Annotated in this window: 51 protein-coding genes (1 of these 51 cut by a window edge); 17 read left to right on the forward strand and 34 right to left on the reverse strand. The window is 49.2% G+C overall.

The window, feature by feature from the left end; translation table 11 throughout:
- From DEU29_RS07660 to DEU29_RS07690, 7 genes are all read right to left on the reverse strand, one after another.
- On the reverse strand, positions 1–228 hold the 5' portion of the coding sequence (locus tag DEU29_RS07660) for a BolA family protein (RefSeq protein ID WP_133539747.1). Its footprint begins 33 nt before the window's first position; only the first 228 of its 261 coding nucleotides appear in the window; its start codon is at positions 226–228; its stop codon lies beyond the left edge, outside the window.
- Between the two features lie 42 nt (positions 229–270).
- Positions 271–561: an STAS domain-containing protein gene (locus DEU29_RS07665; RefSeq protein WP_133539749.1), complete on the reverse strand. Its 291-nt coding sequence runs from the start codon at positions 559–561 to the stop codon at positions 271–273.
- Positions 562–573: 12 nt separating this feature from the next.
- Positions 574–1230 (reverse strand): MlaC/ttg2D family ABC transporter substrate-binding protein, encoded by a 657-nt coding sequence (locus DEU29_RS07670; RefSeq protein WP_133539750.1) that lies wholly within the window; start codon positions 1228–1230, stop codon positions 574–576.
- A 16-nt stretch (positions 1231–1246) separates the two neighbouring features.
- Entirely contained in the window at positions 1247–1714 is a 468-nt protein-coding gene (gene mlaD, locus DEU29_RS07675) for an outer membrane lipid asymmetry maintenance protein MlaD (RefSeq protein WP_133539752.1), read from the reverse strand.
- Positions 1715–1720: 6 nt separating this feature from the next.
- Positions 1721–2497, reverse strand: a complete 777-nt coding sequence (gene mlaE / locus DEU29_RS07680; protein WP_133539754.1) for a lipid asymmetry maintenance ABC transporter permease subunit MlaE — start codon at positions 2495–2497, stop codon at positions 1721–1723.
- Positions 2497–3297: an ATP-binding cassette domain-containing protein gene (locus DEU29_RS07685; RefSeq protein ID WP_133539756.1), complete on the reverse strand. Its 801-nt coding sequence runs from the start codon at positions 3295–3297 to the stop codon at positions 2497–2499. The genes mlaE and DEU29_RS07685 overlap by 1 nt, the downstream gene beginning before the upstream one ends.
- 102 nt (positions 3298–3399) lie before the next feature.
- Positions 3400–3954 carry a TetR/AcrR family transcriptional regulator gene (locus DEU29_RS07690; protein WP_133539758.1) on the reverse strand — a complete coding sequence of 185 codons (555 nt, stop codon included), beginning with the start codon at positions 3952–3954 and terminating at the stop codon, positions 3400–3402.
- 156 nt (positions 3955–4110) lie between these two features.
- Here DEU29_RS07690 and DEU29_RS07695 point away from each other — a divergent pair, with 156 nt between their 5' ends.
- The 11 genes from DEU29_RS07695 to mgtE are packed head-to-tail and all read left to right on the forward strand — an operon-like array spanning position 4111 to position 12223.
- The gene (locus tag DEU29_RS07695; RefSeq protein WP_133539760.1) at positions 4111–5088 is read left to right on the forward strand and encodes a KpsF/GutQ family sugar-phosphate isomerase; all 978 of its coding nucleotides are present in this window, start codon (positions 4111–4113) and stop codon (positions 5086–5088) included.
- 5 nt (positions 5089–5093) lie between these two features.
- The gene (kdsC, locus tag DEU29_RS07700) at positions 5094–5642 is read left to right on the forward strand and encodes a 3-deoxy-manno-octulosonate-8-phosphatase KdsC (RefSeq protein ID WP_166635895.1); all 549 of its coding nucleotides are present in this window, start codon (positions 5094–5096) and stop codon (positions 5640–5642) included.
- A complete protein-coding gene (gene lptC, locus DEU29_RS07705; protein WP_133539765.1) occupies positions 5639–6199 on the forward strand; it encodes an LPS export ABC transporter periplasmic protein LptC in 561 nt (186 codons plus the stop codon). The genes kdsC and lptC overlap by 4 nt, the downstream gene beginning before the upstream one ends.
- Positions 6171–6704 carry a lipopolysaccharide transport periplasmic protein LptA gene (gene lptA, locus DEU29_RS07710; RefSeq protein ID WP_133539766.1) on the forward strand — a complete coding sequence of 178 codons (534 nt, stop codon included), beginning with the start codon at positions 6171–6173 and terminating at the stop codon, positions 6702–6704. The genes lptC and lptA overlap by 29 nt, the downstream gene beginning before the upstream one ends.
- Before the next feature lie 3 nt (positions 6705–6707).
- On the forward strand, positions 6708–7433 hold the full coding sequence (gene lptB / locus DEU29_RS07715; protein ID WP_133539768.1) for an LPS export ABC transporter ATP-binding protein: 726 nt from the start codon (positions 6708–6710) through the stop codon (positions 7431–7433).
- 43 nt (positions 7434–7476) lie between these two features.
- Positions 7477–8943, forward strand: a complete 1467-nt coding sequence (locus tag DEU29_RS07720; RefSeq protein WP_133539770.1) for an RNA polymerase factor sigma-54 — start codon at positions 7477–7479, stop codon at positions 8941–8943.
- A gap of 28 nt (positions 8944–8971) precedes the next feature.
- The gene (gene hpf, locus DEU29_RS07725) at positions 8972–9259 is read left to right on the forward strand and encodes a ribosome hibernation promoting factor (protein ID WP_133539772.1); all 288 of its coding nucleotides are present in this window, start codon (positions 8972–8974) and stop codon (positions 9257–9259) included.
- Between the two features lie 2 nt (positions 9260–9261).
- Positions 9262–9732: a PTS IIA-like nitrogen regulatory protein PtsN gene (ptsN, locus tag DEU29_RS07730; protein ID WP_133539774.1), complete on the forward strand. Its 471-nt coding sequence runs from the start codon at positions 9262–9264 to the stop codon at positions 9730–9732.
- Positions 9723–10568 carry an RNase adapter RapZ gene (gene rapZ / locus DEU29_RS07735; protein ID WP_133539776.1) on the forward strand — a complete coding sequence of 282 codons (846 nt, stop codon included), beginning with the start codon at positions 9723–9725 and terminating at the stop codon, positions 10566–10568. The genes ptsN and rapZ overlap by 10 nt, the downstream gene beginning before the upstream one ends.
- Before the next feature lie 12 nt (positions 10569–10580).
- Complete coding sequence (locus tag DEU29_RS07740) at positions 10581–10856, forward strand: HPr family phosphocarrier protein (RefSeq protein WP_133539778.1); 276 nt, start codon at positions 10581–10583, stop codon at positions 10854–10856.
- A 2-nt stretch (positions 10857–10858) separates the two neighbouring features.
- Positions 10859–12223, forward strand: coding sequence for a magnesium transporter (gene mgtE, locus DEU29_RS07745; protein ID WP_133539780.1), 1365 nt, complete (start codon positions 10859–10861; stop codon positions 12221–12223).
- A gap of 12 nt (positions 12224–12235) precedes the next feature.
- On the opposite strand, the gene pmbA is transcribed toward mgtE, so the two are convergent.
- Complete coding sequence (gene pmbA, locus DEU29_RS07750; RefSeq protein ID WP_133539782.1) at positions 12236–13582, reverse strand: metalloprotease PmbA; 1347 nt, start codon at positions 13580–13582, stop codon at positions 12236–12238.
- Between the two features lie 65 nt (positions 13583–13647).
- Here pmbA and yjgA point away from each other — a divergent pair, with 65 nt between their 5' ends.
- Positions 13648–14169: a ribosome biogenesis factor YjgA gene (gene yjgA, locus DEU29_RS07755; RefSeq protein ID WP_133539784.1), complete on the forward strand. Its 522-nt coding sequence runs from the start codon at positions 13648–13650 to the stop codon at positions 14167–14169.
- 18 nt (positions 14170–14187) lie between these two features.
- On the opposite strand, the gene tldD is transcribed toward yjgA, so the two are convergent.
- The 10 genes from tldD to DEU29_RS07805 all read right to left on the reverse strand — a co-directional run bounded on the left by tldD (position 14188) and on the right by DEU29_RS07805 (position 27443).
- Positions 14188–15633 (reverse strand): metalloprotease TldD, encoded by a 1446-nt coding sequence (tldD, locus tag DEU29_RS07760; protein WP_133539786.1) that lies wholly within the window; start codon positions 15631–15633, stop codon positions 14188–14190.
- A gap of 12 nt (positions 15634–15645) precedes the next feature.
- Positions 15646–16485, reverse strand: a complete 840-nt coding sequence (locus tag DEU29_RS07765) for a carbon-nitrogen hydrolase family protein (protein ID WP_133539788.1) — start codon at positions 16483–16485, stop codon at positions 15646–15648.
- Positions 16445–20326, reverse strand: coding sequence for a YhdP family protein (locus tag DEU29_RS07770; protein ID WP_133539790.1), 3882 nt, complete (start codon positions 20324–20326; stop codon positions 16445–16447). The genes DEU29_RS07765 and DEU29_RS07770 overlap by 41 nt, the downstream gene beginning before the upstream one ends.
- A gap of 5 nt (positions 20327–20331) precedes the next feature.
- Positions 20332–21798, reverse strand: coding sequence for a ribonuclease G (rng, locus tag DEU29_RS07775; protein WP_133539792.1), 1467 nt, complete (start codon positions 21796–21798; stop codon positions 20332–20334).
- Positions 21795–22406, reverse strand: coding sequence for a Maf family protein (locus DEU29_RS07780; protein WP_133539794.1), 612 nt, complete (start codon positions 22404–22406; stop codon positions 21795–21797). The genes rng and DEU29_RS07780 overlap by 4 nt, the downstream gene beginning before the upstream one ends.
- Positions 22407–22886, reverse strand: coding sequence for a rod shape-determining protein MreD (gene mreD / locus DEU29_RS07785; protein WP_133539796.1), 480 nt, complete (start codon positions 22884–22886; stop codon positions 22407–22409).
- Positions 22879–23739 (reverse strand): rod shape-determining protein MreC, encoded by an 861-nt coding sequence (gene mreC / locus DEU29_RS07790; protein WP_133539798.1) that lies wholly within the window; start codon positions 23737–23739, stop codon positions 22879–22881. The genes mreD and mreC overlap by 8 nt, the downstream gene beginning before the upstream one ends.
- 30 nt (positions 23740–23769) lie before the next feature.
- Positions 23770–24813, reverse strand: a complete 1044-nt coding sequence (locus tag DEU29_RS07795) for a rod shape-determining protein (protein ID WP_133539800.1) — start codon at positions 24811–24813, stop codon at positions 23770–23772.
- 62 nt (positions 24814–24875) lie between these two features.
- Entirely contained in the window at positions 24876–26747 is a 1872-nt protein-coding gene (locus DEU29_RS07800) for a formylglycine-generating enzyme family protein (RefSeq protein ID WP_133539801.1), read from the reverse strand.
- 186 nt (positions 26748–26933) lie between these two features.
- A complete protein-coding gene (locus DEU29_RS07805; RefSeq protein ID WP_133539802.1) occupies positions 26934–27443 on the reverse strand; it encodes a hypothetical protein in 510 nt (169 codons plus the stop codon).
- A 136-nt stretch (positions 27444–27579) separates the two neighbouring features.
- Here DEU29_RS07805 and DEU29_RS07810 point away from each other — a divergent pair, with 136 nt between their 5' ends.
- The 4 genes from DEU29_RS07810 to DEU29_RS07825 are packed head-to-tail and all read left to right on the forward strand — an operon-like array spanning position 27580 to position 33547.
- Complete coding sequence (locus DEU29_RS07810) at positions 27580–28107, forward strand: type IV pilus modification PilV family protein (protein WP_133539803.1); 528 nt, start codon at positions 27580–27582, stop codon at positions 28105–28107.
- A complete protein-coding gene (locus tag DEU29_RS07815; protein WP_133539804.1) occupies positions 28107–28934 on the forward strand; it encodes a type II secretion system protein in 828 nt (275 codons plus the stop codon). The genes DEU29_RS07810 and DEU29_RS07815 overlap by 1 nt, the downstream gene beginning before the upstream one ends.
- A 28-nt stretch (positions 28935–28962) precedes the next feature.
- Positions 28963–29421 carry a pilus assembly PilX family protein gene (locus DEU29_RS07820; protein WP_133539805.1) on the forward strand — a complete coding sequence of 153 codons (459 nt, stop codon included), beginning with the start codon at positions 28963–28965 and terminating at the stop codon, positions 29419–29421.
- Positions 29408–33547, forward strand: coding sequence for a DUF6701 domain-containing protein (locus DEU29_RS07825; RefSeq protein WP_166635894.1), 4140 nt, complete (start codon positions 29408–29410; stop codon positions 33545–33547). The genes DEU29_RS07820 and DEU29_RS07825 overlap by 14 nt, the downstream gene beginning before the upstream one ends.
- An 83-nt stretch (positions 33548–33630) precedes the next feature.
- Here DEU29_RS07825 and DEU29_RS14190 read toward each other — a convergent pair whose 3' ends face one another.
- From DEU29_RS14190 to DEU29_RS07900, 15 genes are all read right to left on the reverse strand, one after another.
- Positions 33631–34149, reverse strand: a complete 519-nt coding sequence (locus DEU29_RS14190; RefSeq protein ID WP_133539807.1) for a type II secretion system protein — start codon at positions 34147–34149, stop codon at positions 33631–33633.
- A 52-nt stretch (positions 34150–34201) separates the two neighbouring features.
- Entirely contained in the window at positions 34202–34813 is a 612-nt protein-coding gene (locus tag DEU29_RS07835) for a prepilin-type N-terminal cleavage/methylation domain-containing protein (RefSeq protein ID WP_133539808.1), read from the reverse strand.
- Positions 34814–34899: 86 nt separating this feature from the next.
- Positions 34900–35361 (reverse strand): Type II secretory pathway component, encoded by a 462-nt coding sequence (locus tag DEU29_RS07840; RefSeq protein WP_133539809.1) that lies wholly within the window; start codon positions 35359–35361, stop codon positions 34900–34902.
- Positions 35361–36680: a type II secretion system F family protein gene (locus DEU29_RS07845; RefSeq protein WP_432206878.1), complete on the reverse strand. Its 1320-nt coding sequence runs from the start codon at positions 36678–36680 to the stop codon at positions 35361–35363. The genes DEU29_RS07840 and DEU29_RS07845 overlap by 1 nt, the downstream gene beginning before the upstream one ends.
- Positions 36628–38421 (reverse strand): GspE/PulE family protein, encoded by a 1794-nt coding sequence (locus DEU29_RS07850; protein ID WP_133539810.1) that lies wholly within the window; start codon positions 38419–38421, stop codon positions 36628–36630. Before DEU29_RS07850 ends, DEU29_RS07845 begins: the two co-directional genes overlap by 53 nt.
- Complete coding sequence (locus DEU29_RS07855) at positions 38402–39442, reverse strand: tetratricopeptide repeat protein (RefSeq protein WP_133539811.1); 1041 nt, start codon at positions 39440–39442, stop codon at positions 38402–38404. The genes DEU29_RS07850 and DEU29_RS07855 overlap by 20 nt, the downstream gene beginning before the upstream one ends.
- A complete protein-coding gene (locus DEU29_RS07860; RefSeq protein ID WP_133539812.1) occupies positions 39439–40362 on the reverse strand; it encodes an ExeA family protein in 924 nt (307 codons plus the stop codon). Before DEU29_RS07860 ends, DEU29_RS07855 begins: the two co-directional genes overlap by 4 nt.
- 21 nt (positions 40363–40383) lie before the next feature.
- The gene (gene mshL / locus DEU29_RS07865) at positions 40384–42081 is read right to left on the reverse strand and encodes a pilus (MSHA type) biogenesis protein MshL (protein WP_133539813.1); all 1698 of its coding nucleotides are present in this window, start codon (positions 42079–42081) and stop codon (positions 40384–40386) included.
- Positions 42078–42437: a hypothetical protein gene (locus DEU29_RS07870; protein ID WP_133539814.1), complete on the reverse strand. Its 360-nt coding sequence runs from the start codon at positions 42435–42437 to the stop codon at positions 42078–42080. Before DEU29_RS07870 ends, mshL begins: the two co-directional genes overlap by 4 nt.
- Positions 42430–43077, reverse strand: a complete 648-nt coding sequence (locus DEU29_RS07875; RefSeq protein ID WP_133539815.1) for a hypothetical protein — start codon at positions 43075–43077, stop codon at positions 42430–42432. The genes DEU29_RS07870 and DEU29_RS07875 overlap by 8 nt, the downstream gene beginning before the upstream one ends.
- Complete coding sequence (locus DEU29_RS07880; RefSeq protein WP_133539816.1) at positions 43074–43718, reverse strand: PilN domain-containing protein; 645 nt, start codon at positions 43716–43718, stop codon at positions 43074–43076. The genes DEU29_RS07875 and DEU29_RS07880 overlap by 4 nt, the downstream gene beginning before the upstream one ends.
- Complete coding sequence (pilM, locus tag DEU29_RS07885) at positions 43715–44668, reverse strand: type IV pilus biogenesis protein PilM (protein ID WP_133539817.1); 954 nt, start codon at positions 44666–44668, stop codon at positions 43715–43717. Before pilM ends, DEU29_RS07880 begins: the two co-directional genes overlap by 4 nt.
- 140 nt (positions 44669–44808) lie before the next feature.
- A complete protein-coding gene (locus DEU29_RS07890; protein WP_133539818.1) occupies positions 44809–46428 on the reverse strand; it encodes a methyl-accepting chemotaxis protein in 1620 nt (539 codons plus the stop codon).
- Between the two features lie 95 nt (positions 46429–46523).
- Positions 46524–47558, reverse strand: a complete 1035-nt coding sequence (gene pyrC, locus DEU29_RS07895) for a dihydroorotase (protein WP_133539819.1) — start codon at positions 47556–47558, stop codon at positions 46524–46526.
- Positions 47559–47632: 74 nt separating this feature from the next.
- Complete coding sequence (locus tag DEU29_RS07900; protein ID WP_133539820.1) at positions 47633–48214, reverse strand: thymidine kinase; 582 nt, start codon at positions 48212–48214, stop codon at positions 47633–47635.
- 56 nt (positions 48215–48270) lie between these two features.
- On the opposite strand from DEU29_RS07900, the gene DEU29_RS07905 reads away from it, so the two are divergent.
- Positions 48271–49497 carry an adenosine deaminase family protein gene (locus DEU29_RS07905; protein ID WP_133539821.1) on the forward strand — a complete coding sequence of 409 codons (1227 nt, stop codon included), beginning with the start codon at positions 48271–48273 and terminating at the stop codon, positions 49495–49497.
- A 3-nt stretch (positions 49498–49500) separates the two neighbouring features.
- Here DEU29_RS07905 and DEU29_RS07910 read toward each other — a convergent pair whose 3' ends face one another.
- Positions 49501–49902, reverse strand: a complete 402-nt coding sequence (locus tag DEU29_RS07910; RefSeq protein WP_133539822.1) for an EAL domain-containing protein — start codon at positions 49900–49902, stop codon at positions 49501–49503.
- Positions 49903–50005: the final 103 nt, after the last annotated feature.

Genomic DNA, 50005 nt, shown 5'->3' on the forward strand with positions numbered 1-50005 from the left:
CGCCCAGTCGGCAGGAAGGTAGGTTTTTATGGATACTGCGTGCAACGTCCCGTCAGCAATTAGAGGCTTGAGAGGCGCGTAAACCAATTGCTGACGCTTGACTCGGGATAACGGCTCAAAAACGTCACCCACGGCGATGATGTTAACGTTGGCACCATCGAGTTTAACGTGCACTTCCGCCAGTTCGATTTGTTCCTTTAGTACATTTTCTATTTGTTCTGCGTCCATTATATTAACCCTTGTTACTGCAGGCAGTTAGCATTTAGGACGCTAGCTTAACGAAAGCACGCCCTCAACGCCACTGACTGCGGCAATTTGTTGTAACTGTTGGTTGGCACCAACACAGCTGATGCCGCTAAGCCCCTGTTCTTTAACTAGGTCCAGCAACAGCGCAACCCCGGCCGTATCAACATTAGAGACGTCACTGAGATCGATTTTTGTTACCTTATCAGCACTGATCGCCTGCCGCCACGTTGTCCAGATGGACGGAATTGTATGCCGCGTTAACGAACCACTGATGGTTAGTACCTGCTGCTCGATGGCAAAGGTAATATCACTCATTAGTTGCCCCTGTTAGGCCGGTACATCAACTTCATCATCAAGACGAATCGGTTGCTGCGCTTTGTTATTCAACAACTCTATGGTGTTGTCGATACCGCGCGAGCGGATCACCGCGTTAATTTCGCTTTGTTTGCTGGAAAGCAGGCTAACACCCTCGACAACTAAGTCATATGCTTTCCAGATCTCGCTATCCGCATCGTAGCGCACGCGAAAGTTTAACCGAATGGGATCGCGCCCATTTTCGACAACCCGAGTCTCTACGGTAACATCGCGATCGCTGGGCGAAACGTTTTTAGGGTTAACGAATTCAACCTCGTGTTTGCTCTCGTCATATTGCGTAAAAGCCCGGGCATAGGTTGCAACAATGTAATCTGTAAAAGCTTGGTAAAAAGCCTGACGCTGTTCATTGCTGGTATCCTTAAAGTAACGTCCAAGTACCTTTTTCGAAGCAAAAATATTATCCACGTAGGGCATCAGCTCGTCTTCTACAATCACTTTAAGGTGATCTGGATTTTCATTAATCATATCGCGTTCGTTGGCGATACGTTGAAACGTCTGCTCGGCAACCTTCTCAAGCAGACGATACGGATTATCGTCTTTTATCAACTCTGCCGACGCCGGGGCCACCAGCATCAATGCACTAATTGCCCAAATCACTAAGGTTTTCATGTTACTACTCCTTAAATTAGTCGTTGCCCTGGCTGAATAAGAATTGGCCAATTAACTGTTCCAACACCAATGCTGACTTAGTATCGCTAATGGTATCGCCGTCTTCCAGCATACCCACGGTGTCATCAATAAAGCCTGGCTGCAGTCCGAGATATTGCTCACCCAATAAGCCCGAGGTCAAAACCGATAACGAACTGGTCTCTGAAAATTGGCTGTAATCAGCGCTAATTTCCATTTCTACTGTGGGTTCATAATATTCCCCAGTTAGCGATATCTGACTGACCCGGCCAACAACAACCCCACCCACCTTTACCGGTGAACGAACTTTTAAACTGCCGATATTATCGAACTTGGCATACAGCGTATAAGTTTCACCTGCCGTTGCCGCACTGCCGCTGGCAGCGCGCAATGCTATAAATGACAACGCCAGCACACCTAGTACGACAAATAAACCGACCCAAATCTGTGTTTTACGTGATTCCATGGTTTTCTACCCACCAAACATCAAAGCTGTAAGAATAAAATCAAGACCTAAAATAGTGAGCGATGCAGTCACTACTGTAGACGTTGTTGCGGCACTGATACCGGCAGAGGTTGGCACCGCGCGATATCCTTTATAAAGAGCAATCCAGGTAACAACAAAAGCAAATACGATGGACTTAATTACCCCGTTTAACAGATCGTCATACCAATCGACAGACGACTGCATAACTGACCAGAAGGCACCTTCGTCGACTCCCAGCCAGCCTGAGCCAACCAAATAGCCACCGTAAATGCCTACCGCTGAGAATATCAACGCTAACAACGGCATACTGACAAAGCCCGCCCAAAAACGCGGTGCAACGACGCGCCGTAGCGGATCAACCGCCATCATTTCCAGGCTCGACAACTGCTCAGTTGCTTTCATTAATCCAATTTCGGCTGTAAGCGCAGAACCTGCACGTCCCGCAAATAATAGCGCTGTGACAACCGGCCCCAGCTCACGCAACAGCGACAAAGCGACCATGGGCCCCAGCGACTGCTCGGCGCCATAATCAACTAAAATGGTGTAACCTTGTAAGCCCAGCACCATGCCGATAAACAGGCCGCTGACAATAATAATTAACAGCGATAATACGCCGACCACATACATTTGATGGATAAACAGAGGCAATGACTTACGTGGATTTGGCTTACCAATAAGCGCATTCATCAGCATCGCCAGTGCGTAACCAATTCCGGCAACTTGATCCAACGACTTCTTACCCAGACGACGTAGCATTTCCATTATTGCGCCCCCTTTAGCAAATCCGTTGCAAAGTCGTCGTCACTGTAATGGAACGCAACCGGTCCATCGGCTTCACCATGCAAAAACTGTTTAACAATAGCCGTACTGTCGCTTAACAGAGCTTTCGGCTCACCTTCTGCAACCACGCGTTTGTCGGCAATAATATAAGCGTAGTCTGCAATACTGAGCACTTCATCGACATCGTGTGTTACTACAATCGAGGTTAAGCCAAGTGAGTCATTGAGTGACTTAATTAGTTTGACTATAACGCCCATTGAAATAGGGTCCTGCCCGGCAAAAGGTTCGTCATACATAATTAAATCCGGGTCCAACGCAATGGCACGTGCTAACGCCGCCCTTCGCGCCATGCCACCGGATAGCTCAGCCGGCATCAGATGACGTGCGCCGCGTAATCCGACGGCTTCCAACTTCATAATGACAATGCTGCGAATGAGCGTTTCAGGCAGGTTGGTATGCTCTCGAAGCGGAAACGCAACGTTGTCAAAAACACTCATGTCGGTAAACAATGCGCCGCTTTGGAATAACATACTCATGCGCTTGCGCAGTTCATACAACGGCTTTCGTGACAACGCCGGTACTTCCTCTCCAGCCACCTTTATGCTGCCCGAGGTTGGTTTTAACTGGCCACCGATCAAGCGCAGTAATGTCGTTTTACCGATGCCACTGGGACCCATCACAGCAACTGTTTTGCCTTTCGGCACAGTTAGTGACAAGCCTTCATATATTGAACGCTCGCCATGGGCAAAATGCACATTGTTCAGCTCAACAAAATTGCTCACTGTGCTTCCTGTTTTTTGGTTTCTATTAAGCTTACGTAGTTTAGCCTGTAAGCGTCTAATCAATAACTGTAAAAATGTTGCAAAACGTATCAGTTAATTGAATCAATCGGTGTCACCGATACCATCAACTAGTGCCATTAGTTTTTGCGCAAACTGCTCTCGATCGGCCTGGCAGTGTTGGCACAATTGTAACTGCTCAAAGAGACGCGCCCCGTGCACTGAAAAGAACAATAATTCCGCCAGCTGCGGATCCGCTGTGGCGTTTTTTATCGTCTCAAACGTTTGTCGCACGTGGCTTTGTAACGGCTCAAGTAATTCAGGGTTATTGGCAGCTACGGCTAACATACCGCTACTGAGCTGCGCACACTCGGCGTCACTGTTTAACGAGGCCAGCAATATGCTTTTTAGTTCTTTACGCGGGTCATCGTTGAGTTGATCACGAAAATGCGCCCGCAACTGGTCAAACTGCGCCACCATGCGCTCCAGCATAGCCGCCAATAACGCATCTTTGTTGGCAAAGTGATAGAGCAAACCACCCTTACTGATGCCGGTTTCCTGACCTAACGCATCAAACGTCAAATGCGCTGCGCCCTGCTCTGCTACCAGCTTTTCTGCTGCGTCGATAATCACATCACGATTACTGGGACGACCTGCCATATAATTCAGCCACCTTTTATAAACCGTCTGGATGGTATAGTAATTAAAATATGCTATAAAAGCAATAGCCGAAAGCTCACAGAACTGACTTCATGGTAGGCACAGGCAGGTTAAATAACGTATCATTAAGCTAAGCAACAGAATTAGGAAAAAAGCATGCAGCAAATCACCGAAGATTTTAAAGCGCTGGGTAAAGAAGTGCTTGAAATTGAACGGCAAGCTATTGACGATCTGCAGCAATATCTCGATGTCAATTTTGACCGTGCCTGTCAGACGTTATTTGATTGCCGCGGGCGCGTTATTGTAATCGGGATGGGCAAGTCAGGTCATATCGGCGGTAAAATTGCCGCGACCCTGGCCTCCACCGGCACACCCTCATTTTTTGTCCACCCCGGCGAGGCAAGCCACGGCGATTTGGGCATGGTCACCGAGCATGACGTTGTTATCGCAATATCCAATAGCGGCGAGACTGCTGAGGTATTGAACATTATTCCGGTGATAAAACGCCTGGGCGTTAAACTGGTGGCCATGACCGGCAATCCTGAGTCAACATTAAGCCGCCTTGCCGACGTTCATGTGTGTATTAAAGTCGAGCAGGAGGCCTGCCCGTTGGGCTTGGCGCCAACGGCTTCAACCACTGCTACGCTGGTTATGGGTGACGCCTTGGCTGTTGCATTGCTTAAAGCCCGCGGCTTTACCGCAGACGACTTTGCCTTATCACACCCGGGGGGCTCGCTGGGTAAACGCCTGCTACTACGCTTGCAAGACGTGATGCATACAGGTGAGCGAGTTCCCGTTACGCATAAATCAGCATTGATTAGCGAAGCCCTGTTAGAAATGTCACGCAAAGGTCTGGGCATGACGGCTATCGTTGACGATAATCAGCGCCTGGCAGGGATTTTTACTGACGGTGATCTGCGCCGTATTCTGGATAATCGTATTGACGTGCATAGTACCGGTATCAGCGAGGTTATGACCCGCTCCTGCACCACCGCCAATGCCGATATGTTAGCCGCGCAAGCGTTAAAGCTTATGCAGGACCGTAAAATCAACGGACTCATCATTATTGACGAAGACGGTAAACCGGTCGGCGCGATGAATATGCATGACTTATTGCAGGCTGGAGTGGTCTAATGGAAATGATCAACACCTGGTACGGCGACATTGAGCAATCGTTACTGGATAAGTTCCGCCAGGTACGGTTACTTATTCTGGACGTCGATGGCGTGTTTTCGGATGGACGTATTTACTTAGGTAACGACGGCGAGGAATTCAAAGCCTTTCATACCCGTGACGGCTTTGGCATGAAAGCGCTGGCCAATGCCGGCTTCGAGACCGCTGTTATTACCGGTCGCGAGTCATACATTGTGGAACGCCGCATGCAGCATTTAAATGTCGGACATATTTTTCAGGGCCAGTCGGACAAAACAGTTGCTTACCAGCAGTTGTTACAGCAGCTTTCGCTGCATGACAGTCAGGTCGCTTATGTCGGCGATGATGTTCCTGATTTAGCATTGATTCAACGCTGCGGCCTGGGTATCGCCGTTAATGACGCACACCCGGCAGTGCAGCAGGGAGCCGATTATATTACCCGTTGTGTCGGTGGTCATGGCGCAGTGCGAGAGGTTTGTGACCTGTTGCTATTAGCCAACGGCCAATTACGTCAAGCCGAGGGAATTAGTCTGTGAACAGACGTGTCGCGCTAATCTTACTGCTACTTTTTGGTGCCGGGGTACTATTGGTCTGGCGCCCATTTAGCAGTGGCGACGGTGACGGCAGTGAACGGCGCTCACAAGTCATGCAACCCGATTTTACCGCACGTGGATTGCAGACACGTTTATTTGAGTCAGGCGGTGACTTAGCGCACCAGCTAGATGCCGAAGGCATGGCTCACTACATCCAAATTGGTTTGACCGAGCTGACTCAGCCCACCTACACGGTTTACACCCAGGATGACTTAGCCACATGGCAGATCAGCGCCGAGCAAGGTACATTTTATGACGACCAAACGCTGATTCTGGAACGCGGAGTTGAAATCAACTCGCTACAGCCTGATACTGCAATACAAAGGGTAATTACAGAATACCTGGTTATCGATATGGCAGCTGAAAGTATGCGTACCGACTATCCAGTAACGTTATTTGGTCCGCAATTAACTATCCGTGGAGATGGTTTAAAAGCTGACCTATATGCTGAAAAGATGGAGTTAAATCGACATGTTAAGACCGTATTTGAGCCTCGTTAGCGGCCTTGTTGTGCTGTTCAGTAGCGCCGTATTTGCACAGGGCGAAGCGGACTTTTCTAAAGCGATTGAGCTGACAGCCGGCCATGAAGAGCTGGATATCAAAAACAATAAGTTGTTGCTAACCGATAACGTAACGGTAACCCAGGGGTCGCTCGTCATAAAAGCCGACCGCCTTGAAGCGCTGCGTAATAACGAGCAGCAAGCCGATACCTTCATTGCCGAAGGAAATCCTGCAACTTATACCCAGCAACTAGAAGACGGGTCAACCATCAGCGCTCAAGCACAACGTATTACCTACTATCAGGCGCGCGAAGTGCTTGAACTCGTGGGTGATGCGCAAGTATCCCAGGGTGCCAGCCGCTCTAGTGCGCAGATTATTACCTATGACCTCGCCAAACAAACATTAAGCGCCAGCGGCGAGGGCTCAGAAAACAACCGGGTAACAACCATTTTTACGCCCACCAAAAAGGACGACAATGACGACCAAAACGGGGGCAATCGCTAACTTATGGCTACGCTTTCGGTTCGTCATTTAGCAAAAAGTTACAAACGTCGGCAAGTGGTTAAAGATGTCAGCCTGGAGGTTAGTCAGGGCCAGATCATCGGCTTGCTGGGCCCCAACGGCGCAGGTAAAACGACCACCTTTTATATGATTGTGGGCTTGGTTAATAGCGATAAAGGTCAGATTTATCTGGATGACACTGACCTAACGCTGTTGCCTATGCATGAACGCGCACGCCGGGGGATTGGCTATTTACCACAGGAGTCGTCGATATTCCGCAAGCTGTCAGTACGCGACAACCTGATGGCCATTTTAGAGACTCGAAAATCGCTAAGCGCGGTTGAGCGTGAAGAAAAAGTTGATGCGCTACTGGAAGAATTCCACATTGGCCATATCGCCAACAGTCTGGGAATGAGCCTGTCCGGAGGCGAGCGTCGCCGGGTAGAAATTGCACGGGCGCTGGCAGCTGATCCCACCTTTATTTTACTGGATGAACCCTTTGCCGGTGTCGACCCGATTTCAGTCTTAGACATCAAAAAAATTATCGAACATTTAAAAAATCGCGGTATTGGCGTGCTAATTACTGATCACAACGTGCGCGAAACACTCTCGGTTTGTGAACACGCTTACATTGTCAGTCACGGCCAGTTGATTGCCAGTGGTGACGCAGACAGTATATTATCAAACCAACAGGTTAAAGATGTTTACCTCGGCGAACAATTTACGCTGTAAGCCTATTCAGTAACGACTGATGCGAGAGCCGGGAGCCTAACGTATGCGACAAAGTCTTCAGCTAAAAATGGGTCAGCAATTAACCATGACCCCACAGTTACAACAAGCAATTCGCTTGTTGCAACTGTCATCGCTTGATTTGCAGCAGGAGATCCAGGAAGCACTCGATAGCAACCCACTGCTGGACGTCGAATCGGATATCTCAGATGGCGGCGCAGATGGTGAGGCACATAACGCGTCATCACGCGACCGTGACGATAGCCAACAAGAAACCTCCGACGTATTAAAAAAAGACCAGTTGCCTGATGACCTGCCGGTCGACAGCAGCTGGGATGATACCTATACCTCGTCCACGCCAGCATCGATGACCAGCGGCAGCGGAAAAAGCTACGACGGCGAAATGGACGTGTACCAGGGCGAAACCAGCGAAACACTGCAGGATCATTTACTGTGGCAAATGCAGCTGTCGCACTTCAGCGATGAAGACACCGCCATTGCCGAAGCAATCATCGAATCTATTAATGATAATGGTTATCTCACCTCAAGTATCGACGAGCTAGTTGACGCGGTCGGTCTTGATGAGGTTGGCCAGGAAGAAATCTGTATGGTGCTTAAACGCATACAGCATTTTGACCCCGTGGGCGTCGGTGCGCGCGACGTTGCTGAGTGTTTAACTATACAGTTGCAGCAACTAGTAGAACAAAGCCCGTTAAGAACACAAACGATAGAGCTCGTTCAGCAACACATGGAATTACTCGGCAACCGTGATTACCGCACGATTATGCGCAAAATGCGCCTGTCCGAGGCAGAGCTAAAAGCTTGTATGCAGTTAATCCAACAGTTACATCCTCACCCCGGCGAACAAGTGGCGCAAAAACCGGTGGAGTACGTTATTCCGGATGTGTCTGTGGTAAAAAAACAAGGCCGCTGGGTGGTCGAATTAAATCCTGACAGCGTACCTAAATTAAAGGTTAATGAAGAATACGCGGCGCTTAGCAAAGCGGCCAAATCCGAGGCTGACTGCAACTACATAAAATCGCATACCCAGGAGGCGCGCTGGTTTATTAAAAGTCTGGAAAGTCGCAACGATACCCTACTTAAAGTTGCAAACTGTATCGTGCAGCGCCAGCAAGGCTTTTTCGAGTACGGCGAAGAGGCTATGAAGCCCATGGTTCTTAACGATGTCGCCGAAGCAGTAGAGATGCATGAGAGTACAATTTCGCGGGTGACGACACAGAAGTATTTGCATAGCCCCCGCGGTGTTTTTGAGTTGAAATATTTTTTCTCCAGTCACGTCAACACAGAGGCAGGAGGTGAGTGTTCAAGTACTGCTATTCGTGCTTTAATTAAGAAGTTAGTGGCGGCAGAAAATCGCGCCAAACCATTGAGTGACAGTAAAATTGCTGAACTCATTGCGGAGCAGGGAATCAAAGTGGCAAGGAGGACCATTGCAAAGTATCGGGAGTCGCTTAACATCGCGTCCTCGAGCCAACGCAAGAGTCTGCTTTAAATCGTGTAGCTATAAGAAGGAAGACGTTATGCAAATAAATTTGACCGGTCATCACATTGATATTACTGACGCACTGCGTGACTATGTAGATACTAAGTTCGCTAAGTTAGAGCGACATTTCGACCACATTAACAATGTGCACGTCATCCTTAAGGTTGAGAAAACGGATCAAATCGCCGAAGCGAATTTGCACGTTAACGGCGGCGAAATTTTTGCCGACGCCAAACACGAAGATATGTATGCGGCAATTGATGGCTTAATTGATAAGCTCGATCGCCAGGTTATTAAACACAAAGAGAAACTCAAAAAGCATTAATCATGCAACTGTCTGAACTATTAAGCCCCGACTGCACCAAGTGTGCAGTCGAGGGTGCCAGCAAAAAGCGTTTACTCGAGGCGATTAGCCAAATTGCGGCCCCAAAATTGGTTGGCATTACTCGCCACGATATTTTCGAAAGCTTGTTGAATCGGGAGCGTTTAGGCAGTACCGGAATTGGGCTGGGTATTGCCATTCCTCACGGTCGGCTTGCCAATGCCACACAACCTGTCGCTGTGTTACTAACCTTAGAAAAACCTATCGAATTCGATGCCATTGACAATCAGCCCGTGGATATTATTTTTGCCTTACTGGTGCCTGAATCAGAGCACGAAAACCACCTACAAACGCTTGCCGCGGTTGCCCGCCGTATGAACGATAAAGTCTGTACTCGCGCGCTACGACAAGCCGAATCCGACAAAGATCTCTATGACATCTTTGTTGACGAGAGTAACGACGGATCATGCAGCTAATCATTGTTAGTGGCCGTTCGGGCTCAGGCAAAACCATTGCACTAAGGGTGCTTGAAGATTTAGGTTACTATTGCGTTGATAATTTGCCGATTGCGCTGCTGCCAACCCTGGTGCATGCCGTAATGGCTCAGTATGACCGCATAGCTATTAGCATTGATGTTCGTAACCTGCCCGAAAATTCCGAAGAGCTGCTAGAGTCGCTCGACTTTTTACCCTCTGACGTTGAGCCGGAAATTCTGTTTATTGACGCGGATGATCAAACACTACTGCAACGCTTCGGCGAAACACGTCGCTTGCATCCGCTGTCGCAAAAGGAGCTACCGCTAACTGACGCTCTGCAGCTTGAACACAAAGTGCTTGAGCCAATTATGGAGCGTGCCACCTGGCGTATCGACAGCAGTAATTTGTCGTTACATCAGTTAAGTGAGCAGGTAACTGAAAGGGTCTTAGGCAAAGCCGAGAAAAAACTAATTATCGTATTTCAGTCGTTTGGCTTTAAATACGGTTTACCCAAAGACGCTGACTTTGTATTTGACGCCCGTATTTTGCCAAATCCTCATTGGCAACCCGAGCTCAAATTGTTATCAGGACTGGACGAAGACGTACAACATTACTTTCGGCAACAACCGTTGGTGGCGAAATACATCCATCAAGTCGAAAACTTCCTTGCCACTTGGATTCCGCATTTTCAGCGCAGTAATCGCAGCTATTTAACCATCGCAACAGGCTGCACCGGCGGGCAGCATCGCTCGGTCTATATCACCGAGCAATTGGCTGATCGATTTAAACAAACAGCGATAAATGTTCAGGTTCGACACCGCGAAACCAAAAAATAGCACAGGTGAGCTATGACAATACATTGTAAAACCCTGATTATTCGTAATAAACTTGGGTTGCATGCACGAGCCGCCACCAAACTCGCACAATTAACACAACGTTTTGACGCGACCATCACCGTAGAACAAGATGGCCAGAAGGTGGATGCTGCCAGCGTTATGTGCCTGATGCTATTAGCCGGCAAACAAGGCAAAGAGGTAGAGGTATGCGCCGACGGCGAGGATGCGGAAGCCGCCCTGGCTGCCATTACCGGACTATTTGAACAGCGCTTTGAGGAAGAACAATAACCATGATCGCCGAGCTGTCCGATAAAGAATATGCCATGCAGCGTATTCAGGAGGTTAATGCTGCCTTAGCGGACGGTATGTACGTGGCTGCGCGGCGTATGCTGCACAATATGCCAGCCTGCGACGTGGCATTACTGCTGGAGTCTTCACCGCCGAAGAACCGGGCGATAGTCTGGAAACTGGTTGATGTTGACGAACACGGTGAAATTCTAGAAGAACTATCTGAAGAAGTTCAGAAGTCGATAATCCGGCAGATGGCCCCGGAGCGACTGGCTGCAGCAACCGAGGGCATGGATACCGATGACCTTGCCTATGTTCTGCGAGGCCTGCCCGACCAGGTTTATCAAGAAGTACTAAAATCAATGGACGAGCGCGACCGCGAACGCGCCGAGACCGCGCTCTCGTATGATGAAGATAGTGCCGGCGGTATTATGAATACCGACACTATCACAGTTCGTGCGGACGTTACCGTTGATGTTGTATTGCGTTATTTACGCCTTAAAGGCGAACTGCCGGAAGCGACTGACATGCTTTATGTCGCCGATCGCAACGACAAACTGATCGGTGAAATTTCGCTTGCCCGATTGGTTACCGTCGATCCCAGTCGGCTGGTCAGCGATATCATGTCGGCGGATGTCGTTAGTGTCCCGGTTGATATGGACGAAACCGAAGTCGCCAAATTATTCGAGCGCTTTGACTGGGTATCAGCACCTGTAGTTGATTCCGAACAACAACTTGTTGGTCGTATTACCATTGATGACGTGGTCGATATTATCCGCGAAGAGGCTCAACACTCGATGCTGAGCATGGCGGGTTTAGAAGATGATGAAGACACCTTTGCCCCAGTTCTGAAAAGTACTCGCCGCCGCACCGTATGGTTAGCGATTAATTTGGTAACGGCTTTACTGGCCGCCATGGTCAGCTCGCTGTTCGAAGACATTCTTGCGCAAATGGCCGTACTAGCCATTCTTAACACCATTGTGCCAAGCATGGGCGGTATTGCCGGTAGCCAGACGTTAACGCTGGTCATTCGCGGTATGGCATTGGGTCATATCGGCACCAGCAACTCGCGCTGGCTGATCGGTAAAGAACTTGCAATAGGTGCCCTAAACGGCGTCATTTGGTCTATTTTGATTGCCGCTGTGGTAGCACTATGGATGCAAAGCTGGCTGGTGGGGGCAATTATTGCGTTTGCAATGATGGCCAACCTACTGGCAGCAGCGCTCGCAGGTGTTACTGTGCCGATGATTTTGAAGAAGTTCGACATTGATCCGGCGCTGGCAGGCGGTGTTATCCTGACAACAGTCACCGACGTGGTGGGCATTTTTGCCTTCCTTGGCACAGCAACCCTGTTACTTTCGGCTTAGGCTATTAGTGAACTAAACACCAGCAATACGAAGCTCATCTAATAATACTGACCCCGTGTGTAACGCGTGACGTTTATCAACATCGCCACCAATTTCGACGATATTCGCCAGCATGTCTTTGAGATTACCGGCGATGGTTATCTCTTCCACCGGGTACTGAATTTCGCCGTTTTCGACCCAGAAGCCACCGGCACCACGCGAATAGTCACCGTTAACCAGGTTAACCCCCTGCCCCATGAGTTCAGTTACCAGTAATCCGGTACCCATTTGCTGGCACAACTGCTGCAGGGTCTTATCTGAGTGCGTCATGCGCCAATTATGAATACCACCCGCATGACCGGTTGGCTGGCGGTTAAGTTTGCGCGCCGCATAGCTAGTCAGTAAGTAGGTCTGTAGTACGCCGTCCTTAATAATATCGCGCGCCTGCGTCGCTAAGCCCTCATTGTCGAAGGGACTGCTGGCTAAACCGCCAACAATCAGTGGATCTTCGTGAATAGTCAGCCATTCCGGCAGAATTTGAGTATCTAGTGCATCCAGTAAAAAGCTCGACTTGCGATAAAGGTTGCCACCACTAATCGCGGCCACTAAATGGCCGAACAGACTACCGGCGACATCAGCCCTAAAAATGACCGGTACTTTCGCGGTATCAATTTTACGTGCACCCAACCGCGACAACGTCTCACTGGCCGCATCCTCAGCGACTTTTTCGGCTTGCTCCAGCTCATCGGTTTTACGCGCCACGGTATAACTCATGTCGCGCTGCATCTTGCCATCTTGCTCGGCAATTAGCACACAGCCTAAATTATGCCGTGACTGCAAATAACCGCCCAGAAAGCCATGACTATTGCCATACACTTTAAATCCGGTATGTGAGCCGTACTGCGCACCATCAGAATTAACAATACGCTTATCCAGTGATAACGCGTGGCGCTCGCAACGCAGTGCCTGTTCAATGGCATATTCCGGACTTTGGTCGCCCGGATGACATAAATCCAGTTCCGGAATCTCGCTTGCCATTAACGCTTGCGCTGCGAGCCCGTTAAATTCATCAGCCGATGTGTGCTTAGCAATTTCACAGGCTTTTTTTACTGCTGCATGAATTGCCTCAGAAGACAAATCAGTGGTCGACGCTGAACCTTTTTGGTGATCTCGATAGACTGAAATGCCCAAAGCACCGTCTTGATTAAATTCGACGGTTTCGACTTCGCCCATACGAGTACCGACGGAAATTCCGCTACTTTTACTAATTGAGCACTCAGCACTGGTCGCGCCCAACTTGCCTGCAATAGCTAATGCCTCTGCTACGGCATCTTCGACCTGTTGCATCTGTTGTTGCAACTCTGCGCGTTGTAATTTCAAAAAGCACTCCTTAAACCGCAAAAACTGTTAAAATAACCGCTTAATTACTTGTAAGACGATAAACTATGACAGCACCTGATAACGATACTGATTACACCAGCGATGATGACCAGCACATCAGCAAGTCGCAAATTAAACGCGAAGCTGAAGCGCTGCAAAAGCTCGGTACTGATTTAATTAAGCTAACCGACACTCAACTTAAGCAAATACCGTTGGACGACGAATTGCGTGACGCCATTTTGCTGGCCCGCCGTATTCAGAAAAAGCACGAAGGCTTTCGCCGTCAATTACAATTTATCGGTAAACTCATGCGCCAGCGTGATCCCGCTCCTGTTCAAGCCGCACTTGATGATCTCAACGGTCGACATCAAAAAGAAGTAGCCGAATTCCATGAGATAGAGCAGTGGCGTGACCGAATCGTTCAAGAGGGCGCAGTGGCCATTGACGAATTTTGTCAGCAATATCCGCAAGCCAGCCGCGACGAATTGTTAAGCCTGCACGGCGAACACCTACAACAGCAGGAGCATAACAAACCGCCGATGGCGTCACGCCGGGTTTTCGTCATATTGCGTAAGATCATGCGCTAGCTGTTGTTCACTTACGCTTTACTCAGTACCGCCCACGGTCATGGCATCAAGCTTTAACGTGGGCTGTCCAACCCCGACCGGCACGCTCTGCCCATCTTTGCCACACACACCAACGCCCTCGTCTAAGGCCAGATCATTACCGACCATAGACACCTGCGACATCGCTTCCGGGCCATTACCAATCAAGGTAGCGCCCTTAACCGGCGTGGTGATTTTACCGTCTTCAATCAAATAAGCTTCGGATGCTGAAAACACAAACTGCCCGGAGGTGATATCCACCTGTCCACCAGCAAAATGAGGCGCATAAATACCACGTTTAACGCTGGCGATAATTTCTTCCGGCTGGTGTTCGCCGGCCAGCATGTAGGTATTGGTCATGCGCGGCATTGGCAAATGCGCATAGCTCTCGCGTCGGCCATTCCCGGTTACCGGCATTCCCATCAGGCGAGCATTCATTTTGTCCTGCATATACCCTTTTAGCACGCCCTTTTCGATCAGCACGTTGTAGCCACTTTCAGTGCCTTCGTCATCAATACTCATCGAGCCACGGCGGTCACCCAGGGTTCCGTCATCGACTATGGTGCATAGCTCCGAGGCAACTTTTTCACCTATTTTACCGGAGTACGCAGACGACCCTTTGCGATTAAAATCTCCTTCCAGTCCATGTCCCACAGCCTCGTGCAACAAGACTCCGGGCCAGCCTGAACCCAGCACCACCGGCATCGTCCCGGCCGGGGCAGGAATCGCCTCCAGATTAACCAACGCCTGGCGTACCGCTTCTTCAGCGAAGGTCTGCCATCGGGGCTTACCATCAACCAATAGAAAGTAGTCGTATCCAACACGGGCGCCACCGCCGGCTGTACCGCGTTCGCGGCGACCATTATGTTCGGCAATCACGCTACAGTTTAGCCGCACTAACGGTCGCGTATCGGCCGCCAGAGTACCGTCAGTAGCAGCCACTGCAACATCATCAAAGCTCGCTGCCAGGCTTACCACCACTTGTGACACACGGGCATCTTGAGCCCGCGCATGGGCATCAACTTGTTTCAATAACGCTATTTTGTCGCCCTCGGTCATCGACGACAACGGATTAATTGCTTGATAGCGCGCAGTAACCTGTTTGGATTGCAGCGGTTTAGCTACTTTACTTTGACCCTGTCGGGATATACCTCGGGCAGCCTCGCATGTCCGCTTCAGCGCCGATAAGGTAATTTCATCAGCGTAGGCAAAGCCGGTTTTTTCGCCCTGAACGGCGCGCACACCCATCCCTGTCTCGATGTGGTACGCACCATCTTTTATTATTCCGTCCTCCAAAACCCAAGATTCATTGACGCTATTCTGAAGGTAGATGTCGGCGAAATCGATATCGCCGCTATAGAGTGTGGCAAGCGCTTGTTGCAACGCTTGTTCATCAATATCCCACTCGCTTAACCATGTTAGTGGCGATTGACTGTGTTGTGTCATGAAACCTCTTTGTTACTTCTTTAGCGAAACATCGATACGGCTTTGTTCCGCAACGGGCATCTGTTGCCGAATTTGGGTTACCGCGTCGCCGTTGTAGTCAGCACTTATCACTCCCTCGCCATCTGCTTGTTCGGCAATGATCTCGCCCCAGGCATTAACGATAATTGAATGGCCATAGGTGCGACGACCATTCTCATGCTCTCCGACCTGACCGGGAGCCACCATATAAACCTGCTGCTCGATAGCCCGCGAGCGAACTAATGTGTGCCAGTGCGCACGCCCGGTGACTTGGGTGAACGCGGACGGTAACACGATGATCTCAGCGCCAGCCTGGCGCAACGCTTTAAATAACTCAGGAAAGCGCACATCATAACATACCGCCAAGCCCACCACAGCAAAGCCACAATCGATGGTTACAATCGAATTGCCCGGCTGGGTCCATTTAGACTCGCGGTATTGTTTTGTGTTGTCTGCAACATCGACATCAAATAAATGAATCTTGTCGTAACGGCCTAAACGCTCACCGTCGGGTCCGTATGCCAGACAGGCTGCGGCAAAGCGCTTGCCCTCATCAGCACCACTACCTTGCAGGGGGATAGTCCCGGCAATCAAGGTAATTTGATGCTTTTTCGCGATAGCAGCCAATCGCTCCTGCACAGGGCCTTGTCCATCCGGTTCCGCCATCGCTAATTGCGCTTTGTCACCGGCACCAAAACAACTGAATGCCTCAGGTAAAACGACCAACTGAGGCCGGTTTTTAGGTAAGTCAGCCGCAAGTGCTTCTACTTTTGCCAGATTTTGCTCCGGCGTTTTAAGGCTGGTTAGCTGGATTGCCGTTAGAACGGGATGCATCGTTGCCCTCCTCAAGCTGCTGGCTTTGCGGCTCTGATTCTAGTTGCGGAATATCAACAGGTCGACTATCACGCTCAACCTCAGTTACCTGTGGGTTGTCGATAGTACCAGTGACTTGATAACGCAACTGTGAAATAACTTCTGCGTCCTGTAACACCTTATCAATCAACAAGGCGGCAAGTCCACTGGGCGGGTTAACCATCCACGCCAGAATCACCGGCAAACTGGAGGTCACTTTTGGTGCATAGGTTAATTGATAATCTAATGCGTTGGTTACCAGGTTAGTAGTGCCGGTAATCTCCATGTTACCGGCAGAGCCCAGTAGTTGGGTATCGTTGGTGGTTGCAATGCCATTGGCTAGCTGCACGCTCCCGCTGAGCTCGGTATAAAACATGCCTTGCGAAAAGATGTCACGAAAATCGAGGGTTAGCTTGCGTAAAATGCCGTCTAAGCTCAACAGCGAAAACAATCGCGCACCGCCGTCACTTACCTCGGCGAGGTAGCCTTGCCCTAGTTCCCACTGCATCGAGCCGCCCAAGCTGGTGAAGTCAATTTGATGCGGATGGCCCTGCCAATTTAAGCCAAACTCAAGCGTTGCGGAACTGTCTCGTATGGCCGTTTCTAAACCGTATTCACGCAGCAGATCACCAAAATCTTCACTTTGTAAGTTACCACTGATTTGCGTTACCGGGTTACCGTCAGCAACCAGCCAATAACCGGACGCTTGTAAGCTTGAATTGTTACTTTGGGTGGAAAACTTAGATAACTCGATACCACCGCTTATAGGCCGGACTTCTGCATTAAGATCAACAAAACTTTTATCATCAAGTTTACAGGTCTTGCAGTGAATATCGATTGCCGGCAGCCGTTTAACCCACTGCCACTGAGCTTCTTTTTCGCGCAGATTATTAGTCGAGTTGACGCCCAGCGACGATGACAACTGGATAAAGTCGGCATTTACCACGATGGGCTGTTGCAGAAAATCTTCGGGTATCGCTACGTCTAATGCCAAATCGTTGGCAAAGACACGGCCAAACCACTGCTGATTACTCGGCCAGACCTCTAACTCGGCATCGACAAATGTTTGCCCGGCCCAGTTTAATTGTGGCGTGCTTGCAAGAATGTAGTCAGGTGTAAACGACGGCCCTGAATTTGTCGACTCACCATTCTGATTCTGCTGTAAGAAATAAACTAAATCATACCACTCACCGACATTGAGCTGCGGTAACTGGGCGGATATCACAAATGCATCACTGCGTTGCGCAAGTTTGGCTTTTTGTTGAGTGGGTTCCTTGCCTATAACTAACTGCGCAGATTGCCATTGTTCACTACCGGGCTGCCAACGGCTGTTCCAGCTTAAACGATCAGCGACGTTAGCATTTAGCCGCAGCTGCTGGTCATTGCCGCTCAAATTAATCGCTAATTGCCAGTTTTCGCCAAACTCCTTAGCCAATGGCTGCGGTAAATTTGACTGAAGGCCGGTTAAATCATATTGCGAACGCCATTGCGATTTAATGGTATCGCCCAAGGTTAGTTGCAACTGACCACTGCCATTGACCGCACCGTAAAAATACTTTTGCCAGCCCTGGCTGGGTAATGCATCCAATAAAGGTTCAACTTGCCAGTCGAGCGACGTATCTACGGTAAGTAAGTAGTCACTGCCACCGCTACTGCCGACAACTTCAGTGGTAATCGGCATGCCATACCATTCCAGCACGAGTTCTTCGCTTTGCACTTGTGCATTATGAATGACCAGTTCACCTTCTCGGGCGGTGAATGTCTGATCTATCGCCGCCACATAAAACGATTGGTCGGTTAGGTCAGTGGTAACCCTGACATCGACTTCACGCGAACCATCAAATGGAATATCTAAACTAAACTGACCAGCAACACGGCTTCGAGGTTGCACCTGGCGTAAGGTTTCAGCCACGGATGTTAACGGCGAAGCAGAAAAAACAGGCTCTATACTAGCAGCAGGCCCGCTCACCGAACTGGTTAACTGCAGCCCGCTAGACGCGTTGGTTAGTTCCGGGATGCTGGCGGATACTTCATCGATCTGAACATCCATGAGCTTGCCGCCATCGGTGAACATAAACAAACCCGTTTGATAAAAGTCGAGTCGAATCGGCGTCTGCTGCAATGCCGGCCACTCTGGCCGGAAGCGATAGTCTAACCCAGCAAAATCTACTCGAGCATTAAACACGCCATTCATATCTGCATCAGGAAACTCGTTGACTGGTCCCCGCCAAACCGCTTCCAGTCCGGCAATTACGCCTCCCTGAAGAGCCTCGGTTAAATAATTCTTTACGCCCCGTCCCATAACAGAAGGTAACAGTTGTCGTGCCGTAGCAACCGAGAACTCAGACTGGCTGCTTACCTTTAACTCGATCTGTGGTGCCTCATTGGTGGCTAAATCACTCCCACCACCAAGCAATCGTCCGGATAGCGCCAGCGGCATGTCCTCATAGGTAATTTGTCCTTGTTGCAGACTCGTCTGCCACTGTTCGCCCTGTCGTTGCCAGTGACCATTTAATCGCAGATCATCAAAGTCCCAGGGCTGCTCCGCTAATGCCGTGTTTTCTAACTGCAATGAGTCAGCGGCAACCAACCAAGTACCGAACTGCGCATTTTTCCCTTGTATAGTTAACGAAAGCGGTGAAAAGGCCGCGCTGCCGTCCTCATTCGACTTTGCTAAATCATCACTGTGAACCTGCCAATAGGCATCACCTACGGCATCGCGCTGCAGCCACACATCCATGCTGCCGGCAAGCCCTGCCAGCGAAGTACTTAAACTGTCGTCTTGCAACGGCAAGGCGCTCAATAATTTTGGTATGGGTAGCTTTTTAGCACTCAGTTGCTGTAAATTCGGCTGACTTTGCCAGCTAATTAGTGGCAAGTTGATTGGCTGTTGATTAATCTCTACGGTCAACGGTTTTACATTTAACAGCCAGCCCTGCTGTTGTGGTTCGATAGCAACAGTACCTTTGGCAATATGCAAGGCAATATCGCGCTCGTTTACTCTAGCCGTCACCTGATTATCACGCAGTTGTAACAAGCCACTGGAGATATCTCCGTCCACCAGCGTCAGCCAACTGGTAAAATTGACATTCGACTGGGTAATATCGACTCGGGTTAGTTGTTGCTCCAGCCAGGGACTGATATCGATCTGCCGTGAATCGACATAGATCTGTCCATCCACTGTACTAAGTTGGTTACCTTCCAGCTGGATAATAAAATCGAGGCTATTGCGGGTAAAATCACGCACCCTAAACTGACCGACGCCCTGATGTCGATTCCCCTGGTTCAGCCAGGATAATTTTTCGATAACTACTGAGCGGCGATTACCCGCCAGGTTGATGACATTGAGTTCGCTGTCAGTTAACGAAAACCTCTCCAGCTGTTGCAAAAACAGGCTCTCAAAGCGCGTAAAGCTGACGGGTTGGTCGCTATCAGACTGCAGTGAGCGTAAATCGATAGCAATAGTTGCCTGGTTAAGAATAAACTCCTGAGCCACCAACTGTCGTTGCAGCAACGACTGCCAGAAATCCAGTACCACCGATATCTCATCGACCTGGAATTGTACCGGCGCATCCTCGCCGGATTTTAGCGTTACGCCGGTTACATCAAGGGCGGGTCCCTGACGGTGCCAGGACATAGCAAGGGTTTCTATCTCAATGGGCTGTTGCAGACGTTGTTCTAACTCTGCCTCAACTTGCGCGGAAACATCGGGAATATGCGGCAATGCGTAGCGCATCACACTCATTAAAACCGCCGCCAGCACTAATAAAAGGGCTAGCGACAACCACAATTTATTTAACAGCCACAGCAACCCTTTACTCATTGACACTACATCATCACCACATCAAATTGCTCTTGGTTATAGAGCGTTTCGGTTTGTATGGTTATTTGACGCGAAACAAACAGTTCAAGTTCAGCCAGAGCGTGAGATTCTTCGTTTAACAACGCCTCACTGACGGCAGCAGATGCGTACACCACAAACTTATCCGCTTCGTAAGCCTTATGCACACGGACAATCTCACGCATAATTTCGTAGCAAACTGTTTCCACGGTTTTCATCGAGCCACGTCCCCGGCAAACCGGGCACTCACCACACAGCACGTGTTCCAGACTTTCGCGTGTGCGTTTGCGTGTCATTTCGACCAGGCCCAGGGTGGTAAAGCCATTAATGGAAGTTTTTGCGCGATCTTTGGCCAACGCCTGTTCCAGACTGTGCAGGACACGCCGTTTGTGTTCGTCATTTTGCATATCGATAAAATCGATAATAATGATGCCACCGAGGTTGCGCAGCCTGAGTTGCCGGGCAATGGCCTGAGTTGCTTCGATATTGGTATTAAAGATGGTTTCCTCGAGATTACGATGGCCCACGAACGCCCCCGTGTTAATGTCGATGGTCGTCATCGCCTCGGTTTGATCAATAATTAACGAACCACCGGACTTGAGATCGACGCGTCGGTCCAGCGCTCGTTGAATTTCGTTCTCGATATCAAACAAATCAAAGATGGGTCGATCACCGGTGTAATACTCCAGCACCGGCCCAAGTTCAGGAATAAAATCGTCAGTAAAGGTTTTTAACTGTTCCAGCGTCGTCCGTGAATCAACCCGAATGCGCTCAATTTCTTCGCCAACGAAATCACGTAATACCCGACAGCATAAATTCAGGTCTTCGTATAACACCCCGACCTTACGCTGACTCTTTTTGCGTTTTTTTATTTGCTGCCACAGCCGCGTTAAAAACTCTGCGTCGCCTTTTAAGGCGCCTTCCTCAGTGCCCTCTGCTGCTGTGCGAACAATGAAGTAACCATCTTCAGTACTTAAGCTTTCCGCCAACTGCTTCAAGCGCTCGCGCTCTTCACTATCATCAATACGTTGCGACACACCGACGTGTGAGCTTTGTGGCATAAATACCAGATAACGAGAGGGCAAGGTGATATCCGTGGTCAGCCGCGCACCCTTAGTGCCTAACGGATCTTTAACCACTTGCACCATAATATGCTGACCCTGATGCACCAGCGAGGTAATATTCGGCTCGGGTCGTTCGTGACGCTCAATGGTGTCACCGTCGATACTGGTAACAATATCAGAGGCGTGCAGGAATGCAGCTTTGTCTAATCCAATATCAACAAATGCCGCCTGCATGCCCGGTAAAACGCGTGATATTTTACCCATGTAAATATTACCTACCAGGCCACGCTTTACCTGCCGCTCGATGTGCACTTCCTGCAAAATACCGTTTTCGACCAAAACCACGCGGCTCTCGGTTGGCGTTACGTTCATTAATACTTCAACACTCATCGTAAACTCTCCAGCCACTGGCGACCCTGTTGAATCAGTTGCCCAGTCTCATACAACGGCAACCCCACTACGGCAGTATAGCTACCACTTATCGAACGAACAAAACGCGCTGCGCCGCCCTGTATTGCATAGCCACCGGCTTTGTCAGCGGGTTCCCCCGTAGCCCAGTAATCTTGCATTTGTTGTGCGGTAATCTCACCCATAGTGACATCCGTAACCAGCTCCAGCACCTGCTGCCAGCGCTTACCATTATCAGCAATAGCCACGACCGCCACCGCCGTTCTCACCTGATGAGTTCCGTTAGCAAGCTGTGTCAGCATCTGCGTAGAATGCAGCTGGTCACGGGGCTTTTCCATCACTTGCCCCTGACAGTCAATGAGGGTGTCACTGCCAATGATTAAGGCAGGCCCCTCAATCGTTTCTGCCACAGCCAGCGCTTTATCCAATGCCAGTCGTTTAACGTAGTCCGACGGTGCTTCCTGCGCTTGCTGTTGCTCCTCGATGGTCGAGGGAATTACCTGAAAGTCGTTGTCTAATTGTTTTAGTAGCTCAGCCCTGCGCGGCGACGCAGACGCCAGTATCAGCCTGGGGGCAATTGCATGCGTCATTTAAGCCACCCCGAAATTACGTCTGATTTTGCGTAATAACGGAAACAGCCACAGCCAGAATAACGCGGAAGTCAACGCCGGCCAAAAATAACTGCCGGTAAATTCAGCATCGTGAATAAAGACATTAGCCTGAAATACAATCATGCGCTTAAGCAGGATAAGAAAAGCAATCAGTAGTGCCTGTTGCGGCAATGAGAAGTTCCTGAAACGCTGAAAATGTCGCGCTGCAAAGTAGGTTACGACCACCATACCCAGCGCATGAACACCAAGTACAGAACCCAGTAAAATGTCACTGAGAATACCCAATACCAGCGCCGTGCCCATGTTCACGCGATGAGGTAGCGCCAATACCCAATACAACAATACCAGGGTTACCCAGTCGGGCCGAAACGTATCAAACGCAGTTGGCATCGGCATGATCATCAACACCAGTGCGACCAGGTACGTCAGGATTAGCGTTAACGTGCCATGCTTAACCATCTGACGGCTCCTCGTAAATCGGCTGTTGCTGATCGTTACTGCGCCACAATAACAGCACATTGCGCACGCGGTCTAAAGGCGAAATCGGGTCAGCCTGTACTTGCGCAAAGGGTAACGACTCATCTTGCACAATCTCACTGATAGTAGCAACCGGATAGCCTTCGGGATAAACACCTCCTAACCCTGAAGAAACTAACAAGTCACCTTCTTTTAGCGTGGTACTGTGAGGAACAAACATTAATTGAAGCCTTCCGATATCACCGGTACCCTGGGCTAATACACGTGTATCATTGCGCTCTGAGCGCAACGGAATGGCATGGCTTTGGTCTGAAATCAGCAACACACGGGCAGTATTACTCCCGACATCCTGAACCTGGCCGATGATACCCTGGTCATCCAGCACCGCCTGACCTTCATAAACCCCGTTTAGCGTCCCCTTATTGATCACCAGTTGTTGGCTAAACGGTTCTGATGCTACCGCTATCACCTCAGCAACCATGCGCCGATTAGGAATACGCTGCTCCGAGCCTAACAACTCACGTAACCGTTTGTTTTCGTTGGAGATAAATTGAAATTGCTGTAACTGCCCCTGCAACTCAAGCAACTGCTGTTTGAGTTGCGCATTTTCTTCGCTTAGGGCTTCCTGGCTTTTTACACTTTCGGAGAAGTTATCCAGAATTTGCTCAGGCAAAATGGCTAAATACTGAACCGGCGTCACCAGCGAGTTTAGAAACAAACGAACCGGCTGCATCGCTTGCAGGCGATGGTCAATGAAGATCAATAAAAACGAACAGGCTAGTGCAAGCACTAGCCTGGATAATAGTGATGGGCCGCGAACGAATAAGGTTTTCATTTTGGCGCTAGGTCACCTCGCGGTTGCGTTTTACTCGTAACTAAAAAGGTCACCGCCGTGCATATCGATCATTTCTAATGCTTTACCGCCACCGCGTGCAACACAGGTCAGTGGATCATCAGCAATAATGACCGGAATACCGGTTTCTTCCATCAGCAAGCGGTCCAGATCTTTAAGTAACGCGCCACCCCCGGTTAACACCATGCCACGCTCTGAAATGTCCGAGGCCAGCTCCGGCGGCGATTGTTCAAGCGCTACCATAACCGCACTGACGATACCCATTAACGGCTCTTGCAGCGCTTCCAATATTTCGTTGCTGTTTAAGGTAAACGAACGTGGCACGCCTTCGGCAAGGTTACGTCCGCGTACTTCAATCTCTTTTAGCTCTTCACCCGGGAACGCTGAGCCAATTTCATGTTTGATACGCTCTGCGGTAGCATCGCCAATCAGGGCGCCAAAGTTACGACGTACGTAATTGATAATGGCTTCATCAAACTTATCACCACCGATGCGTACCGAAGACGAGTAAACGACACCGTTTAACGAGATAATGGCAACTTCGGTGGTGCCCCCACCAATATCAACCACCATCGAGCCAGTCGCTTCAGAAACCGGTAAGCCTGCACCAATAGCTGCTGCCATAGGTTCGTCGATTAGGTAAACTTCACGTGCTCCGGCACCAAGCGCAGATTCGCGAATTGCCCGACGCTCGACTTGGGTCGAACCGCAAGGCACACAAACCAACACGCGCGGACTCGGGCGGAAGTAATGGCTATCGTGAACTTGTTTGATAAAAAATTGCAGCATTTTTTCGCAGACATAAAAGTCTGCGATAACACCGTCTTTCATTGGCCTAATGGCTTTTATATTACCCGGTGTACGCCCCAACATTTGCTTTGCGGCAGCACCCACAGCGGCGATCGCTTTGGGCCCACCCGAGCGCTCCTGACGGATCGCAACGACTGAAGGCTCGTTCAGAACGATGCCTTCGTCTTTTACGTAAATAAGTGTGTTGGCGGTACCTAAATCGATCGATAGGTCATTCGAAAAAATGCCGCGAATTTTCTTAAACATGAAGCGGTAAATCCCTACTTAAAAAGCTAAAAACTGCAATAAATGATAGCACGAGTTAGTACTTACTGCGCCCTTACTACACGAAACCCAATATAATTAGAGCTGAAGTCGGCAGGAAGTTCCATCCGCGTCGACACCCGCGCTAAACTCGGTGCAAAATTCCATGCGCCGCCACGAACCACTGAGCTCTGTTCTGAGGTCGTCCATTCCCAGACGTTACCCACGGTATCAAACAAACCCCAGGGATTACGCTGAAAGCTACCAACTGGCGCGGTACGTTGATTTGACCAGTCCGAGCCACAATTACGGCAATTGGCTTTACCAAAGCCTACGTCATTACCCCACCAGAAATCAGTTTCGGTACCGGCACGAGCAGCGTATTCCCACTGTGCTTCGGTAGGCAAGTTATAATCAAAGCCACTTTTTTGTGTTAACCACTGCGTATAAGCTTGCGCATCATTAAGGCTTACACAGACAACAGGAGAGGTCTCGCTCTGCGAAAACCCGGGGTTACGCCAGTTCAGGCTGTCATTGAATTTCGGCATGCCGTTTTGTAACACAGCGCAACTACCGTTCTTTTCCGCTTCGGTCACATAGGCCGTGTCATTAACAAATTTACGAAAGTCAGTTACCGTGATTTCGGTGTCGGTAATACCAAATGGACGCGCAATAGACTCGGTCGTTGCCGGCCGTTCATTGGCCATACCGTTACCGGTCAGGTCACCCATTTTAAAATTGCCCGATGGCATAACCACCAGCTCAGGCCCGCGTACATCGCGGAATAAAATATCCTGAATTTTCTCGCCGCGAGTAAATGAATACTCTGACTTTTCGAGCTCCGCACGAATCACCTGTGCGTCTTTCAGGTTAAGCGTTTGGTTAAAGGCTGTGTAACCATATTTGATGATTTCGACTTCGTGTTCGCCGCCAGGTAACATCACCTCGATTGGCGTCGAGCCATAACTAACGCCGTCAATCATTACCTCGTCATCATAGACGTTAGAGCGAATTGTTAGAGGATGCATCACCGAGCTGTCGACCGGTTCATCAGTAGCCGGCTCATTCGACGCGGTACGCTTTACTGCACAATAGCGGACATCAATATCTAATAAGGTACAGGCCTGCGACTGAGGCAGCTGACCACGCAGTTCGACGCCCATTTTAACGCCATAATTACCTTGTCCACTAAAGCCATCGCTTACAGTCTTTGAGCCCAGAATTTGCACATTGGGACTAACGCGCTCAAGGTTGGTGCGGGCTAACTCTGACTCAGATAAATCAGCTAACGTCTGGTCAAGGTATTGCTTTGATGCTTTTTGCTTAGCCAGTAACTTGCCACGAGTTTCACATTGGCTGAGAGTTTCTTCGCGGTCACAAACGATCGACTGGCTGACTTCCAGATCGCCAGTGCGGTTAAATTCTTCCTGCAAGCGCTCCACACGTGCTACGTTACGCTGATCTTTGAAGGTCTCGATTTCGTTCAACAGGCTGTGTTTACTGACACGCGCCTCTTCTACTTCCCGACTCTTTGCACTAACCAGCTGAACCTGTGTTTTTATGTCTTCTTTATTCTGCTGATGTGCCATGACCGCTTCTTTGTAAGCTTCCTGAGCGCCGGCAATATCGATGGACGGATCATCAACTAACTGTTGATACCGATTATTCATTTCTTCCAGCGCTACCTGGCGCTGCTGCTCGAGCTCACGGTTTCGCTCGCGCAAAGATTGAAGCTGTTCTCTTAGCTGCTGTTCTTCTCGCTGCAAGGTCGCCACAGTGTCAGAAAAGTTGTCATACTCTGTCTGCAATGTCGCAATTTGGTTTGATATTTCTTCGACAGACATCTGCGTCGCGTCTGACTCCTGCTGAGCCAATGCTGTCGAGGCGAATGTCAAAGTAGAGGCCATTATCACGGCCAGTCGAGCCAATCGCATCATGTTCCCATTCCAAGCTTGAAAATAACTCAGCGGCAGTTAGCTGTTGCTGCGTCCGCGCTATTGTTATTGTAGTTTTATTGAACGTTCGTCAACGTCGCGCATTTGTAATTACACCGCTTTATGCTATGTGCTTGTCAACGAAAGCGCAAGAGGGAATATCGTCGAAATGACGACAAAATAAGAGGATTATGGCAACGCTTGTGTATAACCTTGCTCATTTATCTGTATTTGCCGAGTTGTATCGCCCTGTATCAGTAGTGTCAGCGGTCCCCCTGCGCAAAGCGTTTCGGGCTGACTGCTGTCACTATAGGGGCAACCCATGCTATCAAAATTAATTCGAGACAGACCCGAGAATTCGACACTATCTTTGGTATCTATAGCAATGCAGTCGCCACGCTCTTCGCACAATGCGGCTGCATCAATATCACAAGGCGCACCTGGCTCAAGTTCGAACAGACCGACTTCTTTATTAGTTACACACACACTGTATAGATTTTCCGCAGCAGTATCCTGCATCGCCCGCTGTTGTTGCAGCCGCAATAAACTCATCACCTGCCCCTGATATGCAGCAACATCGACGCCACTGCGGCCGCCGATCAGTGGGTAGGCACTCACCGCTAAAATTCCCACCACAACAATGATGATAATAAACTCAACTATGGTAAAACCGCGTGCTTTTATGACAGAACCAGGCATTGGTATGACTTACCTCAGCATTTAGGGGGTACATATTTGGACGATCAGCATGTTAATCTGATTATTCTTGAACATTATATCAACAGCCAGTAAAAAAACAGTTAAACTCGGTATTAATAATTAGTTAGAGAACACTATGCACCAGCGCGGCTTTACGCTTATCGAGATTATAGTCGGAATCGTCACACTAGGCATTGCTTTGGTGGTGTTGTCGACCCTGCTGTTCCCGCAAGCCCCGCGCAGCGCTGGGCCCTTGCTGCAAGCGCGGGCTTCAGCGCTTGGGCAAATGTTTATCAATGAGGTTATGGGAAAGGCGTTTGACGAATCCAGCGATATGAGTGGTGGATATACTCGTTGCAGCGACTCGGGAACATGCACTGCACCCGGAGCTCTCGGCGCAGAAGAAGCAACACGAAGCAATTACGATGACGTGGATGATTTTAATGGCTTATCAACGCAAGCAGGTGACGAGATCGATGGCGTTCTTCTTCAGGGAGGCGTCAATGAGCGATTCCAAAACTTTAGCTTTGCTATCTCGGTAGCCTACTCCGATGGCAGCGCTCAAGTGCAGTCAACAGTCACAAGGTTTAAACGTGTAGACGTGACAATATCGGCACCTAATAGTCAAGAGTTCCACTTTACTGCCGTTAAGGGCGATTACTAATGGCTCAGTTACGCGCCAAAGGATTCACCTTAATTGAGCTTGTTATCGTCATTGTGCTTTTAGCAATTATCGGGACGTTCTCGTTTCGCTTTATTGGCCTTGGCGCCGACGTTTACCGTGATACCAGCGCTCGGGAACAATTAATTTCACAATCTCGTTTTGCACTTGAGCGCTTAAGTCGTGAGTTACGCAACGCACTGCCGTTAAGTGTTCGCGTATATGATAACAACCGCTGTATTCAATATGTTCCTATTTTAACCAGCGGGGAATATCTTGAGGTACCGACAACGGCTAACCCTGGCGACACGGTCACTGCCATTGCACCTTTGGAGCGCCGGACTCCACTCAGCCCATCGCAGCACTTGGTTATCTTCAATACACAAACGCCAGCAATTTACGATAACTCGGGACAACGCTACGTAATTGATGACCGACAAATTGATAGCAGCACGAACACTATCGAGTTTGAGTTATCAAGTAGTTCAGGTGCCAATATCGAATTTAATAACACCGGTCCCTCACGCCGCTTTTACGAAGTCAGCCCCCCAGTCAGTTGGTGCTATCTTCCGGAGAACGGCCAGTTACGCCGCTTCCAGTCAACAAGCTTCTCAGCGGCACCACCTGTAAATACTACCGTTAGCTCTGGGGCATTAATGGCAGCACAATTGGGCAACGAACAAACTACCCCTCCAACGCCTTTGTTTGAGGTTGATAATGTTGTACTTAGTCAAAACAATCTTGTTTTGATAAACATTGTTGTCACGCGCGATGCTGCTGGGGAGGAGTTAAATCTGCTATATGAGGTTCATATACCCAATGTACCCTGAGTCGAACCGCAAACTTACAGTAAACTCAATGCATCAGCAACGCGGTGCAGTGTTGGCGATGGCTATTTTTATAATCGTTGTTCTGAGTTTTGTCGGTGTTGCCGTCGTCAATATTTTAACCAGCTCATCTAAGGCCACTGTTAGTGAGGTTTATGGCGCTCGCGCACTATTTGCAGCACGGAGCGGTGCGGAAATATTTCTGGCAGATGAATTATTAGCTAACGCTGATAGCTTCATCGTTGACGACTGCGGAGCTCGCAACGAGGGTAGTGCTCCCAGCGATGTAGATGTTAACCCTTACCAGGTCGAATTTTCTGACTCCAACGGCAGTGGGCTATCGGATTGTCGCGCCGAGGTATACTGTGATCAGGTCACGACTCCCTTAAACAGTCTTCATGTGCGTGTCGAGTCCATAGGAAGTTGCGCAATTAGTGACAATGAGTATTCGCGTGTTTTATTGCTGGAGGCCAGTGATGCGGTACTTTAGTTGGTTTTTAAGCAGCTTAATTTTTATATCTATCGGTTCTTTCGCAGCCGATTACGGCACAAAAAACAATGATGCGCCTCCGGGTTGTAGTCAGCAGGGTAATGGCTCCGTAGAGTGCCCCAACGGTTTGACCCTGCAGTGGAATGATACCATTAGCGCGACCAAAGCCACGGTTATCAACATTACCGGTGATGCGGTGTTACAAAACGCACAAATCAGCGGCGGTATTACCATCAATGTTAGCGGGGGTAACCTCACAACCAACTCCGGTTTTGCGACCGATGGTGCGCTTAATGTCAGTGGTACCATAACCTTTGCTAATAACAATACCGTCGGCGGTACAATCTCTGCCGGCACCATCAACGCCTCCAGCGGCAGTAACAATAACTATCAATCAAGCGTTTCAGTCAGCAATAGTTATACCGGTGGCTCCAATACGACGATCAGCGGCAACCTATCAGGTGGTGACATCATCACTGCCAGCGGAACTACAATAAACGGAAGCGTAAGCGGTGATAATCTCACACTAAATTATCAGACAACGGTTACAGGCAACGTTTCAGGCACTTCCCTCTGGACTGACGCCCAAGCCGATATCGGCGGCAGCGTCCAGGCCGCAAGTGTGACCATAGGCTCTGGTAGTAATGTTACCGGCGCAATTAGTGGAACTAATTTTGTCCAGTTAGCGCCCAGTAACTCGACATTCTCGGGAGATGTCAGCTCAAACGGGGATGTGTTTGTCGGCAGCGGCAACAGTGTTACAGGCAATATATCGGGTAACAACATCACCACAGACAGCCCGGTAACTATTAACGGTAATATTAACGCAAGCGGCGATTTTGATTTAGGCAGTGGTAGTCAGGTTACCGGTGATGTCAACGCAAATAATGTCACTATCCGTGCCAGTAACGCCGAAGTCGACGGTACCGTTGTCGCATCCGGCGATATCGTCATCGGTAGCGGTTCAGGTGTAGAAGGCTCAGCATCGGGCGCCAGTATCGAAATGCAAGACTCCAACGCGTATATTACGGAAAACGCCTTTGCAGACTCGGTAATTGATATAGGTTGGGCCGGTTCTATCGGCGGTGATGCTACTGCACCCACCATTATTAACGACAGTGGCGACGAAAACGCCGTGGTCGGCGACCGCTACTGCGATGACTCAAATAGTAACGTCGACCCAAACGATGCCTTTGCCTGCGACACCGGTTCCGGGCCAACAGACCCCGGTGACGGCAGCGGTGGGGATAATACGGACTATACATTAAGCTGTGAGCAACTAGCTGAATTATCGCAATATGGCATTGTTGGCTCTAGCAGTTTTACTGCTGGTTCAGGGTCGGCAATCAATAATAATGACATTGAAGATGAGGAGGGAAACACGCCCACACCACAAGGGACTATCGATACTGTCGATTTGCCCTACCCGCCGCTTGACCCGTCTACTTTTCCGGCCTTTTCCGGCGGAGGTGATGTGACTAATGGGATAAATGTCGCTGCGGGCACCTACGACCTGGTTCGCATCTCCGGCAATAATGGCCAAACAACTTTTGCCGGCGGCACTTATTACATCGAAGAACTACGCTTCAGTACACAAAACAACTCAGCAACACTGGCTCCCGGGACCTACTATATTGGCGAAATAAATTTAGGTAATAATTCAACCATTAATATTTCACCCCAAGGTCTGGTCGAAATTTATGTAAGAGACGGCGTCAACGGCGGTAACGATATTTCGTTTAACAACAATGGGCGTACCCGAGATCTCATTGTTTACCTTTACGATAACGCCGACTTCGTTATTGGTAATTACTGCAACAGTGGTAATAATTGCCCCGAGTTTACTTTTAATGGCAGTATTTACAGCCCTTACGAAACGGTCGATATTGAGTTTGGGCAAAATACAAACTATAAAGGCAGTGCCTTAACCCAGGGAACCGTTGATTTTGGCAATAATACTGAAATAACGTATTCCGAGCAGGATCAACGTGACAGTCTAGAAGCGCAAGGTTGTGATCCGGCAATCTTGGACGACGACCCCGTTATAACAGTAAATCATTACCGATTGAGCTTTCCCGACTCAACAGTGAGCTGTTTAGCTGCAGCCGTTGACGTCCAAGCCTGCAGTAACGAACCCAGCGATTCTGATTGTGTCCCTATCATAGAAGCAGAGCCCAGCGTTACTCTTAATTCATCTAACGCCAACAGTTCTTGGACAAGCGGTACTTCCACCAATTTGACGCTGAGCGCTGGACAAGCCCAAGCCAACTTAACTCTGGTTGATAGCGGCACCAGCACGTTGTCCCTCAGCAATCCATCAATTGCGGCCAGCAACCCTTTTGTGTGCTACTCCAGTGGTGTTCAAAACAACAATTGTCAAATAGAGTTTAAACCCGCGGGCTTAATTATCACCGCGCTAGATGGTACTGGTGCGATTCCCACTCAGATTGCAGGGAGAAATTTTGATACCAAGATACGTGCCGTGGAAACCAATACTACAACAGGCGCTTGTCAGGCGGCGATATCCGGCCAGCAAACCGTAACTATGGGCGTAGAAGCGATCAACCCAACCGCTTTTGCCGACACTGACTATACGGTAAATGAGATTCCACTGCAGGCAATGAGTTTGGGAACGGTACCGACCGACAAAAGTAACATCACAACATCTCTCACCGTTAATTTTGATAGCAGCGGTGAAGCCGTTTTAGACAATTCATACGCAGATGTCGGCCGGTTGCGTTTGCATGCGTTTGTTCAACTGCCCGCAGCCCCCCCTAATCCGGCTTATCAGCTATCGGGAGCCAGTATCAATGATTTTGTCGTTAAGCCGTTTGCCTTAAATCTTGCGGCCAGAACTAGCGCGGGGCAAGAGTCCAACGGTGACGCAACAGGTTTTACGGCGGCCGCGGAGACGTTCGAGGTGACAGTACAAAGCCTTGCAGAAGGCGGTACGTTAACCAATAATTTTGGTAACGAAACGACCCCATACTCATTTGACTTCGACATCACCGCTGTCCAATTCCCAACCGGTGGTGATGGCATCAACTCCCTTAGTAAAGGAACTGCTGATCCGATTAACAATGGTCAAGCCAACTGGCAAAACGTCAGTTGGCCCGAAGTGGGTAATATCCTTTTACAACCAGGCTTTAGCAACGGCGCGCTAACTAACGACTACCTTGGTGCAGGGGACGCTGAATCCCGCGTAGCGAAAAACGTCGGCCGTTTTTACCCGCACCATTTCAAGGTAACGACTAGTGAACTGACTAATACCTGCGGGAATTTCAGCTATATGGGCCAGGCTGATATCGGTGTTGAATACACGATAGCAGCACGCAATGCTGATAATGTCACGACACAAAATTACGACAATAATAGTTTAAGTTACCCCACGGCTGAAGTTAGTGAGGGCGCCTACGTGTTACCTGACGGTGGAACTAACTACACCGATTTATCCGGCCGCTGGACGTCAACAGAAAGTGATACATGGATTTCTGGAGTGCTGGAACAATTAAGCGACAATGCTGCGCTTGAACGTTCAGGGTTAGAGCCAGATGGGCCTTACGATGCGTTGACCGTTGGTATTATGATCGCCAGCGGCAGTGAGCCCCATGATCGTGATTTTTTAGCAGCCGATAAAACCATTAATGGGTTGGCCGTGGCATTGGATGACACATTAAACGTGCGTTTTGGCCGTACCGTGCTGGAAAATATTTTTGGCCCTTCCACTACTGACCTTAATATCGTGCTGAGCAACCAATATTTTAACGATAATGAGCAGTTTGTCACCAATACCGACGATACCTGCTTCACCGTGGAGCACGACGGTAGTGCGCAGTCGACTTCCACCTTTGATGTAGCTAACGACGAAGTTATTACGACCGGCAATGCAACGCTTCAGCAAGGACAGTTGCCCCCCGGGAGCTTTTTGTTTATCGCCCCCGCAAACGAAGCACTCTATGATTTCTGCTACGCGACGGCAGATTACCTCACCTTTGACTGGGGCGAATTACCGAACTCGATAGACAGTGGTGGCGCCATCTGCACGGATAACGACCCGCGCGCAACCGCAAACTTTGGTTTATATCGAGGGAATGACCGCGTGATTTATTGGTTGGAGCGCTGGTGATTTTGTGAAAAAGTAGGTATCAACCTCAGCATCGAAACACGCTCGATGCTGAGGCTTCTTGGTGTCACTGAAACTTTATCGCATTAGCAGCCGGTAGTTACTACATCAATAGATGGCTGGCCATCAGCTGTATTCACCTGTGTGTAAGATGCATAACAGTTTGTTGCAGACGCATCAGCTCCAGATGCTGGAGTAGTATCCAAACCTCCTATGAAATCGGCTGGAGAAATAAAAATCCTTGGAACTCCACCTGAACTACCAATGATAAATGCCCAATCAGCGCTTTCATCAATTGTACCCGTCATGTCATATGCATCTAAGGTCGCGGCATCAATTATGCCCGCTTCTGACGCCTTAGGAAAACCATAATTAGTTTCAATTGTATTGACTTCTCCATCAGCTCCTAGCTCTCCTTCGATGGAGGCTTTTGCATAAATATTTTGATAGGCGCCTTGTAATGCCCCTTTTAAGCCTTTAACGGTGCTAGCTCGCGCATCATTTGAGAAGTTAATAAACTGCGGCGCTGCTGTGACCGCCAAAATACCTAATACGACGATCACGATGATCAGTTCGATTAGGGTGAAACCTTTTTGATTACGCATAATTGCACTCTCTCTTGTTGATTTAAAATAACTAAATTTGCGGGCCACGATATCAGTTACTGTTGTTACTGAACACGGTGACACCACCATTTCTGGGGTTGTAAACAAATGCATTGCCGGTGGTGCGGTAGTCCTCACCCGCCGGTTCTGCGGCCAAATTTTTGATGGTGTTCGCCAAGTAGTAAACACACAACTGATTATCCATACTTGCTTCTGGATTCGGGGTGGCGTAGGTGAAATATCGGTTTTCACCTAAGCTCGTATAATCATCGGTTACCGTGGGTGAGCCTTGCAGTATACCCTGCATCAGGCTGACACAGTCGGCGCCGGTTAAATTGCCGTCGTGGATGCTGTCATCGCCACGGGCGGTTACCGGGTAACCGGTGTTGCCATCCACGTAAACCGGCAAGGAGTCCAGCTCGACCTGTGCGCCTGCACCTTCGCTACCGGAACCCCTTGGGCGGCCGCGTAACTCCCACTCGCCACGGGCAATGCCCACGGCACTGGCAAAGCCGCCCGCGACGCCTTCGATAGCAGAGTCTTCGGCATCCGCTGTCACGTCAGTAAAACGCGGCAGGGCTGAGGCGGCCAATAGGCCTAAAATCACCACCACAATAATCAGTTCGATGATGGTAAAACCGGTTTGTTGCTTTGCCGTCGTCATGACCTAATTCCTTATTATTACTAGATCTATTTTATAACGTTATGTTTACGTTTCATACCCGTTGCGCTAAAAACTCTGCACAAAATTTAATCGCTTAACGATTCTTGTAAACGGCCTTGCCCTGCATGGTACGACAGCTTAACGGTGCTTTCAGTTTCACTGTTAGCCAGTTCATAATCGCACCGTCCTGGTTGCGATGTTGTCGCCAACGGCTTTCGCCCACCTGCTAACATTTGCCATAGCGGTTCACAACCATTTTTCACACTGGGCCAGCCGCTATCGTTCATCTCTAACTGATAGCTTTGCTGTTGAGTTTGTAATGTCACTTGCCCGGGTTTCCCCCGCCTTAACCATTCCGTTCGCGCCAACATCAGGTTTTCGTTAAAACGCTTAACTAGCACCTCGCGTTCAGCCTGTTGCCAACCCCAACGGTCACTAAAAATACCCAGCTCTAACAGTTTCATCGCCAATAAACCGATAATCACCACCACCACGATATTTTGTAGCCAGCGTAATAACCGCGAACGAGACTGCTCTTCGGCGCTCATCAGCCCCCCTGGTAGGCACTCATCATGTCCCACATTGGGGTGAAAATACCTAACGCCAAAATCAGTACCATCACCGCAACGACAGCAATCATTGCCGGCTCAATACGTGCTGTGAGGGTTTTAAGATCGTAATCGGTTTCACGTTCATAGTATTCCGCGACCTCCCTTAACAAGGTATCGATGCGGCCGGTTTCTTCTCCTACTACAATCATCTGCATTACCAGCGGTGTAAAGAGTTTTGAATACCTTGCTGCCCGCGACAAATTGTCGCCCCGCTCAATACTGCGGCGAATATCCAAAATTTTCTTTTCCATCCAAGCGTTATCCACCGCCTCAGCGACCAATGACAACGCCTGCGTGAGCGGCACACCGGCGCCCAACATCACTGAAAAGCTACGCGAAAACCGCGCTAGCATGGAACGTTCCAAAATACTGCCAATAACCGGGACTTTGAGTTTTAAGCTATCCCAAATCAATCGACCCGAGGGCTGACTCACATAGTAGCGCAAGCCAAAAAAGCCGCCAACAATGGCAATGAGCATTAACGGCCAATAGTTAACGAAAAAATCAGAGGTACCAAGCAGTGCCCTTGTAGCCCAGGGCAATTCCACGTTAAAACGACTAAACATATCGGCAAATGTGGGTATCACAAATATATTCAGCACAAACATCGCGATGGCCAGAGCAATTAAGACAAAACTAGGATAACGGGTCGCGGCTTTTATGCGTTTACGGGTGTCCTGTTCGTTTTCTAAATAAAGCGCCAGCTGTTCAAACGACTCTTCTAATTGCCCGGTGTTTTCGCCAACATGCACGATTGCCACCACCAGTTTAGGAAAAATCTTCTTATGTTGCGCCAGACCCGCTGACAGGGTGCGACCACGCTCCAACTGGCTATACACGTCTTTCAGCGCTTTTTGCATACGCTTGTTTTGGGTGCTGTCAGCTAAACCATCAATTGCGCGTAAAATTGGGATGCCGGCGTTGGTTAACGAGTACATTTGCCGACAAAAAATAATTAGCTGATCAAGGTCAACATTGGGCTCCAGCTGTTCACGCAGAATACTGACCCAGTTATTGTTGGTCTCTTTCGCTGACCCTGGGCGTGGCGTTTTTGTTTTAGCTCCGGCCCCGCCCGCATTAACCTGAACCGGCGTTAATCCCTGCGCCATGATCGCCTGCGCCGCTGCGCGGGTATCGTTCGCTTCGACGCTACCCCTTTTTAACTGGCCTTGTTTGTCGCGGGCCTGGTAAGTGAATTTCATATCAGCCGTCAACCTCCGGGCTGTCGGTGCCCGCATTGTCGTTAACGTCATCATCAACGTCACCCGCTTCTGCTACCTGGGTGACATTATCCTCAACACTCTCTGCCAGGAACAGCACTTCTTCAACCGTAGTGATACCCTGTTTAGCATAGTCCAGCGCCACCAGCGCCATAGAGCGGAAACCAGCTGATTCGTTGGCTGCCTCAGCAAAGCGTTGTGTATCGTTCATGCGCAACGCATCCATCATTGCACGATTCATCTCTAGTAACTCAAACACACCAATACGGCCTTTGTAACCGGTGTGGTTGCAGTGCTGGCAGCCTTTCCCTTTTTTGTAGTTATGCTGCGAACTGCCTTTTTGTAAGTGCTCTAGTAGGCTTTCGTGATCGGGCTCTAGCGGTGTATCCGTAGCACAACGCTCACAGGTCCGGCGAACCAACCGCTGAGCGATAATACCGCGCAACGCAGCAGCGACCAAATACGAGGGTGCGCCCATATCAATTAAACGCATGGCACTGGTGATAGCATCATTGGTGTGAAGTGTCGATAAGACTAAGTGACCGGTAATTGCGCCTCGCAAGCCGATCTCGACGGTCTCGTGGTCACGCATCTCACCGACCATGATAATGTCAGGATCCTGACGCAAGGTAGTCCGTAGAACCCGGGCAAAGTCGAGGCCAATCTTGGCACTGGTCTGCACTTGCGAAATACGGGGTAAACGGTATTCCACCGGGTCCTCGACCGTGATCACTTTTTTGCTTTCGGTATTGAGTTCGCTCAGTGCACCATACAAGGTTGTCGTTTTACCGGAGCCGGTTGGGCCGGTAACCAGCAACATGCCATGCGGGCGGTTAATCAGCGCGCGTACTCGTTTTAAAATATCATCGGGCATCCCGGTTTTATCTAACGACAAAATGCCGCTGGTCTGATCCAGCAGACGCATGACGCAAGACTCACCATACTGCACCGGCATGGTCGACACCCGCACATCAATGTTTTTCTTTTTTATCTTGATATTAAAGCGGCCATCTTGCGGCAGTCGACGTTCAGAGATGTCCATACCCGACATCAGTTTTAAGCGCAGGACCAAGGCACTGGCGATATTGGTTTCATCTAAAATGTTTTCGTGCAAAATACCATCAACACGTTGGCGAATGCGCAACATATTTTCGTCAGGCTCTATATGAATATCCGATGCCCGGACTTGCACCGCATCCTCGAAAATCGACTGGAGAAGTTTAGCAACGGTAGCATCTTCGCCTTCTTCATCAAGGCTTAGCGCACCGAGTTCAAACTCCGCTGTATCGTCATATTCATCCTGCAACTGGCTGGCGAAGGTTTCGATGTCCTTGGTCCGTCGATACAGACTATCGAATGCTTGTAGTAAATCTGCTTCGGCAACGACCGCGATATTGACATCGCGCGACGCCAGTTGTTGATTAATAGCGTCAATAGCTGACAAGTCAGCCGGGTCGCTCATGGCAACTTTAGCTTCGTTGTCATTGGCTTCATACACCAACGCTCTGTGACGTCGCGCTTGTACTTCAGACAACAAATTAACTGTCGTTTGAGGGATTTTTTTATCACTCAACGAGACCATGGGGATCTTCAGCTGCTGAGCCAGAAATTCGGTCAGCTGTTGTTCACTTATGTAGCCAAGCTCAATAAGTGTTGCACCTAACTTACGACCGGACTGACGCTGTTCTTTTAGTGCTGATTCAAGTTGTTTTTCGCTGATGACCTGTTCGTGAACCAACAAGTCACCCAGGCGCATTTTAAGGCGTGGACGTTGCATGTTGATTCCTTATTAATTTGATTTGCTCGGCAATAAAGTTAAGTGTCGGTGTATGCTCGATGCGGATTGCAGCTTGCTCAAAAGCAGTAAGTGCTTGCTTAGGTTGCTGCTCGCGTAGCGCCAGTGCTAAGCCCAAATACCAGCGACCGTTATCGGGTTGCGCATCGACCAGCGCCTGGTAGCTGTCGCGCATTGCCGTTATTTGTCCCTGCTGCTGAGCTAAGCTGGCCTGTAACTGATAGTATTGCGGCAGTTGTGACGCATCCGGTATCGCTTGTTGTAATAATTTTAATGCCAGGTTTGGCTGCGCTTGCTTTTCTAACATAGACGCTGCCAGTAAACGCAATGAATGTGCGTTGGGGTATTGCGCCAGCCCCTCGCGCAATATCGCTAAGGCCTGCGTTGCCTGACCGCGACCAAACTCTAACGCTGCCCATTCTTTGCGGATATCATGTTGTTGAGACTGCGCATTTAATGCCGCCTGATAATGTTCAGCGGCGTCGCTAAAGAGCCCTTGCTGCTGTGCCTGCTTGGCTTTTTGCCATGCGCGCTCGGCAAGTTCGGCATTAGACAGCTCTACACTTTGTTTGGTAAAGCTACCGCGTGGTTTTTCTTCGGTAGTCGCGGGCTGCCTGGCTGGTATTTCTGGCTGTTTCGTTGCTACAGTTTGCGGTATGGAGTCTTTTCCCGTTGCAGGCTTTTCCCCCGCTGAAGGCTCTTTTTGAGCTGACGGCTCTTGTTCCGCTAAGGGCTCTTTCCCAACTGAGGGCTCTTTGTCGACTGAAGGTTCTTTTTCGATTACATGCTCTTCTGCTACCGCCTGTTCGGCCGGTCCGTTAGGTGCCGAGTCACTCTGTAACAACCACCACGCCAATACACCGACAAGTATGACAACCAAAACAAGGCCAACCCAACGCAGCCATGCAAAACGCGGCGGCGCGACAACAGCCGAGCCATTACCACGGGACGCGGTCGGATTGCGCTGGTCTAAGTCATTCAATACTTTATTGATAAGACTCACGACAAGGCCTCCCACGGCAAATAATCGCTAAATAGCGCGCCCGCGGCAATGCTTAAGCCCAGCAGCAAAAATATACTCCACAAGACCAGGCGTTTAGCACGACTACGATAGGTGACATCATCGGTATCCTCAGCGGCCAGTCGCACATGATTTAGTGTTAACTGATGGCGTCCCTCGCCGTAAGCAAGCAACAGCATTTTGTGGCACAACATATTCACCAAACGCGGAATACCCCGGCTGCACTCATAAATAGCAGTAACCACCTTCGCGGGAAAAATTGGTGCGCCATTGTAGCCCGCAACACTCATACGGTGGCCGATATACTGCGCAGTTTCTTGCGCGTTCATTGCGGTTAACTGATAAGAAAAACTAATACGTTGGCGAAGCTGTCGAAAATGATGCTGTTTTAAGCGTTCATCCAGTTCCGGCTGACCTACTAACACAATATGCAGTAACTTGCGTGATTGCGTTTCTAAATTAGAAAGTAACCGCACGGCCTCTAAACTCTCTTCCGGCAGTGCTTGTGCCTCATCAATTAGTAACACCACAGCATGCCCGGCTTGATTAATATCGAGCAGTCGTTGTTGCAGTGCCCGCGCTAATTGATGCTGCCCTTCGATGGACTGGGTATCAACCTCAAGCTCCTGCGCTATGGCGCGACGCAGCTCCTCGGGATTTAAATAGGAATCGGGTACATACGCGGTTTTGAAGAAGTCGGGAATATCATTTAATAACCGTCGGCACAGCAGCGTCTTACCCGTGCCCACTTCACCAGTAACTTTAATAAAGCCTTCGCCGGTTTTTAACGCCGTCAACACCACCTTCGCTGCTTGCTGATGGCTTTTCAAATCACAATAAAACTGCGTGTTAGGCGTAATTGTGAACGGCAGTTGCTGCAGACCGTAGTGATACAAGTACATAAAAACTATTACCCGTTCACGTTAATTAGCCAGGTCCGGGAACCAGGTTTTTAATAAGTCTTGCGAGCGCTGTAACTCCTCGCGCCAGGTATCCACACCAATAACGGTGGGTTTAATTAAAATCACTAACTCCTTTTTTTCGGTCCGATTAACCCGGTTTTTAAACAAATTACCGATTAGCGGCAAATCACCCATCAGCGGGACTTGCTCAATATCTTCGGTGGTAGACGTTTGCATCAATCCACCCAACACCACAATTTCGCCGTTGCGCGCACGAACGATGGTATCACTTTCGCGAATATTGCTGCGTGCTAGCGGCAGGCGTAGAGTCTCGTTACCAATTTCAATGACTTTTTCTTGCTCAGCCGTTTCCACTACCGACGGGTGCACATGCAATGTCACCACGTCGTCATCACTAATTTGCGGCGTCACATCTAGCGAAATACCCGAAAAAAACGGCGTTAATTCGACATCCGAACTGGTCAAGGCATCGTTAAGCCCGGACGTGTTTGTTTGTGACTGGACGTCGGTAACATAGTATTCATCCTCACCGATTTTTATCACTGCCTTTTGGTTGTTTGATGCACTGACCCTGGGGTTGGACAGCACCTGAACAGAACCTTGGGTTTGCAACAAGCTCAAAAAGCTCGAAAAGTTGTTATCGTTAAAGCGCAGCCCGAACAAGCCGTTCGAAGTCGCGGCTGCTAGGTCCGTTGGCGTTGAACCATTCAGGTTAATGTCAAAACCGTTACCCAGGCCGTCTGCGTATTGATCCAGTTTGCTCCATTGAATGCCCTGTTCAAAACCATCGGCTAATGTCACCTCCACAATCCTAGCCTCGAGAATAACCTGACGTTGCAAGCGGGTCTGCAAAGTCGCTAAGAATTCACCCACCGCACGAAGTTTTGATGGCTGCGCAGTAACACTGACAATGCCTGCTTGCGGCGACATTACGACGGTTCCTCCGCCTGCAACCTTTTCCAGCATATCTTGCAACTCACCCCAGAGATCGGTTTCTGACTGAGAACTAACGCTAGCCCCGTTGCCACCTTGCATAGACTGATTATTAAGATTCCCCGAATTACTGCTGCCTGAACCACCTAAAAGGCCAGGATTATTGAAGTTATTGCTATTACTACTGTTGTTAAAATTATTACTGCCGTTGTTGCCATTATCATTTTGGCTCACGCCACCGCTCGAAATCTGCGTTTGCGACATACCAAAGCGTTTTAACGATAAATAATCCAACGAGAAGGTTTTGGTCCTAACGCCACTTGGGAATACCTGAATCATACGCCCCGTTTGTTTTATTTCGTAACCGTAGGTGTCCTCTATCACCGCCAGGGTTTCGGCAATGGTTACATCCTTCAAATCAAGCGATATCTCGCCCTTAACATCAGGGTGGACAATGATGTTATACGGCGTATCTATTGTCAGACTGTAGAAAAACTCGCGGGCATCTAACGCCTTTGCCTGCAACACGAAGCGTTGCTCCCGGACAAGGTCGCTTGTTTTCCCACCGGCTGCTTGCAGCGGCTGGGATAAATAGTCTGCCACATCAGCAGGCACATCACTATTAGGTTGTTTTTCAGCCGCTTCCTGCCTATCCGATTCAAGCGCATCATAAACAGCCTGCGGTTGGTGGTTAGGGTGATACGCACAGGCCGTTAACAGGCTTAACAATATGGTGCTGAGCGCCATTATCACCAATCGATTCATTGGTTGTCCCCTACTTCAGCGCTGCTACGCTTTATTGACGGTGTAAACATCGTTAATTCTATTTCCTTTTGCCCGTTTTGCAGTCGCACTCGCTGGCTTTGTATTGCAGTAATCCGATAGCCGTTTATCAGGTCATCCTGTTGGTATCGTTGCCCATTAATGATCGCGTAGCGCCGGTTAGTAAAAGCGATAATTTGATTTAATTGCAATGTTTCTACTAGGCTGTTTTCATCACGCTCAACAACACCGCTACGCCATTCATAAGGGCGTGTTGGATCGCCGGCTACTGCCGTGTTTATCGAAGCGAAGACTAGCGTTATTAACAGCGCAACAATAAGCAATCTAAAACTAACCACCGATTATCTCCCTATCAGTACTCAGCAGCCGCCAATTTAGTATCACTTCGGCTTGTGGATATTCTACAACGCGGTAATTAAACTGATGCCATTGCACGTTGGGATGCTGTTGCCGCAATTGTGTCAAAAACTGTTGTAGTTCAGTGTAGTTGCCGCGGTATGTCGCATTGACTTGATGCTGATATAAGCTGGCATAATCTTGTTCTTCGCCCATTGCAACGGGTGACTCTGAGTTAAGACTCACTAACGATATGCTGTCAGGATAGTTCAATGCATTGCCCAAAAACTCTCGCCGCTCAGCTTTATCCAATAACGTAAATCGTTCGGTTTTGGCTTCAATTTCTTGTAAACGCTGTTGCTTACGAGAAATTTTTTGCGTCAGGGGTTGGTTCACATCCTCCTGCAACTGTTGCGTTAACTCAGACTGTAATTGTTGCTGCTGCGTCGTTTGCTGTTCAACTTGCGTCAATTGCTGCTGTTGCTGCTGGTGTTGCTCCAACGCAGGCATTATTTGATAGCTCAGCAAAGGCAATGTGACGAGTACCCATACAGCGATAGTAATCAAAAATCGCCGCTCGCGCGGTTGCTCGCTAAAGCGTTGCTGCAGTTGCTGCCATTGTTGCTGAAGCCGCTCGATCACGGTGTTTCCCCGCTATTGCTGCTATTACTTCCTGCACTATCATTTAACGAACTATCACTTAACGGATTATTACTTAAAGAAAAAGTCTGCTGGTTTTGCTCATTTCTATCCAGGTCAACCACCGCAAAACGACTTTGCGCTAACAATGGTACATGCCGAAACCGCTGCATCCAGCGAGGGAGTAAATTAGCTTCAATCGTTTTACCGGTAAGCGATATGCCCTGCCGACCCATACTAAATTCCGTTAGCCATAAACCCTCGATATCAACTTGATAAAGCGCTTGCATCAACTGATCAGGCGCGCTGTTATGTGTCGTTTGTCGATCTGATAATTGTTGGTTTAAGCGTTGCTGTGCAGCAATTTTTTTATCAAGCGCTAAATCCTGCTCAATCAGCTGTTGGCTTGGTTGACGTTGCTTCAATTGTTGCTGTAATTGCTCAGTTCGTTGAGTGTGTTGCTGAAGCGTTTGCTGCGCCTGCGTCAATTGGTTGTCACTTTTTTGTTCTAACCATTGCGCATAACCCATCGTAGCGACGACTAAAAACAACACCAATGCAACACTAACTGCTGCGCGGTTCAGTGTTAAGCGCTGAATTACGGGTTTTAAGTCATCTCGTAACAGGTTAACCGATTGCTTCACGCGTCCTGCTCCTTGTCTGCACCAGCTTCGTCTGCTGTGCTGGGTTCTTGTTTGGCCGCCGCAAAAGCTGCCAAGTCAGAGAAATCGCCTTCGCACAATTCGTTCATCCAGTCTTCATAGTTAAAACGCTCAACCGAAACAGCTAACAAGTCGCTTAACGCCCCACAGACGCTATCAAGCTGGGCATGGCTGATCGCCACCATAATCTCTTTAACCGGCGCCTGCCGCAGCTGACTCTCGTAGTAGTCCATCGAGCGTTGTAATTCTGTAGCTAGCGGCTCCAATGCGCCAAGTTCGATTTCCTCTTTACTATAATCCGTAATTGCCGCTTGCCCGCTTAGCGCTCGGCTAAAACAGAGTTTGCCTTGATGATAAATTTGGACCAAGTAGCCTCGTTCTAGTGGGTAAACACATAAGCGGGCACGAGCACTGTGCGGGTGCAATTTACGCAGCTCTAACTCGCTGATCGTGATTATCTCTGGCTCCCAGCCAGCGTCTACTATCGCTTGCACCCAGTCGCTCAATTCTTGTTTATTACCAGCCACAGCCATCACTTTATTTTGACCGGATGGTTGATAGGCTAATTCATAGTAATCGGTGACCATATTCTCGGGAGCCAAATCGGTTAGGTCACCAAGCTGAAACGCTAAACTCGCGGCGATATCCTGCTCAGGTACATCCGGACGGTCGACAGCAATTGTTTGGTAATAGCCAAGCCCTAACACTAAAGTGACGGGGGCGTGCTTTAGGCCCAGCTTGTCATAACTTTGGTTAAAATGTTCAAGGATCTCACTTGTATTGGTTTGCGATACTTCTGAGGAGTCGTTAACAACGACTTCGGGTAGGTCAGCCTGTCTATGCCGCAACACCAGAAGTCGCAGCTCTTTCTTGCCTAATTGTAAGATTATCCGGTAATTACCAGAACGCGCTTTTGACGCTCCGATTAGCACAAATCACCCTTTTTATAGTTGTTGTTCAAAGATAATACCAGACATGCACTCGCTAAGTGAACAAAAAATAACAGAAATTTAGAGCGATTATGAACATCGTAATAACCGCCTGGGTGGCCTTTCACATTTATCGACTTTAATTAAAACTTAAACTGGCTCACTGCCTTGCCCAGCTTGCTCGCCAGGGTTTGCAGCTGATGTGCTGTGGCGCTGGTATGCTGTGTTGCTTCTTTATTTTGGTCAGCCATGTCAGAGAATCGCTCAACATTGCGCGCAACCTCATCACTAGCCGCATTTTGCTCGCCTAACGCGTCGCTAATGTCCTGCACGACTTGCAACACGCGGTCAAAGCTTTCGCGAATTTCGGTGATTGCCTGACCGGTCATGGAGGCGAGCTCAACCCCTTCCTCGACCTCACTGGCACCGCGTTCCATTTGTTTAACGCTGGCCTGAGTACCGCTTTGAATCTTAGCCACCATCGCCTCGATTTCATCGGTCGACTCGCTGGTACGTTGCGCCAGGCTTCGCACTTCGTCCGCGACCACCGAAAAGCCACGCCCTTGCTCGCCGGCACGCGCTGCCTCTATCGCCGCATTTAGCGCCAATAGATTAGTTTGGTCAGCAATAGACTTAATGACGTTAACAATTGAGGTTATTTGTTCCGACTGTTGTTCCAGTTCAACCAGCTGCTGAGAGGTCTGTTTGGCTGCATCGCTAATACGGTTAATGGAACTGATCATTTGCTCGATAACTGCCGCACTTTGCTGTGCATTTTGACTGGAACTTTCCGATATTTCACGCGCTTCAGCCGCATTTTCTGACACGTGATTAATGCTGGTACTGAGTTCTTGTATCGAGGTCGCAATGGTCTCGGACGCGTTTGTCTGCTCGTTAGATGAGGCAGACAGCTGCTCCGCGGTGCTTGCCACCGACTGGCTTGCGGTATCGAGCTCAGTGGAAGCGGTTCTTATTTCTCCCATCATGGCACGCAACTGTGTTTGCATCGTTGCCATTGCTGACAACAGCTCGGCAATTTCGTCGCGGCCTTCATCATCAACGTTAACATTGAGGTTACCGTCGGCAATGGCGGTGGCGACACGCATGGCTTCGTCTATGCGACCAGCCAACTGACGGCGGAACAACAAGGCGGCGCCAACAGCTACTAAGGCTACAATTAACCCGCCGATTATCACGATGCTATACACTAAAGTGGCAGCGGTATCGGCCGCTTGACTTCGTTGAACTAATAAATCTTGTTCCTCAGCAATAAACGCATCCATTAATTGGCGCAGTTGATCCATGCCTTCTTTTCCTCGCCCCTGCTTAACCAGGTATGCTGCTTGGTCAAGCCCCATAGCTCCTGGCCCATATTGCGTACGAATATCGATGGGCGGATCAATAGCTTCAACTAACCATTGTTGGTAAACTTCTTCGACCTTAGCAAGACGTTGCTGTTGCTCGGGATTATCGGATGTGAGTTGTTGCAACGATCTAAGATTACGTTCTACCCCCTCTTTACCATCAAGGTAAGGCTGCTGGAACTCCTCTGCCCCGCTAATAACATAACCCCGTTGGCCACTTTCTATATTTAAAAAGTGTTTAACCAGGTCTTCCGCTTCGCTGATAACCGTAAAGGTGTGTTCAGCCCGCTGGGTGGTCTGTACCATATTCGACACACTGTAAATCACAGTACCGATAAGCCCCGCCAGCACCACGACGATAACGCCAAAAGCGACGATCAGTTTATGTATTAGCTTCATGCAGTAAGTTCCAACTGGTCTAATTAGTTTTACTATAAACTCACTATCGACAGATAACGATAGTTCTTCAGTAAAACTTAACTTTTACTCAACAGCTATTTTTTAATCTGCCACTGCAGTTTTTCACCTGCATAGTAAGGCACGATAGCTCCATCGGCGGTATCCAGTGTCGCTGGAAGTTGCCATTCGTCGCGCACTAACGTGACCTTTTCTTGATTTCGCTCAAACCCATAAAAGGCTGCACCAAATACCGAGGCAAAGTTTTCCAGTTTATCCAGTGCGTCGTGCTGGCTAAAGAATTCTGCATACAACTCAAGTGCAGCGGGCGCTGAGTAACAGCCGGCGCAGCCGCAGGCGGTTTCTTTATTCGCTTGTACATGAGGCGCTGAATCAGTACCCAGGAAGAATTTAGCATTACCCGATAACGCCGCCTGTTGCAGGCGCTGTTGGTGCTCGCGTCGTTTAAGTATCGGCAGACAATAGTTGTGTGGGCGCACGCCGCCAACCAGTAAGTCGTTACGATTCATCAATAAGTGCTGCGGCGTCATGGTTGCTGCGACATTATCGTTAGCAGCCATGACAAAATCGACTGCGTCCCCGGTAGTAATGTGCTCAAGCACCAGCTTTAGCTGAGGAAATCTGGTGGTAATCGGCACTAAGTGGCGATCTATAAATACCTTTTCGCGGTCAAATATATCGATATCGTGGTCAGTAACTTCCCCATGCACTAGCAGCGGCACTTGCTCGTGCTGCATCGCTTCTAACACCGGAGCCAGGGCTTCTACAGATTTCACACCGGCTGCCGAGTTAGTTGTCGCTCCTGAAGGATAGAGTTTAAAGCCAATCACATGCGGGTTTTCAGCGGCGGCTTTAATTTCTTCGACAGTTGTTTCTGCAGTCAGGTAAAGCGCCATTAGTGGCTGAAAACTCAACCCGTCTGGTATGGCCGCAAGAATACGTTGCCGATACGCCAGCGCCATTTCTACCTTAGTCACCGGCGGCACTAAGTTTGGCATCACCACGGCGCGATTAAACACCTGCGCGGACGCCGCCACGGTGGTTTTTAGTAATGCGCCATCACGTAAATGAAGATGCCAGTCGTCTGGGCGGGTAAGGGTAAGTTGCTGCATTTTGTGGCCTTTGGCTAAACTACGGAATGCAGAAATTATACGCGAGTCGCTGTCAACCTGTCTAACTTCCTGAGCTAACGTAAGCCCATGGCTTGCTTCCAATGTTTGCGGCAACAGGACACATAGCGGTCGTTACCACCAATAGCCACCTGGGCGCCCATTTTTATCGCCTCGCCATTTTCGTCGACCCGCAGTGACATGGTTGCTTTGCGGCCACAGTGACAGATGGTTTTCATTTCGACCAATTTATCTGCCACGGCTAACAAGACCGCACTGCCGGGAAACGCGTTGCCAAAAGCATCAGTTCTGATTCCATAGCACATCACCGGAATATCATGCGTGTCGGCCAGGGTAGTCAGCTGCCACACTTGTTGCTCCGTTAAAAACTGCGCCTCGTCAATCAGTACGCAATCGATGGCTGCCGCTTTATGATGTGCAAGTACCTTTTCGGTAAGGTCGCAGTGGCTCTTAAAACTCACTGCTTTGCGCTTTATCCCCAACCGTGACGCGATATTCCCCTCGCCCGCTCGATCATCGATCGCGGGCGTCATCAACAGCACGTGTTGGTCACGTTCTTCGTAGTTATGCGCCACTTGCAGCAGCGAGGTACTTTTGCCGGCATTCATTGCCGAGTAGGTAAAATACAAGGAAGCCATATTATTGTTTTTATGTCATCATGGTAAAAAGCAAATCTTACCGAGGAGCCAGTGATATGCAATACCCTGCCGAATTTATCCAAGCCATCCCTAAAGCCGACTTGCACTTACATTTGGACGGTAGCCTGCGCGCCAGCAGCCTTGTCGATATGGCCAAGCGCTCTGGTGTTGAGCTACCCAGCTACACCGAAGAAGGATTATTCGAGCAAGTATTCAAGTCTCACTACAATAACCTCGGTGAATATTTAAACGGCTTTCAGTATACCTGCGCCGTGTTGCGGGATCTGGAAAACCTCGAGCAGGCCTCTTACGAGCTGGCGATTGATAACCAAAACGAAGGGGTCACCTATATCGAGGTTCGGTTTGCGCCGCAGTTGTTAATGGATCCGTCTAAAGGCGTTACCTTTGACACCATTATGCACGTGGTCAACGACGGCTTGAAACGTGCTAAAACCGAATACAATCAGCGTGAAGACGTTAAAAATGGTGACAAGCCGCCATTTAACTACGGCATTATTAACTGCGCGATGCGTATGTTTGGTAAAAAAGGTTTCTCCCCTTACTACACCCAACTATTCCAACAACTACGCGACTTCGAGCCAATGCAGGTCATTCGCACTGCGGCCATGGAGTTAGTGCGCGCCAGCGTGCGTATGCGCGATGATGAAGGTCTGCCAATTGTTGGTTTGGATATCGCGGGTCAGGAAATTGGCTATCCCGCCAGTAAGTTCAAAGACGTGTATGAATATGCACACGAGAACTTCCTGTTAAAAACCGTCCATGCCGGTGAAGCTTATGGCGCCGAAAGTATTTTTGAAGCGTTAACACAGTGCCATGCGGACCGCTTGGGTCATGGCTATTCATTGTTCTCGCCGGAAATGACAGAAGACCCAAAAATTAAAGACCCTAAGGCCTACGGTGAAAAGTTAGCATCCTATATTGCTGACCAGCGGATTGCGGTAGAGGTGTGTCTTACGTCGAATATGCAGACCAATCCGAGCATTGGTGATATTAAGAACCATAACTTTAAGCACATGCTGGATAATCGTTTAGCGACGGTCATTTGCACCGATAATCGACTGGTTTCGAGAACAACGGTCAGTAATGAGTACCAGTTAGCGGTGGATAATTTTGATATCCCACTGCACCGTTTAAAAGACTTGGTGGCTTACAGCTTTAAAAAGAACTTTTATCCGGGTGCTTATACCGAGAAACGCGATTACACCAAACGTAATCTGGCTTATTTTGACAAGCTCGTTGCCAAGTTCGGCTTATCAGAATAAACGCTATTTTAATGATGCCCGCCATTGCGTCACTGCTACCGGGCGGGCATAGTAAAAGCCCTGCATGACGACATTGGCATCGGTTTTAAATAGGAACTCTGCCTGCTTTTTAGTCTCTACGCCTTCAGCAACAACTCGCATACTCATATGATTGGCAATAGATATTACCGTTTCAATTACGCCGTCCCCGGCTCTCCGATCACCAATCGACTGCACAAAACTTTGGTCTATTTTTAGCTCGTGAACCGGCAATTGACTAATATAGGAAAGCGAGGAGTAGCCAGTACCAAAGTCATCGATGGAGAATTCTACCCCCTGCCGATTCAAGCCTTGCATTTTGGCCACCACGTCCGAGACATCGTCAATTAAGACACCTGCATGTTTCGGATGAATCCGAACACTCATTTCGGTTCAATCCGATCACCCATTTCGGTTTAAACCGATCACCTGTTTCGGTTTTATCCGATCACTTTTAGCCTTTTTCCGAAATCACTGTTCGGATTGCCGA

Source organism: Idiomarina aquatica, assembly GCF_004362895.1.
In the GTDB taxonomy this organism is placed as follows: Bacteria; Pseudomonadota; Gammaproteobacteria; order Enterobacterales; family Alteromonadaceae; genus Idiomarina.

Bases quoted from the DNA above. Each gene is read 5' to 3' on its own strand.
- DEU29_RS07900 (WP_133539820.1), bottom strand. From the start codon at position 48,214: ATGGCTTCCTTGTATTTTACCTACTCGGCAATGAATGCCGGCAAAAGT.
- DEU29_RS07810 (WP_133539803.1), top strand. From the start codon at position 27,580: ATGCACCAGCGCGGCTTTACGCTTATCGAGATTATAGTCGGAATCGTC.
- rng (WP_133539792.1), bottom strand. From the start codon at position 21,798: ATGAGTGTTGAAGTATTAATGAACGTAACGCCAACCGAGAGCCGCGTG.
- DEU29_RS07780 (WP_133539794.1), bottom strand. From the start codon at position 22,406: ATGACGCATGCAATTGCCCCCAGGCTGATACTGGCGTCTGCGTCGCCG.
- ptsN (WP_133539774.1), top strand. From the start codon at position 9,262: ATGCAACTGTCTGAACTATTAAGCCCCGACTGCACCAAGTGTGCAGTC.
- DEU29_RS07665 (WP_133539749.1), bottom strand. From the start codon at position 561: ATGAGTGATATTACCTTTGCCATCGAGCAGCAGGTACTAACCATCAGT.
- DEU29_RS07695 (WP_133539760.1), top strand. From the start codon at position 4,111: ATGCAGCAAATCACCGAAGATTTTAAAGCGCTGGGTAAAGAAGTGCTT.
- mreC (WP_133539798.1), bottom strand. From the start codon at position 23,739: ATGAAAACCTTATTCGTTCGCGGCCCATCACTATTATCCAGGCTAGTG.
- DEU29_RS07840 (WP_133539809.1), bottom strand. From the start codon at position 35,361: ATGAGCGCCGAAGAGCAGTCTCGTTCGCGGTTATTACGCTGGCTACAA.
- DEU29_RS07835 (WP_133539808.1), bottom strand. From the start codon at position 34,813: ATGACGACGGCAAAGCAACAAACCGGTTTTACCATCATCGAACTGATT.
- yjgA (WP_133539784.1), top strand. From the start codon at position 13,648: ATGACAGCACCTGATAACGATACTGATTACACCAGCGATGATGACCAG.
- DEU29_RS07740 (WP_133539778.1), top strand. From the start codon at position 10,581: ATGACAATACATTGTAAAACCCTGATTATTCGTAATAAACTTGGGTTG.
- DEU29_RS07910 (WP_133539822.1), bottom strand. From the start codon at position 49,902: ATGAGTGTTCGGATTCATCCGAAACATGCAGGTGTCTTAATTGACGAT.
- mlaD (WP_133539752.1), bottom strand. From the start codon at position 1,714: ATGGAATCACGTAAAACACAGATTTGGGTCGGTTTATTTGTCGTACTA.
- DEU29_RS14190 (WP_133539807.1), bottom strand. From the start codon at position 34,149: ATGCGTAATCAAAAAGGTTTCACCCTAATCGAACTGATCATCGTGATC.
- DEU29_RS07825 (WP_166635894.1), top strand. From the start codon at position 29,408: ATGCGGTACTTTAGTTGGTTTTTAAGCAGCTTAATTTTTATATCTATC.
- DEU29_RS07770 (WP_133539790.1), bottom strand. From the start codon at position 20,326: ATGAGTAAAGGGTTGCTGTGGCTGTTAAATAAATTGTGGTTGTCGCTA.
- mshL (WP_133539813.1), bottom strand. From the start codon at position 42,081: ATGAATCGATTGGTGATAATGGCGCTCAGCACCATATTGTTAAGCCTG.
- DEU29_RS07670 (WP_133539750.1), bottom strand. From the start codon at position 1,230: ATGAAAACCTTAGTGATTTGGGCAATTAGTGCATTGATGCTGGTGGCC.
- mreD (WP_133539796.1), bottom strand. From the start codon at position 22,886: ATGGTTAAGCATGGCACGTTAACGCTAATCCTGACGTACCTGGTCGCA.
- DEU29_RS07890 (WP_133539818.1), bottom strand. From the start codon at position 46,428: ATGAAGCTAATACATAAACTGATCGTCGCTTTTGGCGTTATCGTCGTG.
- mlaE (WP_133539754.1), bottom strand. From the start codon at position 2,497: ATGGAAATGCTACGTCGTCTGGGTAAGAAGTCGTTGGATCAAGTTGCC.
- DEU29_RS07905 (WP_133539821.1), top strand. From the start codon at position 48,271: ATGCAATACCCTGCCGAATTTATCCAAGCCATCCCTAAAGCCGACTTG.
- mgtE (WP_133539780.1), top strand. From the start codon at position 10,859: ATGATCGCCGAGCTGTCCGATAAAGAATATGCCATGCAGCGTATTCAG.
- tldD (WP_133539786.1), bottom strand. From the start codon at position 15,633: ATGACACAACACAGTCAATCGCCACTAACATGGTTAAGCGAGTGGGAT.
- DEU29_RS07860 (WP_133539812.1), bottom strand. From the start codon at position 40,362: ATGTACTTGTATCACTACGGTCTGCAGCAACTGCCGTTCACAATTACG.
- DEU29_RS07850 (WP_133539810.1), bottom strand. From the start codon at position 38,421: ATGCAACGTCCACGCCTTAAAATGCGCCTGGGTGACTTGTTGGTTCAC.
- DEU29_RS07845 (WP_432206878.1), bottom strand. From the start codon at position 36,680: ATGATGACGTTAACGACAATGCGGGCACCGACAGCCCGGAGGTTGACG.
- DEU29_RS07690 (WP_133539758.1), bottom strand. From the start codon at position 3,954: ATGGCAGGTCGTCCCAGTAATCGTGATGTGATTATCGACGCAGCAGAA.
- DEU29_RS07805 (WP_133539802.1), bottom strand. From the start codon at position 27,443: ATGCCTGGTTCTGTCATAAAAGCACGCGGTTTTACCATAGTTGAGTTT.
- kdsC (WP_166635895.1), top strand. From the start codon at position 5,094: ATGATCAACACCTGGTACGGCGACATTGAGCAATCGTTACTGGATAAG.
- hpf (WP_133539772.1), top strand. From the start codon at position 8,972: ATGCAAATAAATTTGACCGGTCATCACATTGATATTACTGACGCACTG.
- rapZ (WP_133539776.1), top strand. From the start codon at position 9,723: ATGCAGCTAATCATTGTTAGTGGCCGTTCGGGCTCAGGCAAAACCATT.
- lptB (WP_133539768.1), top strand. From the start codon at position 6,708: ATGGCTACGCTTTCGGTTCGTCATTTAGCAAAAAGTTACAAACGTCGG.
- DEU29_RS07765 (WP_133539788.1), bottom strand. From the start codon at position 16,485: ATGCATCCCGTTCTAACGGCAATCCAGCTAACCAGCCTTAAAACGCCG.
- DEU29_RS07795 (WP_133539800.1), bottom strand. From the start codon at position 24,813: ATGTTTAAGAAAATTCGCGGCATTTTTTCGAATGACCTATCGATCGAT.
- DEU29_RS07720 (WP_133539770.1), top strand. From the start codon at position 7,477: ATGCGACAAAGTCTTCAGCTAAAAATGGGTCAGCAATTAACCATGACC.
- DEU29_RS07815 (WP_133539804.1), top strand. From the start codon at position 28,107: ATGGCTCAGTTACGCGCCAAAGGATTCACCTTAATTGAGCTTGTTATC.
- DEU29_RS07800 (WP_133539801.1), bottom strand. From the start codon at position 26,747: ATGATGCGATTGGCTCGACTGGCCGTGATAATGGCCTCTACTTTGACA.
- DEU29_RS07820 (WP_133539805.1), top strand. From the start codon at position 28,963: ATGCATCAGCAACGCGGTGCAGTGTTGGCGATGGCTATTTTTATAATC.
- lptA (WP_133539766.1), top strand. From the start codon at position 6,171: ATGTTAAGACCGTATTTGAGCCTCGTTAGCGGCCTTGTTGTGCTGTTC.
- pyrC (WP_133539819.1), bottom strand. From the start codon at position 47,558: ATGCAGCAACTTACCCTTACCCGCCCAGACGACTGGCATCTTCATTTA.